The organism is Brevibacterium metallidurans (assembly GCF_037101285.1).
GTDB classification, from domain to species: Bacteria; Actinomycetota; Actinomycetes; order Actinomycetales; family Brevibacteriaceae; genus Brevibacterium; species Brevibacterium metallidurans.
Genome location: NZ_BAAAAF010000011.1, coordinates 57672 through 115342, shown reverse-complemented (window position 1 = coordinate 115342; position 57671 = coordinate 57672). Strand labels below are relative to the sequence as shown.

The window sequence follows — 57671 nt, the reverse complement described above, 5'->3', positions numbered from 1 at the left end:
CGGTCCCTCGCCGAGGCGGTCGCCGCCATCCGCGGGCGCGCGCAGACCCTGCCGGTGGGCTCGTGGGTCGTCGGGGCCGGGTGGGACCTCAACCGCTGGGAGGACCCGCGCTACCCCGACCGGGAGCTGCTCGACCGCGAGGTGCCAGACCACCCGGTCGCGATGTGGTCGATCGACCTGCACACGGTGTGGGCGAACGGGCATGCGCTCGAGATCGCGGGCATCGACGCCGACACCCCGGACCCGTCCGGCGGTGAGATCGTCCGCGACACCGCAGGCGTGGCAACCGGTCTGATCAGGGAGGATGCCGCGGATCTGCTTGTTCGCTACATTCCGGAGCCGAGCCGCGAGGATCAGGCTGAACGCCTCGAGCGGACGCAAGAGCTCTTCCTCTCGCTCGGGCTCACCGGCATCCATGACTTCGACGGGATCGCCTCGACGCTGGGGTGGAACGATCTGCGTGAGGCCGGGCGGCAGCGGCTGCGGGTGACGAAGTTCCTCCGCCAGCCGGAGGTTCCGTGGGCGATCGAGACCGGATGGGTGACCGGCGGAGGCGATGACTGGCTGCAGCACGGCGGGGTCAAGCTCTTCGCCGATGGTGCGCTCGGATCCCATACGAGCCACATGTCCTCGCCGTACCCGGAGCCGGAGCCGGCTGGGGTCGGCGTGCATGGTGCCGAGGCACCCGAAGCCGTCGAGGAGACGGCGGGTGCCGAAGTCGGTGCCGTCGCTCTCGACGTGCCGCCCGAGGCGCACCTCAACTACGGGATCGCGCAGATGAGTGAGGACGAGCTCTTCGAGCAGGCGCGGATCGCGACCGAGGCGGGCATCTCCGTGGCGATCCATGCGATCGGCGATCAGGCCAACCATCATGTGCTCAACGTGTTCGAGCGGCTGCGGCCGATCACACTCGAGGTCTCCGAGCGCCTCGGCAGACGGCTGCGCCACCGGGTCGAGCATGCGCAGTTCATCCAGCCTGAGGACGTCGCCCGTTTCGCCGAGCTCGACGTCATCGCCTCGATGCAGCCGCGCCACTGCATCTCCGACCTCCACCTGCTCCACCTCATCGACGAGTCCGCCCAGCTGGCCGCGTACGCGTGGCCGGACCTCCTCGGCGCGGGCGCGCAGGTGATCTTCGGCTCGGACGGTCCCGTCGAGCACGCGAACCCGTTCGCAGCGATCTATGCGGCGATGACGAGGGCCGACATCTCGGGGGATGTCGGGTCGACGTTCCAGCCGCAGCGTCGGCTCTCCGCCGTCGAGGCGTTCCGGTTGCACTCGTGGGCGCCTGCTGTCGCTGCGGGTCTCGGCGACCGGCGCGGGAGTCTTGCGGCTGGGATGGACGCCGACTTCATCGTCGTCGACACCGACCCGTGCGCGGCCGATGGGCTTGTCGCCGCCGAGGCGGTCGCCGGGCCCGATGGTCTGCTCGGCTATGACTCGGAGGAGGCGCTCTTCGCCCACGCCGAGGCGATCCGTGACGCCCGTGTCTTCCTCACCGTCGTCGGCGGCGAAGTCCAGTACGCCGCGGAGTGAGCGGGCGCCGGGATGCCGAGCCCGTGTCGAGCGATCAGGTGTCGATCGAGCAACGCGCCGAGGCGGTGCACGGGCGCTGTCAGTTCAGCTGGGAAACGTCCCCGCGGGGACGCGCGCCAACGGACCGCGCGGTAGAAATCCACATGGTAGGGATAAGTCCATACCATGTGGACTTAAACCGAGCGGTGGTGTCGACAGACGTCCCCGCGGGGACGTGCCTGCTCAGAGTTTTGCGTTCCATTCGTCGAGGCGCGACCGGAGGTCGCCCTCAGTGAGGTCGGTTCTGCCGATGCCGTGGTAGTTGGGCAGCCACGTCTCGACTCGCTCGTGAGCGTTGGCTGCGGCCTGCACATCCCAGGCACGGATGTCGTCGATCGGCCGACCGAGCCCCCGTTCGTACTCGGCGAGGAAGAGGTCGGGCGCCGAAGTGGATCCCAGCAGTACGAGATCCTGGCGGCACCACGCGAGGTCGATGCCGCGGGGACCCTGCCGGGCCCCGGCCCAATCGACGACTCCGGTGAGCTTGTCGTTCTTCCACAGTGCATTGCCCGACCAGAAGTCGGAGTGGACGAGCACGGGATCGCTGAGATCGAGGGTCGCCCACTCGAATTGAGCTCGCCTCGCGATCTGCGATGATCCCGTCGGCGGGTTCGACGGTGCCGCAGGCAGCCCTGCACCGCTCAGTTTATGGATCCGAACCAGAGCCGCGGCCATTTCCCGGGCGATGACGTCGATCGGAAGCGCGGAGTCCGGTGCACCGCCGGCGACGACCGTGGTGATGACGAGCGGGTACTCCACGTGCGGGTCGACTGCGACGAGGCGCGGAACGAAATCACCGAGTGCGGTCAGTCGAGGCAGGACCTCAGCCTCGCGGTGGGCGGCATCATGCCCGGTGGGGAAGCCGCGGACGACGAAGTCCGTGCGTCCGTCCGTGACGCGCACGGTCATCGCATGCTGGCCCCCGGGCAGCACTCCCACAAGTTCGAGGTGCCGACCGAGCAGCACCGATGCCGAGGCGACCGCCTCGGTGGGCGACCAGCCCGAGCCGGTCAGTGGCGACGTCACCGGCCCGCGTCCGCGAGCAGGCGCTCGAGTCCTGCGGCATATCGGGCGGCCATCATCCTCTGCGTTGCGACCGACAGCGGAGCTGCGGCCTTGAGCAGCGGATGCCCGGGCACCGAGCGCGACGTGATCGAGGCGATGAGCCGGTCGTCGTCGACGGAGACGAGGAACGTCTGCACCCCGGTCTCGAGGTGGCCGGGCAGGGTGCGGTAGACGAAGCCGGCCTGCCGGTCGGTGTCGATGACGTCCTCGACGACGCATGACCCGACGGGCACGACGAGGTCCTCTCCGCGCAGTCGCCGGACCCGGCCCGGCCAACCGGGATTGAGCCACAGGTCGACGACCATGCCCGGCTCCACCCGGCGCTGCGGCCTCGCAATCACCCCGGCGCCGGCCTGCAGCTGCCACGTGAGGATCGCGTCCCTGGCCAGTGGGAAGAGCTCGGCCGAGCCGACGTCGCGGATGTGCTCAAGCGCGTTCATGGTCGCCCTTTCATCAGAGCCTTGCGGCATTGAGGCCGTCCGTATGAGGCAGGCAGTGTTCGCGGTCCACAATGCCACATCGCCTGGTCGAGTCCCTCAAGAGGTGGACGCCGAGGACGAGCTGGTGCAAACCGCCCAGGCCACTCGGCGGGCGAGGCCCCGTCCGGGCCACACGGCGGGCCAGGCCTCGCCCGGGCCGCACTGCCGGCGAGGCCCCGCCCAGGCCGCACTGCCGGCAAGGCCTCGCGCAGTCCGGCCACCATCGCCTCAAACACCCCGCGCGACGTCCGAGTGAACAGAAGGGGCAATCCGCACCAGGGTCTTGTGCGCACCTCACCAGGAGTCTTAGGCTACCCGCAGAACTGAGTGATCGATCAGTAGAGCACGTACGACCGCTGCTGTTCGGGTCGCAGCGGATACACACGTCCATCACCGCGATAGGAGCTCCCATGACCGACGCGCCACCCAGTGAACCCACCCCTGCGCCCACAGTCGGACCCGATTCCGCCCCCATCGCGTCGGGTGCCGCGGTGCCGCCTCGGCGCTTCGATGGTCAGGTCGCCCTCGTCACCGGAGCCAGCCGCGGCATCGGGCTCGGCGTCGCCCAGCGGCTGCAGTCCGAAGGTGCGACCGTCGTCCTCACCGCTCGCACTCCGGAATCCCTCGCCGAGGCGGTCGCCTCCTTCCCCGAAGGCACCGCGATCGGCATCGCCGGCAAGTCCGACGACCCGGCCCACCGGGCCGAGGTCTTCGACGCCGTCGCGGCCCGATTCGGCCGCCTCGACGTGCTCGTCACCAATGTCGGCATCAATCCGATCTACGGTCCGACGATCGACGTCGACCTCGATGCCGCGCGGAAGATCCTCGACGTCAACGTCCTCGGCACGTTGGCCTGGGTGCAGGGCGCCGTCCATCATGAGGGGCTGGGCTTCCGCGAGAGGAGAGGCCGGATCGTGTCCATCTCCTCCGTCGCCGGTGAGATGCCGAGTCCCGGCATCGGCTTCTACGGCGTCTCCAAGGCCGCGGTCTCCCATCTCACCCGCACCCTGGCCGTCGAGCTCGGCCCCGACATCCGCGTCAACGCGATCGCCCCAGCCGTGGTGAAGACGCAGTTCGCCCGTGCCCTCTACGACGGCCGCGAGGCCGAGGTCGCGGCGACCTACCCGCTCGGCCGGCTCGGCACTCCCGAGGACATCGGCGCAGCAGTCGCCTACCTCGCCTCAGCCGACGCCGACTGGATCACCGCCCAAGTGCTCACCGCCGACGGCGGTCTCCTCACCGCGGGCGGAAGCGCCTGAGCCGCCTGCGCCGCCTGCGCCGGGTCTGCCCTACCGAACCGCCGGCAGGGACTTCTCGATGCGGTCGAGGAGCTCCATCGTCGCCACCGCCTGCGCCGCCGAACTCTCCGGCTCACGGCCCTGCCGGATCGCCTCGACGAACTCCTCGTCCTGGCGTCGGATTCCGTCCATCGCGGCATCCTCACCCGTGTCAACTGGGTTGCCGTAGCCGTCGACGAGGTCGTCGTACCGGGCGATGAACGTGCCTTTGTCGCAGATGTAGCGGAACGTCGTGCCCAGCGGCCCGTCGTTGTTGAACGACACCGCGAGGCTGAGCAGGGCACCCGATTCACTGGCCGCCGAGACGCTGAGATCCGTGTAGATCCCCATCGTCTCGCTCACCGGTCCTGCGAATCCCTGGACCGCAGCGACCGGCGCCCCCGTCTGGTGGGCGAAGAGGTCGACGCTGTGGCACGCGTGATGCCAGAGCAGATGATCGTTCCAGGTCCGCGGCTCACCGTTGGCGTTGATGTTCTCCCGCCGGAAGAAGAAGGTCTCGGCGACGAGATGCTGGAGCACGAGCTCGCCGCTTTCGAACTGCCGATGCAGCCACCGATGACCGGGATTGAACCTCCGCGTGTGCGCGACCATCGCCACCGCACCCGACTCCTCCGCTGCCTCGGCGACGGCCCTGGCATCGGCCAGACTCTCGGACACCGGGATCTCCACGAGCACGTGCTTGCCCGCCCGCAGCACCTCGACCGCCTGCTCCGCGTGGAGCGGCGTCGGGGTCGCGAGGATGACCGCATCGATATCGGTCCTGCTCAGAGCCTCGCCGAGGTGGCTCGCCGTATCCGTGATCCCGTACTCGGCCGCGACGCGGGCCACGGCATCAGGCTCCTTGCCGACGAGGAGTCCCACCTCGACGTCGTCGATCTGGGCGATCGCGTCGAGGTGCTTCCGGCCGATTGCTCCTTCTCCTGCCAAGGCGACTTTCATGTCAGATCTCTTCCCTTCGGTGTGGATCGGCGATAGTCTCGCCTCACTGCGGTCGATTGGTGCGAGGGAGCCGGTGCTTTGGCGACAAAATTGTCTATGTTATTGTCACCATTGTGAGTCAAGCCAATACTGTCACGGACGCCCTGCGTCAGGACATCCTCAACGGGTACTTCCCACCGGGCGCGCGCCTGGTGGAAGCGGTCGTCTGCGACCGGTACGAGATCAGCCGCGCCTCCGCACGAGCAGCGTTCCTCGCCCTCAGCGCCGAAGGCCTCGTCGAACGGGAGACGAACCGCGGAGCGACGGTGCGCCGCGTCAGCCCCGAAGAGGCCGTGCAGATCACCGAGGCCAGGGCCGTGCTCGAATGCCTCATCGCCAGCGAAGCCGCGAAGAACGCAACCGATGCGGACAAAGCCGAACTCGTCGACATCGGCGAGAAGATGCAGGCCGCCGTGGCCGAGGGCGACGTCATGCGCTACTCCGAGCTCAACACCTCGCTGCACCGCAAGCTCGGTGAGACCTCCCGGCACGATGTCGCCCGCGAACTCATTCGCCTGCTGCGCAACCGCGCCGTCCACCATCAGTACAAGATCAGCCTCGTGCCCGGGCGCCCCGCAGAATCGCTGGGCCAGCACCTGGCCATCATCGAGGCCGTCGCGGCCTCCGACCCCGAGGCCGCCGATCGCGCAATGCGCGCACACCTCGACTCGGTCATCTCCGTGCTGCGCAACTGGCGCGAGATCAACGCGTACTGAGCCGCACGCAGGTCCCGGGCGACGGCGGGTGCCTGAGTGAGGGCGAGTGCTATCACGGCCGACGTCGCCGCACCGTGAGTGACCGCCGTGCGCTTCGGCGCGGCAGGTCCGATACCGGTTCTCTGCGGCGCGGCCGCCCCGACACTGGTTCGCCGCACCGCGGCCGCCCTGACACTGGTACGCCGCACCGAGGCGGGTGGACACTCGTGTCCCACCCGTCGTGCGTCCGCTGCCGAAGGCTATCATCAGCTCGCGCGTGAGCGATCCTCGAGCAGGGCGGCCAGACGCGGGAACACGCGCAGCGCATTGCCCGAGTAGATGAGGTCCTTCTCCGCCTGCGGCAGGTCCGTGTGTTCGATGTAGTACCCGGTGTCGTCCCAATAGCGGTCGGTGCGTGCGTCCTTGCCGCGCACCGCGCCGATCATCTCGGTCCCGAAGAGGATGTTCTCCGGTGCGATGACGTCGACGAGCAGGTCGATCCCCGGCTGGTGGTAGACGCACGTGTCGAAGTACACCTGCTGCATGAGTCCCTCGAGGTCCCAGCCCTTGTCCTGCGCCATGCCCGCGAACCGGCCCCAGTGGTAGGGCACCGCCCCGCCGCCGTGGGGGATGATCAGCCGCAGCCCCGGGTAGTCGCGCATGAAGCCCGAGCTCAGCGCCTGCATGAACGCCGTCGTGTCAGCGCTGAGGTAGTACGAGCCGGTGGTGTGGAAGTAGTCGTTGTCCGCGCCCGAGACGTGGATCATCCCAGGGACGTCGAGTTCCTGCATCGTCTCCCACAGCGGCGACCAGTACGGATCCCATAGCGGGGGCCCGTCGAAGTGTCCGCCCGACGGATCCGGGTTGACGTTGCACCCGATGAAGCCGAGCTCCTCGACGCAGCGCCGCAGTTCGGCGACGGTGGCGGTGAGATCGGCCCCCGGCGACTGCGGCAGCTGGGCCACGGGCGCGAAGCTGGTCGGGAAGAGATCGCAGATGCGGCGGATGAGATCGTTCTGCTGCCGGGTCCAGGCCAGCGAGACCGCCTGGTCGCCGACATGGTGCTCCATCCAGCTGGCCCGCGGGGAGAAGATCGTCAGATCGATTCCCCGCTCGCGCTGCAGAGCAAGCTGAGCGCCCTCGATCGACTCCCGCAGCTCGTCGTCGCTGATGTCGATCGGCGAGGCCGCGTCGAACTCCAGCCCTTGGATGAATGCGGACTTCTGCGCCTCACGCCAGGCGCCCACCGCCGGCGGAAAGGTCGTGTAGTGGCCGTGGCAGTCGATGATCAAGGGGACCATCCCTTCAGCGTGCGGGTGTGTGATCTGTGCTACTGAGAAAGTAGCACAAAGTGTAGACAATTTTGTAAACAAGTAGCAGAATGGATGACGGCGAGGGGGTGACGTTCTCGATGAAACCCTGCGTCATCCCTTCGCCTGCCGACGTGAACAAAGGAGTTGTGACAGTGGTGACTGAAGATCAAGACCGCGACTATGACGACATCCCCGGAACCTATGTCTTCGACGCTCGCCGCGCGAAAGAGGGCTACCAGCTCAATAAGTTCCTGATGTCTCTCAACGAGGAGCCGAATCGGGAGGCGTTTCGCAGCGATCCCTCCGCGTACCTCGACAGGTTCAAGCTCACGCCCGAGCAGCGCACGGCCGTCGAAGAGCGCCAGTGGCTGCACCTCCTCGAGGTCGGGGGCAACGTCTACTACACCTTCAAGCTCGCCATCTTCGACGGACTGAGCATGCAGGGGATGGGCGGAGACATGTCCAGCATCACCGAGGCGGAGTTCGCCGAGATGATGCGCAACGGCGGCCGCCCGATCGAGGGCAACCGATTCAAGAGCGAATGGGAGAACAAGAACAATGGCTGAAATTGTCGGCGGAGTGGGCTGCTCCCACGTTCCCGCGGTCGGCGCGGCACTCGATAACGGCAAGTCGGGCAATGAGGTGTGGAAGCCCTATTTCGACACCCTGCCCCCGGCTCGGGAATGGATCGAGGAGAAGAAGCCCGACGTGTGCATCGTCGTCTACAACGACCACGCCTCGGCGTTCTCAATGCAGCTCATCCCCACCTTCACCCTCGGCGTGGCTCCGGAGTTCCAGCCTGCTGACGAAGGCTTCGGCCCGCGCAAGGTGCCCACGGTCGAGGGCGATCCCGACCTCGCCTGGCATCTGGCGGAATCGCTCATCCTCGACGAGTTCGACATGACGATCGCCAACGAGATGGACGTCGACCATGGTCTCACCGTTCCGCTCTCCGTGATGTTCGGCCAGCCCGAGAACTGGCCGACCAAGGTCATCCCGCTGGCGGTCAACGTCGTCCAGTTCCCGCCGCCGACCGGCCACCGCTGCTACATGCTCGGCAAGGCCCTGCGTCGCGCGATCGACAGCTACCCGGGCGCCGAACGCGTCGTCGTCTTCGGCACCGGCGGCATGTCCCACCAGCTCCAGGGTGAGCGCGCCGGCCTGGTCAACTCCGAGTGGGATTCGCAGTTCATGGACAACCTCGTGAACAACCCCGCCGAGCAGGCGCAGGTTCCGCACGTCGAATACCTCCGCGAGGCCGGCACCGAGGGCGTCGAGCTCGTCATGTGGCTGATCATGCGCGGGGCGATGAATGACTCCGTCGAGGAGGTCTACCGCAGCATCTACGTGCCCACCTCGAACACGAGCAACGGCCTCATCGTCCTCGACAACGCCTGAAGCCGGCGACGGCGCCGCATGAGGCGGTAGCCGACACGGCCTGAGAGCGCCTCCTGACTGCAGCGGCGGCACCCGAATGGGTGTCGCCGCTGCCATGTCCGCCCTCGCCGAGGTGCGGGTCCGTTCGGGTTGGGCCCGCCGAGGCGCGTCGGCTGGCGGTGGGCTGGCATGGAACCCGCTGAGGTACGGCAGTCGGGGCTCGCCGAGGTGCGGCAGCCGGGGGCGGCTGCGAGCGAGGATTCGGGAGCCCCACCTCGGCGAGGGTCGATAGATGGGACCGCCTCGGCGAGGGAAACGGCTGGTGAGAGCCGTGAATCTCAGAACACGAAATGTTCGTAAACATAATTGTTCACAATTACGTTGACAATGCGTAGACTGAGTTCGTGCATGCGATGTGCCTCACATCCGTGCACCGGTGCTGACAGTGTCGTCGCATCGCGCACGGGCTCGGATCACCTCCTGCCCACCCCTGCGGCACCGTTCAACTGTCGATCTACCGCAAGGATCCCAGCAATGTCCTCATCGACCAGGACCGACGAGCCACCACGCATCACGAAGCGCGAACGACTGCGCGTGCTGTGGGCGAGCTTCATCGGCACAGCCATCGAGTGGTACGACTTCTTCCTCTACGGCTCTGCCACCGCACTGATCTTCGCTCCACAGTTCTTCCCGTCCGAGAACCCTCTGAGTTCGACGCTGGCGGCGTTCGGCGCCTTCGCGATCGGCTTCGTCGCTCGACCCCTCGGCGGTGTCGTCATGGGCTTCCTCGGCGACAAGATGGGCCGGAAGTCCATGCTCATGCTCTCCATGATCCTCATGGGCGGCTCGACCGTGGCGATGGGCCTGCTGCCGAACTATGCGACCATCGGCATCGCCGCGCCGATCATCCTCGTGAGCCTGCGGTTCATCCAGGGCATCGGCGTCGGCGGCGAGTGGGGCGGTGCCGTGCTCATGGCCGTCGAGTACTCTCCGCGGGAGCGTCGCGCCCTCTACGGCGCGATCCCGGGAATGGGTGTGCCTGCCGGCATCATCACGGCCAACCTCGTCTTCCTCTGGGTCACCGCTGCCGTGGCCCCCGAGGCATTCGCGGCGTGGGCGTGGCGGATCCCGTTCCTCGCCAGCGGCGTGCTGGTCCTCGTCGGCCTCTACATCCGCGTCAAGGTGGGGGAGACGCCGTCGTTCAAGCGCCTCGAAGCCTCCGCCGAGGTGCTCAAGAACCCGCTCGGGCTCCTGCTGCGCAAGTACACCGGACCGATGCTGCTCGGCGGCTTCATCTCGATCGTGCCGCCGCTGCTCGGCTACGTGCTCACCGTCTACATGCTCACGTACGGCACACAGGTGCTCGGACTGCCGCAGGGGCAGATGCTGCTCGTCGTCATCCTCGGCTCGGTGGTCCAGCTCGTCGTCATGCCCGGGGTCGCGGTGTTCGCTGACAGGTTCGGCCACAAACGCTCGTATCTGCTCGGCATCGTGCTCGCCGTGGTGTGGATCTTCCCGATGTTCATGCTCCTGACCACGGGCAACCTCTGGCTGATGATCCTCGCCTACGCGGTCTCCTTCATCATCCACCCGCTCATGTCCTCACCGCAGGGGGCGGTGCTCGCCGGGATCTTCCCGCCGCAGGTCCGCTACAGCGGCGCGTCGATCTCCTACCAGATCGCCGCAGTGGTCTCCGGCTTCACCCCGCTCATCGCCGCGGCGCTCGTGGGCGGCAGCGGCAACATCTGGCTGCTAGCGATCTACATGACGGTGCTCTCGGCCCTCTGCCTCCTCTGTGCGGCGTTCATGCGGGTGGGCACCCACGCCCATGAGTGAGGGATGAGTCCACAGCGACGATTCCCTGAACCTTCCATGACCAAAGGAGCCTTGGAATGTCCGCATCCGCTGCCACGGATCAACCGGTCGAGGTCACGCCTCGGGAACGTCTGCGCGTGCTCTGGGCGAGCTTCATCGGGACGGCCATCGAGTGGTACGACTTCTTCCTCTATGGTTCTGCCACTGCCCTGGTCTTCGCTCCGCAGTTCTTCCCGTCGACCGACCCGCTGAGTTCGACGCTCGCCGCGTTCGGCGCTTTCACGATCGGATTCGTCGCCCGCCCGCTGGGTGGTGTCGTGATGGGTTCGCTCGGGGACAGGATGGGCCGGAAGTCGATGCTCATGCTCTCGATGATGCTCATGGGCGGGTCGACGGTGGCGATGGGTCTGCTGCCGAACTATCAGACGATCGGTGTGGCCGCCCCGATCATCCTGGTCGCGCTGCGCCTCATCCAGGGCATCGGCGTGGGCGGTGAGTGGGGCGGCGCCGTGCTCATGGCGGTCGAGTACTCGCCGCGGTCGCGTCGTGCGCTCTACGGTGCGATCCCCGGCATGGGCATCCCCGCCGGGATCATCCTCGCCAACCTCGTCGTGTTCTGGGTCTCGGCTGCCGTCGCTCCTGAGGCATTCGCCGCCTGGGCGTGGCGGATCCCGTTCCTGGCCAGCGGGGTGCTCGTCATCGTCGGTTTCTACATTCGCCTCAGGGTGGGGGAGACACCGTCGTTCAAGCGCCTCGAGAAGTCGGCCGAAGTCCTGAAGAACCCGCTGGGCATGCTCTTCCGCAAGTACACGGTGCCCATGCTCTTCGGCGGTCTCATCTCGATCGTGCCGCCCATCGTCGGCCATGTGCTCACGGTGTTCATGCTCACGTTCATGACCCAGGCGATGGGGATGCCCCAAGCGCAGATGCTCATCGTCATCATCTTCGGATCGGTGGTGCAGTTCGCTGCGATGCCCTTGGTCGCGGTGTTCGCGGACAAGGTCGGGCACAAGCGCTCGTACATGCTCGGCATGGCTCTGACCGCGGTGTGGATCTTCCCGATGTTCGCCCTGATCACGAGCGGCAGCTTCGGGCTGATCATGCTGGCCTACGCCGTGTCCTTCATCATCCACCCGCTGATGTCGTCGCCGCAGGGGGCGGTACTCGCCGGGATCTTCCCGCCGCAGGTCCGCTACAGCGGTGCGTCGATCTCCTACCAGATCGCTTCGGTCATCGCCGGCTTCTCTCCGCTCATCGCGGCGGCGTTGGTCGGAGCGTCGAGCAATGTCTGGCCGCTTGCGACCTACATGGTCATCTCCACGGTCGTGTGTCTCATCGGCGCGGTCTTCATGAAGGTGGGAACCCACGCGCACGAGTAAGCGTCGGCTGCTCGCTAGTGAAGGGCCGGCTGCACGCGAGTGAGGGGTGAGCGCCGACGGGTGTCCGGAGCAGCGGTCCTGGGCGCTTGCGCATCCGCTTCTCCGCGCACCGTCCTTCGGTGCATCTGGATACAGCCCACTTCGATCCGGAGGGCTCAGTTCCCGAACTGAGCACTCCTGATCGAAGTGTGCTCAACTGAGATCCTGGTCGTGCAGCGCCGGGGGCGGAGGCGATCGCCGCTGATGGCCAGCCGCTGACGGGCTGGCAGCCGTTGTGCGTGCGGCAGTCTCAGGCGCGAGGGGTGTGGGTTCAACGTGAGCGCACACCCCTTGTCGGTGTCCGGAGCGGCGGCAGTGTCGCGGTCGCATCCGGCGGATTTGAGCGGCGACTTCGGAGGTACGCATGAGCTCTCACCGCAGACTTCCGGACGGTTGAGCGCCCGCCTCCGCTCTCCGCGCGCTCGCGTCCTTCGGCGCATTCAGATACGGCCCACTTCGGTTTCGAGAGCTCAGTTCGGGAACTGAGCCCTCGAAACTGAAGTGAGCTCAACTGAGATCCGGCTGGTGTCGCACCTCGGTTCCCCGGTGGTGTCCATCCGCCGTGGCCGATGGAAGGGGCGCGTCGGGGGCAGCGAGGGAGTCTGGGGCCGACGCGCGGCGATCCAAGCTGGTGCGTTTCAGCGCAGGCCGGCTCACGGGGAGCGGTCTATGGTGAGCGGTGACCTGGAAGGTTGCGGCCCACTTCGGTTTCGAGAGCTCAGTTCGGGAACTGAGCCCTCGAGACTGAAGTGAGCTCAACTGAGATCCGGCTCGCGCTGCGTCGGGGTGGCGGCGTACGGGGGAGTGTTCGCGAGGCGAAGAGAGGGCTCGCGCGGAGGAGGGGCCTGGGCGATCGCCGGCGCGTGGCGGCTCGACCCGACGCGCGAGAACGCAGTGCGGCCGCCGAGCTTTCGCTCGACGGCCGCACTGCGCGAGATTACATGGGGGCCCAGGTCGCGCGCCCCCGCGCCCTGCGCATCGAGGCCCCGGGTCACCGAGCCCCAGCACCCCAGGGCGCCGAGCGCCCCTCACCCCTCGTTCGGCTTCGCCTCCTGCGGGTGCGTGGCCAGGGGGTGGACGGTCGTCGTGATCCACGGGAACGACGGCAGCGAGCTGAGCACTCGGTGCAGGTGGTCGGCGTCGTCGACCCGGTAGAGGACGACCGCCGTCGAGCTGCCGGGCTTGCGCCAGATGCGTTCGAGCACGCCCTGCTCCCGCAGCGAATCGGCATACGCCCGCTCTTCGCGGACGCTGTACGCGTTCGACGGGGTGGCCGGCAGCTTCTCCTGCCAGACGAGGAACTCCATCAGTGCACCTTCCTGACCTTGACCGACTTCGGCGAATGGATCTCGATGAGCGCCTCGGCGAGGAGCTTCGGATCGGTGAGCATGAGCTCATGGTCGCCGTCGAGGTCCCGGTGGCTCCACCCGGCGTCGATGGCCCGCTGCTTCGCCGGCCCGAACACCGTGTTCCAGCCGTCGGCGAGCAGATAGCGGCCGGGCACATTGAGCTGGTCGAGACCCCACCGGGTCGCCTCGGTGAACGTCTTCCCCGGCTGGGCGGTCAGCCTCGGCGGGATCGATTCGAGCAGCTCCGGATCGGTGACGCCGAGGTTGGCGACCGGTCGTGGGGCGATGCTCACACCCCCGGACTGCTCGAGCGCCTCCCAGTAGTGGGCGGCCGCGCGGTCCGGCAGGAGGTCCGACCAGCGCTCGCCCGCCCGCGGCAGGAAGCCGTCGACGATGACGAGTTTGCTCACCCGCTCCTCCTCGAGCACGGCCGCGGCCGTGGCGACGAGGCCCGAATAGCTGTGGCCGACGAGCGTGACGTTTCTCAGGTCCTCGGTGCGCAGGTGCGCGACGACATCGGCGATGTGGGTGAACAGCCCGATCTCGGAAAGCGGCAGGTGCGCCTTGTCGCCGAGGCCGCTGAGCGTCGGCGTGAACACCCTCGCCCCGCTGGCGACGAGCAGCTCCTCGACGCCGCGCCAGCACCACGCGCCGTGCCAGGCGCCGTGGACGAGGACGTAGGTCGGCGGATGGTCGTCCGAGCTCATGGGAGCCTCACTTTCAGGCCGGGAATCGGGTCAGGAGATCCGCCGCCGATCAATGGCTGTTCATCTTCCGGCGCCACTCCTCGGTCGACTTCACCGAGTTGAACGTGAAGATGTGGAAGCCCTCGACATCGGGTGCCGAGAAGTGCTTCCGGTACGCCTTGACGAGCTTCGTCGGGTTGTACCCGCCGGGGACGAAGAAGCGCCAGAACATCGACTGCTGCTTGCGCAGGAAGTTCATCGACTCCCCGACGCCGACGCTGCTCGAGATCCGGATGAGCTTCGTCCGCTCGATCGCCCCGGGCACCCCGATCCGCACGGGAAGGGTGACGCCGGCGGCGCGCAGCTGACGCAGCCAGGTGGCGGTTGCCTCGGCGGAGAAGCAGATCTGGGTGACGATGTGGGTCGCGAACGGCTGCTTGGCCACGAGTGCCTGCAGCAGCTTCGCATCGTCGATCTTCGGATGCCCCTCGGGGTACCCGCCGATGCCGATCCGATCCCAGGCCAGGTCGAACGACGCGATGTCGCGCAGCAGACCCAGCGCATCGACGTAGTCCCCGGCCGGCGGTTCGGCGTCGCCGCCGATGACGAAGAGCTCCCGGATCCCGCCGGCCTGCAGGTCGGCGAGAAGCTCGCCGAGGTGGTCCCGGTTCCGGATCATCCGCGCCGACAGGTGCGGGGCCACCCGGTAGCCGTCGGCGTGGAACCGGACCGCGAGCTTGACCGTGTCCTCGATCGTCTTGTTCGGCGAGGCCGTGACCGTGAGCGGGACATCGGTGGGCACCGAGGCCGTGACCGATTCGAAGATGCCCTTGAACGGCATCACCTCGTAGCCGAACTCCGGCCACGCATGGTCAGCGGCCCCCGTCGCCGTCCCCGTCGCCTCGGCGCTCGCCGAGGCGGGGGTGTCTGCAGCGCCGACCGCCGAGGCGGAGGCGTCTGGGGAATTGGACTGCATGGCGGCTCCTTATGCGCGGTAGGTCTCGCGAGCGTGCACGTCGAAGGGCACCGGAGCCACGGTGGCGCGGATGCTGATCTGACGGTGGGGCTCGATCGCCGGCTTGTCGGTGTTGGGGTTCTCGCCCCACACGACGGTGACCTCGGTGCCCGGCTGCGCGTATTCGGCGTCGACGACGGCCAGGGAGATGTAGGCCTGGGGGTTGGCGACGTAGCCGCAGTCGAGGGACACGCCGACGGTGGCGCCGTCGACGGTGACCTTGTCGTACTGGTGGTGGGCGTAGCGGGACTTCGGGAGTTCGATGAACTTCGCCGGCAGCTCCTCGCCCATCAGGGTGCCGAAGGCGCCGGCGACGTCCTCGGGGTTCCACACGAGGGTGACCTTGACCCGGTGCGGTCCCTCGGCGATCTTCTCCAGGGCCTCACGGCCGATGAAGTCGTGGTCGAACTTCACGTTGCGCTCGTAGCCGAGGTCGTAGGGCGTGAGGTAGTAGTCCTCGATGGACTCGGCGTCGAAGCTGCCGCCGAGCGAGCCGATGCGGCCGAAGGGCACCCACTCGCGGTAGGCGGCAGTGTCCTCGCTGGTGAAGATCGCCGGCAGTGGAGTCGGCACCCAACCGGACTCGATGTTCGCCGTCGAGTACGCCTTCGCGCCTGCGCGCTTGAGATCGAACTCCTTCCCCGCCTCGAGGAGGGCCGCGAGGACGTCCTCGCCCTCGGCCCACGGACCGAACATCTCGAAGCCGGGCTGACCGGCCATGCCGTGCTTGAGCGCCTTGACCTCGTGGCCGGCGATCGTGAACGTCGCCATGTTGAAGAACTTCACATCGGGAACCGGCTGACCGGTGACCTTCTCCATGACCTTGACGGCGTTGGGTCCCTGGATCTCGTAGCGGTAGAGCTTCGGCGGGCCCTGACGGTCCGCGGAGGTCGGATCGCGGTCGATCGTCACATCCCAGTCGCCGGTCTCGGCATTGAAGTGGACCCAGTCGATGAGCATGGGGTGGCCGACGAGATCGTATTCGTCCTCGCCGAGGTGGAAGAGGATCGCATCGCCGATGAGCTTGCCCTCGGCGTTGACCGAGACCATCTGCTTGGCCTTGTCGACGCCGAAGTTCTTGAATGTGTTGACCGCGAGGCGCTCGAGCATCGCGGCCGCGTCGGGTCCGCTGATGAAGAGATCGGTCATGTGGTGCGACTGATCGAGCAGAGCCACCGAATCGCGCCAGGCATGCTGCTCGGACCGCCAGTTCGTGAACTCGGCGGCCACGGGAAAGACCATGGGGCGGTACGGGGAGTTCTTCAGCGTCTCGACGACACCGGAACCAGCACTGAGTTCGTCTTTGAGACTGTTGGCGCTCATGGGCAGATACCTCCAGGAGATGGGGAACGACGGTGTTCGCAGCGGCCTGCCCACCGGTCCTGCCGCGACCGGAGCCGAGGAGACGCGGAGCACATGCGCTGCTCCCCCCAGTCTCGTCCGCGGTCCACAGGTTTGTCAACAATATTGTTGACAAACCTGGAGGCCGGTGTTTGCCTGGATAGTGTCAGCGACCCGGCGTGCCCGCCTCGGTCGTCGACGCGCAGCCGTCCGCGCCGGTCCGGCAGTCACACGTGCCGGCCCACGTCCAGGCCGCCCGTGCCCGTCCATCCGCAAGCCCAAGTGCAAAGGTGCTCCCCATGGAGAAGATCATCGTCACCGACGTTCCCCGCCTCGAGCCCGAGCGGCTCGACCGCCTCGCCGCCTTCGGGGTGGCCACCGTCCACGAGGCGCAGGGACGCAGCGGACTCGTCGAGCCGGAGATCCGGCCCATTCAGCAGGGAGCGCGGATCGCCGGCACGGCCGTGACCGTCGTGTGCTGGCCCGGGGACAACCTCATGATCCACGCCGCCGTCGAACAGTGTCAGGCGGGCGACATCCTCGTCGTCACGACGAACTCGCCCAACCACGACGGGCTCTTCGGCGAGCTCTTCGCGACCTCGCTCCAGCATCGCGGGGTGCGCGGACTCGTCACGACGACCGGGGTCCGCGACACTCAGGAGCTGCGCGACATGGACTTCCCGGCCTGGTCGGCCGCGGTGAGCGCGCAGGGCACCGTCAAGGCCACCGCCGGAGCGATCAACGTGCCCGTCGTCATCGGCGGGGCCGCGATCGCCCCGGGCGATGCGATCGTCGCCGACGACGACGGCGTCGTGCGGGTGCGCCGGGACGAGGTCGACGCGGTGCTCGAGGCCTCCGCGGCCCGCATCGCGAAGGAGGAGGCCGCCCGCGAGGCCTTCCAGCGCGGAGAGCTTGGCCTCGACCGCTACGGACTGCGCCCGGTCCTTGAGGACCAGGGCGTCCGGTACGTCACCTGGGCAGACCACACCACCGACCACTGAAAGGGAGTCGACATGACCTCTACGAAGACCGCCGCCACCGCAGATGCCCACCCCGCCGGCAGTCCGGCGCCCGCACCCACCCCCGCCCCCACCTCGGCGGGCACCCCTAAGACCTCCCCGACCGATCAGGATCCCTTCTCCGCCGAGGTGGGTCGCCTCGTCGTCCAAGGCGAGGACCGTCCGGGGATCGTCTCGAAGATCTCGACCCTGCTGCTCGACCACGGCGCGAACATCATCGACCTCGACCAGTACTCCTCGAACCCCGACGGGGGCAGCTTCACCCAGCGCACCGTCTTTCGGCTGCCGGATCTGCCCACGGTCAAGCCGAAGCTCATGGACGACCTCGGCGGGCTGCTCGATGACGAACTGCACATGCGGTGGTCGCTGACGGAGGCGAACAAGCGCAAGCGGGTCGCGATCCTCGCCTCGACCTCGGACCACTGCGTCCTCGACCTCCTGTGGCGGCAGCGTCGCGGGGAGATCGAGATGACGGTGCCCATGGTCATCTCCAATCACAATGTGCTCGCCGCCGACGTCCGGAACTTCGGCATCCCCTTCTTCCACATTCCGCTGAACAAGGACACCCGCGCCGAGGGTGAGGCCCGCGAACTCGACCTGCTCCGCGGCAACGTCGACCTCGTCGTCCTCGCCCGCTACATGCAGATCATCTCCGAGGACTTCCTCGAGCAGGTCGGCGTGCCCGTCATCAACATCCACCATTCGTTCCTTCCCGCCTTCATCGGCGCCGCCCCCTACCGCAAGGCCAAGGAGCGCGGGGTCAAGCTCATCGGCGCGACCGCGCACTTCGTCACCGGCGACCTCGACGAGGGCCCGATCATCGAACAGGACGTCGTGCGCGTCGGCCACGAGGAGACCGCCGCCGACCTCGCTCTGCGCGGCGCCAACGTCGAACGCACCGTCCTCTCGCGGGCCGTGGCCTGGTGGTGCCAGGACAAGGTCGTCCGCGACGGCCACACCACGGTGGTCTTCTGATGGCGGCACGCATCATCGACGGCAAGGCGATCGCCAAGCGGTACCGGGCGGAGACGGCGCGGCTCGTCGAGGAGTTCGCCGCCGAGGCGGGCCGACGTCCTGCGCTCGCCACCGTCCTCGTCGGCGACGACCCGGCCAGCCAGGTCTACATCGGCAGCAAACGCAAGGCCGCGACCTCGGTGGGCATCGGGGACCGCCACCGGGAGCTGCCGGCGGAGGCGAGCATCGAGGACATCGCCGGGGTGCTCACCGAACTCGCCGCCGATGACGAGGTCTCCGGGATCCTCCTCCAGCTGCCCCTGCCGGGTGGGCAGGACGCCTCGGCGCTCATCGACCTCATCCCCTCAGTCAAGGACGTCGACGGTCTGACGACGCAGAGCACGGGACTGCTCGCCCGCGGCGAGCCGGGACTGCGGCCGTGCACCCCGCGCGGCATCATCACCCTCCTCGACGAGACCGGCATCGACCTCGACGGTGCACGTGCCGTGGTCATCGGCCGGTCCGAGCTCGTCGGCCGGCCCATGGCGCAGCTGCTCGTCAACCGCAATGCGACGGTGACGATCGCCCATTCGCACACCGCTGACCTGCCCGCCGTCGCGCGGGAAGCCGAGGTCCTCGTCGTCGCGATGGGCCGGCAGGAGGCCGTCGACGACGCCTTCGTCGCGCCCGGGGCGACCGTCATCGACGTCGGCATCCACCGCACCTCTGAGGGTCTGCGCGGTGACGTCGCCTTCGCCGAGGTGGCCCCCATCGCCGGCGCCATCACCCCGGTTCCCGGCGGGGTCGGTCCGATGACGATCGAGACCCTGCTGCGCAACACCCTCGACGCCGCGCGCCTGCAGGCCGGGTTGCCGCTCAGCGACGCCTGAGCGGGCGGGCACGCGGCGGCGCGGTGTGCTGACGCATGTGCCCGGCACTTCGGGCTGACACGAGAAAGGGAGGGCCGATCCTCGATGAGGATCGGCCCTCCATTCGTGCTGCGCGGGGGCCGTGCCCGGGGCAACGACCCGCGGGCGGGGCTGGGGTGCCCCGCCTCGGCGAACCTCAGTGCTGCATCGCAGCGAGCACTTCGGGATCGAGCACGGAGATCGAATGGGACTCCTGGAAGGCGCGGACGCCTTCGATGCCCTGCTCGCGTCCGATGCCGGAGTTCTTCACTCCGCCGAACGGGGCGCGCAGGTCGAGGCGGGGCGCACCGTGGTCGTTGACCCACACGTAGCCGCACTGGAGCTGACCGCCGACCCGCTGGGCCGCCTCGGGGTCGGCCGTCCACACGGATCCGCTCAGACCCGCCCACGTGTCGTTGGCTGCGGCGATCGCCTCAGCCTCGTCGTCGAAGGGGATGAGCGGGATGACGGGACCGAACTGCTCCTCGGTGACCACGCGCAGCGATGTGTCGGGGTCGATGACGAGGGCCGGGCGGACGAAGTTGCCGCCGCTCATCTCCCCGTCGGGCAGCTCCGCGTACTCGCGGACCTCGGCTCCCGAGGCCTTCGCCTCGGCGATGAGTTCGTCGACGAACTCCTTCTGCTTCGGCGAGTTCAGCGGTCCCATCGTTGTCTCCGGGTCGAGCCCGTAGCCGAGCCGGACCTTCTCCAGCCGGGCAGCGAGCCCATCGGTGAGCTCGCCGATGCGGGACCGGTGGACGAAGATGCGCTTGGCGTTCATGCAGATCTGACCGGCGGTGTCGTAGATCGCCGAGAACAGCCGGTCGAGGTGGGCGTCGTCGAGGATCGCGTCCTCGAGGATGAGCGCGGCGTCGTTGCCGCCGAGCTCGAGCACCACCGCGGTGAGGCTGCCGGAGGCCATCTCCATCATCTTCTTGCCGCCCCCGACGCTGCCGGTGAAGCTCACCTTCGCGATGTCCTCGTTGTGGATGAGGGCGGACATGTTCTCGTCCTTGCCGGTGATGACGTTGAGCACGCCCGGAGGCAGCTTCTCCGCGATCCGCTGGGTGACCAGGGTGGTGGCCAGCGGGGTCGACGGCGGGGACTTGAAGATGACAGTGTTGCCGGCGAGCAGCGCGTGCGGCAGGGAGGCGCCGAGGATGGCGATCGGCCAGTTGAAGGGGACGATGATCGTCACGACCCCCATCGGCTTGTGCGCGACCTCGGTGCGGGTGGGGATCCCCGGTGCGGAGTCGAGCACCGTCGAGCGCTCCACCTCGTCGACGAGGTCGAGGGCGAGGTTCCAGCGGATCTCGAGGACGAGCGGGTCGACCCACGCCTCCTGGACGATCTTGCCGTTCTCCTGCGAGAGGATCCGGGCGTCCTCGTCGCGGTCGTCGGCGAGGCCGGCGATCGCGGTGCGCATGTGCTCGGCCCGTTCGGCGGCGGTGAGCGCGCCCCAGGTGACGGCGGCGGCCTTGGCGGCGGCGACCGCATCGGCGACGTCGTCCTTGCTCGCCGCGGCGGCTCGGCCGACGATGCGACCCGGCTTCGCCGGATCGGGGACGTCGAGCGTCTCCGGCGTCGAGCGATGCTCGCCGTTGATGTAGAGATCGGTCTCGACGGTGGTGGTCTCGGTGGTGGCGGTCATGGTTCTCACCTCTCTGTGATGGTTGCGGTGGTGCGGTGGCTGTGCGGGTTGCAGTGGTTGAGCGGTGGTGCGGTTCGGTCGGGTGCGGTGGGGTCAGGGTCAGTGGAACGGGTAGAGGGTCTGCGGGTTGGTCACGAGGATCTTCTCGCGGGTGGCCGGGTCGGGAGCCATCTGGGCGAGGAAGTCGAGGAGGTCGCCGTCGTCGGGCATGTGGCGCACGTTCGGGTGCGGCCAGTCGGTGCCCCAGAGGATCCGGTCTTCGGCCTTCGCGATGAGCTCCCGGGCGAAGGGGACGACATCCGAGTAGGGCGGCTCGCCGGTGGCGCTGAGGCGTTCGGCGCCGGAGATCTTCACCCATGCGCGGTCGTCGTCGAGGAGATCGAGCAGGGTCGCGAAGGGCTTCTGGTCCAGGCCGTCTCCGGTGCGCACACGCCCCATGTGATCGATGATGTAGGGGGTGGGCATGTTCGCCAGGAGGTCCGTGTAGTCGGGGATGTCCTTCGCGTCGAAGTGGAGGACGATGTGCCAGCCCTTCGGGGCGACGCGGCGCACTAGCCGCCAGAACTTCTCGAGGTCCGGTTTCCCGCCGAGGTGGGCGACGAAGTTGAAACGGATGCCGCGCACTCCGGCCTCGTGCATCCGGTCGAGTTCGACGTCGGTCGTGGCGTCATCGATCATCGCGACCCCGGCGAACCGGCCGTCGCCGCGCTCGATGGCGTCGAGCATCGCGGAGTTGTCGGTGCCGTGGCAGCTGGCCTGGACGAACACGGCCCGCTCGAGCCCGAGCGTGGACTGGAGGTCGAGGAAGTCCTCGTACCCGGAATCCGGTGGGGTGTAGGAGCGGTTCGGCGCGAACGGGAACGTCGCGGCGGGACCGAAGATGTGGCAATGGGCGTCGACCGAGAGCGGCGGAGGAGTGAACGCCGTGGGTGCGTGCGGGTTGCGCACGGGGGCGGGAATCGTGGGGGCATCGGTCATGGCGGCTCCTCTGCGGCTCTCAGGCGATGGGTGTGGGTCGGTGGCAGTCGGGCGGTTCGGTCGGTGGCAGGTCGGTCGGCGGGTGGGCTGGCAGGGCGGGGGCGGACTCAGCGGCCGAAGGCCGTCCCGTCCATGAGCTTGCGGGCGGTGCGGACGATCCCGGCGCGACGGATCTCGAGACCGCCGGCACCCCAGTCGGCGTCGACGATGGCGGAGAACGTGCCGGTCGGGTGCTCGATGACGATGGGGGCGGGGCTGCCCGGGGCCGCCTCGGCGGGGGTGGTGGGAGTCTGTGCGAGGGCTGCCGCGGGGGTGCCGGGGATGAGGGTCGCCGTGGCGACGGAGACCGCCGCGAGGACCCCGATGGCGGCATGGACGCGGTGGGGGATGAACGACCGGGTGGAGACCGTGCCGCCGGCGGTCGGCGGACTGACGAGGACCATCTTCGGCACCGTCGTGTGCGAGACGTCGCCGAGGTTCATCAGGCGTCCCGCTTCGAGGCGGAGGCGTTCGACGCGCTCCCGCAGCACGGTGTCGTCCTCGAGTGTCCCGGGTGCCTCCCGGCCGCTCACCCCGAGGTCGGCGGCTGCAAGGACGACGACGGGCATCCCGTTGTCGATGAGCGTGACCTCGATGCCGTCGATGACGTCGACGGGACGGCCCGTGGGCAGCAGCGCCCCCGTGCTCGACCCGGCGATGTCCTCGAAGTCGAGGTCGACCCGGGCACCGGGGAACGGCACGCCTGAGATCATCGTCTGCCCCCGATAGTCGGGGACGCCGCCGATCAGCGGGAAGACCGCGGTGGCGAACGAATCGGTGTTGACCATGCGGATGCGCACCCGGGCCTGCTCACCCGAGGCGGCCACGAGGCCCCGCTCCACGGCGAACGGGCCGACCCCGGCGAGGATGTTCCCGCAGTTCTGCTTCTCACTCACCGTCGCCTGATCGACGCCGAGCTGGAGGAAGAGGTAGTCGACGTCGTGCCCCGCGCCGGCGGGGGAGACGACGGCGACCTTGCTCGTCAGCGTCGTCGCCCCGCCGAGGCCGTCGATCTGCCTGGCGTCCGGGCTGCCCATGATCTCGAGCAGCAGCGCATTGCGCGCGCCCGGATCCGAGGGCAGGTCGGAGGCGAGGAAGTACAGGCCCTTCGAGGTGCCCCCGCGCATGATCATGCAGGGCACCCCGAGGGGAGCGGCTGAGTGGAACGTCGTCGTGTCCGCAGTCATAGCATCATTGTAGACATTATTGTCAACTATTCGGTGTGAGTTCTCCGTGCCTCCTGCCGGGTACTCCTCAGAGGTTGAAGACCTTGCGGGAGGTCTCGCCGAGGATGTTGCGCTTGCCCTGGTCGGAGAGGAACGGGATGTGCATGATCCGTCCCGGCACGTCGAAGTCCCAGTGCGGCCAGTCCGAGGAGTACATGAGCGTGTTCTCGGCGTCGATGGCGTCGAACGTCGACTTGAGCAGGGCGTCGTCGGTGATCTCGAGCGGCTGCGAGGTGTAGTACATCTCGCGCATGTACTCGCTCGGCAGCTTCGTGAGCATCGGCGCATCCGAGGTCCGCAGCACGTACTCGTGGTCGAGGCGCTGCATCATGAACGGCAGCCAGGCGAGCCCGCTCTCGATCCAGATGACCTTGAGGTCGGGGAAGCGCTCCGGGATGCCGTTGATGATCCAGTTCGTCAGGTGCGTCATATTGCACGTGACGAAGGACATCGCGTGGACGGAGAGGAAGCGGTTCATCGTCTTCGTCATCGTGTCGCCCCACGAGGGTCCGGCGTGGAAGCCGATGGGCATGCCCAGGCGCTCGAGTTCGGCGTAGACGGGGATGTAGGCGTTGTTGTGCACGCCGACGTGCCGCTGCGAGGTGACGAGGAACCCGATGACGTCGGGGTGGTCGTGGTAGCGGCGGATCGTCTCGAGCGAGGCCGCGGGATTCTCGAATGGGAGTCCGAGCATCGTCTTGATCCGCGGGTCCTTGCCGAGCACGGTCGAGGTGAACCACTTGTTGTAGGCGTTCATCAGCTGCAGGCCGATCTCCGGGCTCGGGTGGAGCCCGATCTCGAGCATCGGCTGCGGGAAGACGACCTGGACGTCGATGCTCATCGAGTCCATGGCCCGCTGGATGAGGGTGACGTCGCGGTGGTTGTCCCCGGGCGGCACGTATTCGGCGAGCTGGGCCTGATGCGGGATGCGCCCGCCGACGTCCTGGAAGGTCAGGCCGGGTGTGAACGCCGAGAGCGCGGTCTCGCCCTGCGGCCAGTCGGCGAGGTGGCGGCGGCCGACGTCGCGGAGCACGGGATCCTCGATGTTCTCGATGATCTCCGGCCATGAGTCGAGTTCGACGTGGTGGGAGTCGACGTCGACGATGAAGTAGTCGTCGAGGCCGAACTTCGCCGTATCCTTGCGGGCATTGGCGAGGATCTCCCGGGAGTCGGTGGCTACGGTGATCTGCTGGGTCGGGTGGAGTTCGACCTTGGTCTCGCTCATAGGGAGAGCCTTTCGTCGTCGTGGTCGGCGTTCTCCGGGTTCTCGCGGGAGAACCACAGCGCCAGATCGAAGGGGTTGATGTCCTGCGAGCGCATGAGCGCGGTGACGAGCCGCAGCACGTCCGTCGTCGTCGACTTCTCGCCGGGGATGTCGAGCTGGCCGGTCGGCGTCGTCGCCGCCGCCTTCGTGTACAGGGTCGTGAGGTCGGCGAGAGCGGTGAAGAGATCCTCGATCTCGATCGCGTCGACGCGTCCCTCAAGCAGTTCGCCGAGGTAGGCGTGCAGGTCCGCGGAGATGTCGGCGAACGTGCGCGTCGTCTTCGGGGCCCCGGGTGCCGCGGCGGTGGTGGTCTCAGCGGAGGTCGACATAGATCTCCCCTTCCTCTTCGGTGACGGTGTAGGGCTGGAGTCTGAGCTTGTCGGTCGTCGCGTGGCGGCCGGTGGTGACGTCGAATTCGGCGCCGTGCCACGGGCAGACGATGTGGAGGCGGTCGACGTCGTAGAGCATTCCGGTCACCGTCCGGTCCGGCTGCACATCTTCCTTCACCCGCGGTGTCAGCAGCCCCTGGCACACGGGTCCGCCCTGGTGCGGGCAGGTGTTCGCGTAGGCGTAGACCTCGTCCTTGAAGCGGAAGAGGCCGATCGTGCTCTCACCGATGTCGACGATGAGCCGGCGGCCGTTGCTGAGGTCGGCGCTGTGGGCGACCCTGACTCGACGGATCTGCTTTGCTGGCATGGTCATCCTTCTCTGGCCGCCGAGGCGGTCGGCTGCGTTGCCTGCATCGCGGGTCGGAGGGCTCGTCGCCGCGATATTGTTTGTACACGAACGATCGTAGGCAAACTATCGAGCCGATGGCAAGGGGTCGGGCGGAATTCGCAGCTGTTACGATGACCGGGTGCCCCACGGAGATCAGATGTATCCGGAGTTCTTCCGCCTGGTTCGGCGCATGCAGCAGCGGCATGCGCAGCTGTGGGCGGCGGGCGGCATCCCCGTCACGCGGGTCCAGTTCGTCGCCCTGCGCACCCTTGTGGGCAAGCCCGGGATCGAGCCGGTCGAACTCGCCCGACTCCTCGAGATCGACAAGGCCACGCTCGCGGGAGTGCTCTCCCGACTCGAGGCCACCGGCAGCATCCGACGCGAGGTCGTCCCTGCCGATCGCCGGCGCCGTCTCCTCTTCGTCACCGATGCCGGGCGCAGGCTCGTCGCCGACTTCGAGCCCGTGACCGTCGAGATCAACCGCCGCCTCTTCGCCCCGGTGAGCGAGACGCAGATGCGCGAACTCCTCCGCCTCATCAGCTACGTCGCCGATGAGGGCAGCGAATAGGCGACCGAACCGACGGCTGCCGCCGGATCCAGCCGGCCCGGTCCGGGTCGAAGCGTTCCCGAAGATTGTTGACAAAATGATTGACAATGTTGTGACGCGGTCGTTAGCGTGACGAGTGGGAGACCTCGCAACGGGCGAGTGCTCCTTCTGGTCACCGGGGACTGAGCCGGCGGACGCGCAGACGCAGCGCCGCCTCGGCGTCGTCGATGGGCCGGGACCGTGTCTCAGGCACCTGCACCCTCTGCGGGTCGGCCGGGACGTCGACTGTGCCAGGGAGAGGCTGAACATGACAACGAAACCGCAGAACCTCCAAGAGGTCATGGACCAAGCGGGAAGCACCGTCGAGCTGCTGCGCAACTCGCAGGTGGGCAAGTACATCTATCCCGTCGTCCCCTCCGAATTCACGAACTGGCGGCGTGAGCAGGAGGCGTGGCGCAACGCCGCGGTCCTCTTCGATCAGTCGCATCACATGGACAGCCTGCGCATCGCCGGACCGGACGCGCTCAAGCTCCTCTCCGACACGGCGATCAACTCGTTCGCGAACTTCCCCGTCAACGCCGCCAAGCAGTACGTGCCGACCGCCTCGAACGGCGGAGTGATCGGCGACGGCATCCTCTTCCACCTCGATGACGAGGAGTTCCTCTACGTCGGCCGCTCCCCGGCCGCGAACTGGCTGACCTGGCGCGCCGAGGACGGGGACTACAAGGTCGACCTGACGATGGACCGCCGTTCCCCTTCGCGCCCCTACGGACACGAGGTCAAGCGCGAGTTCTGGCGCTACCAGATCCAGGGACCGCGGGCCTGGGAGGTCATCGAGAAGCTCCAGGGCGGACCGGTCGACAAGCTCAAGTTCTTCCGCATGGGCACCCTCAACGTCGGCGGCACCGAGGTGCGCACGCTGCGCCACGGCATGGCCGGCGCCCCTGGCCTCGAACTCTGGGGACCCTACGCCGACGCCGATCGCATCCGCGAGACGATCCTCGAGGCCGGCGCCGAGTTCGGTCTCGAGATGGCGGGCATGCGCGCGTACTCCGGCAACACCTTCGAGTCCGGGTGGATCCCCTCGCCGCTGCCGGCGATCTACACCGGCGAGTTCGAAGAGGCCTACCGGAAGTGGCTGCCGGCCGACAGCTACGAAGCCGTCAACGCCCTGGCCGGCTCCTTCGTCTCCGACTCGATCGAGGACTACTACCTCAACCCGTGGGAGCTCGGCTACGGCTCGTTCGTCAAGTTCGACCACGACTTCATCGGCAGGGATGCCCTCGAGAAGGTCGATGTCGACTCCCAGCGCCGCAAGGTCACCCTCGCGTGGAACGCCGAGGACCTGACGAAGGTGCTCGGATCGCTGCTCGACCCGAATTCGGTGGGCAACCAGTTCTTCGACTTCCCGAACGCGAACTACGGGTCGAGCAACTTCGACTCCGTCATCGACGCCGACGGCAAGGTCGTCGGTTTCTCGATGTTCACCGGCTACACCGCGAACGAGCGCACGGGCCTGTCGATGGCCACCGTCGACCCGAGCGTGCCGATCGGCGCCGAGGTGCGCGTGGTCTGGGGTGAGCCCGACGGCGGCAGCCGCAAGACCACCGTGCAGCCGACCGACCAGGCCTTCGTCCGGGCGATCGTCAGCCCGGCGCCGTACTCGGCCGTCGCACGTGAGGAGTACCAGCAGGGCTGGCGCACCGCGAGCTGAGCCCACAAACTTCACCCGACGTCCCAAATGGGATGCGGCGCCGCATCCCATTTGGGACGTCGGGTGAAGTGAGGGAGGGATCCGGTCTGCGGGCCGGGTCCCTCCTCGGCGTGCCCGGGGCGGTTGTCCTCGAGTGCGCTGTGCCACTACACTGAGTGCGGACAATTTCATACGCCGTTAAGACATGACGTGGGAGAGCTGCGCAGCCGCAACAGCACTGTGCAGCGCCGTAGGTGCAATTCCCTCCCCGGGAAACTCTCAGGCCCAGTACCACCGATTGCAGGCATATCTGGAGGAGCGCATCCGCGCAGCGTCTCATACGCAGCGGGAGCGCGGTCCGACAGATCGGGGAGGACCTTCACTGCTCAGTGCGTCCTCCACAGGTGGGCGCGACACCGACCAAGGACGGCAATTGACCAGTTCACTCGCCCACACCACGCAGGCCACCGGAGACACGGCGCGCCCGTTCTCCGACCGGCACATCGGACCCCGCGCCGACGACACCGAGGCGATGCTCGCCGAACTCGGCTACGAGTCCCTCGAAGCACTCTCGACCGCCGCCGTCCCGGCCTCCATCCAGATCGACGGCCTCAACCTGCCCACCGGCAAGTCCGAGACCGAGGTCCTCGCCGACCTCCGCGACCTCGCCTCCCAGAACGTCATGCGCACGCAGATGATCGGCCAGGGCTACTTCGACACCGTCACCCCTGCCGTCATCCGCCGCAACATGGTGGAGAACCCCGCCTGGTACACCGCGTACACGCCCTATCAGCCCGAGATCTCCCAGGGCCGCCTCGAAGCGCTGCTCAACTTCCAGCAGGTCGTCGAAGACCTCACCGGCCTCGACATCGCCAACGCCTCGCTGCTCGATGAGGCCACCGCCGTCGCCGAGGCGGTCCTCCTCATGCGTCGGTCCGTGAAGAAGGGCTCGACGGTCGTCCTCGACTCCGAGCTCCACCCGCAGGTCATCGCCAACGTCCACGTCCGCGCCCGCGCGCTCGACTTCGACGTCGTCGTCGCCGACCTCTCCGAAGGCCTCGTCGGTGAGGACATCTTCGGCATCGTCTGCGCCCAGCCCGGCACCACCGGCGCCATCCGCGACTTCACCGCGGCCGTCGAGGGCGCCCACGAACGCGGCGCGCTCGTCACCTTCGACACCGACCTCCTCGCCCTCACCCTGCTCAAGGACCCGGCCTCCCAGGGCGCGGACATCGCCGTCGGCTCGGCCCAGCGCTTCGGTGTGCCGCTCTTCTTCGGCGGACCCCACGCCGCGTTCATGTCGGTCAAGGACTCCCTGCAGCGTCAGCTGCCCGGCCGCCTCGTCGGCGTCTCGAAGGACGCCCAGGGCAAGCCCGGCTACCGGCTGGCCCTGCAGACCCGTGAGCAGCACATCCGCCGGCAGAAGGCGACGAGCAACATCTGCACCGCGCAGGCCCTGCTCGCCAACGTCGCCTCGATGTACGCCGTCTACCACGGCCCCATCGGCCTGACCCGCATCGCCTCCCGCATCCACCGCCTCGCCGAGGCCTTCGCGGCGGCCGCCGACACGGCACCGGGCGCCGAGGTGGTCACCCGTGACTTCTTCGACACCGTGGCCATCCGCGTCGCCGATGCCGAAGCCGCCCGTGTCGTCGCCGAGGCTGCAGGCTTCAACATCCGCGTCATCGACCCGACCACGATCGGCGTCTCCTTCGGCGAATCCCACACGGTGGCCGACGCCAACGGACTGCTCGAGGCCCTCGGCATCCTCGCCCGCATCGACGCCGATGACTTCGCGGCCGCCTCGGCGGGGACCTTCGGACCCAACCAGATCCCGGAACCGCAGTTCGATGCGAACCTGCACCGGGACACCGAGTTCCTCACCCACCCCGTGTTCAACACGCACGGCTCCGAGACCTCGATGATGCGCTACCTGCGCACCCTGGCCGACCGGGACCTCGCGCTCGACCGGACGATGATCCCGCTGGGTTCGTGCACGATGAAGCTCAACTCGGCCATCGAGATGGAGCCGATCACGTGGCCCGAGTTCGCCACGATCCACCCCTTCGCCCCGATCGAGCAGACCCAGGGATGGCGCACGCTCATCGGCCGCCTCGAGGACTCCCTCGTCGAGGTCACCGGTTACGACCGGGTCTCCCTGCAGCCCAACGCCGGCTCCCAGGGTGAGTTCGCGGGCCTGCTCGCGATCCGCCTCTACCACCGGGAGAACGGCAACCCGCAGCGCACCGTCTGCCTCATCCCGCAGTCGGCGCACGGCACGAACGCCGCCTCCGCGGTGCTCGCCGGCCTCGAGGTCCAGGTCGTCGCGACCGCCGACGACGGGTCGATCGACCTCGACGACCTCGACGCGAAGATCGAGAAGACCGGTGATCGGCTCGCCGCGATCATGATCACCTACCCGTCGACGCACGGCGTCTTCGAGTCCGAGGTCCGCGAAGTCTGCGACAAGGTCCATGCGGCCGGCGGTCAGGTCTACGTCGACGGCGCGAACCTCAACGCCCTCGTCGGTCTCGCCAAGCCCGGCGAGTTCGGCGGCGACGTCTCCCACCTCAACCTCCACAAGACGTTCTGCATCCCGCACGGCGGCGGCGGCCCCGGTGTCGGTCCGGTCGCGGTCCGCGAGCACCTCGCCCCGCACCTGCCCGGCAACCCCGTCAACCCGGACCTCGTCTCCGGTGACATGTCGACCGTCGACCTCCCGGTCTCCGGCTCGCTCTACGGCTCCGCAGGCGTCCTGCCGATCAGCTTCGCCTACCTCGAGCTCATGGGCGGCGAGGGACTGCGGGAGGCGACCCGGGCGGCCCTGCTCGGGGCGAACTACATCGCGAAGAAGCTGGGCGACGTCTTCCCAGTCCTCTACTCGGGGGAGAACGGACTCGTCGGGCACGAGACGATCCTCGACCTGCGTGAGATCACCGCGAAGACCGGTGTCACCGCCGAGGATGTCGCCAAGCGCCTCATCGACTACGGCTTCCACGCCCCGACGCTCGCGTTCCCGGTGCCCGGCACCCTCATGGTCGAACCGACCGAGTCCGAGGACAAGGCCGAACTCGACCGGTTCATCGAGGCGATGCGCAGCATCCGCGCCGAGATCGACCAGATCGGCACCGACTACTCGTACGAGGAGTCCCCGCTCAAGGCGGCCCCGCACCCGGCAACGGTCGTCATGGACGACTGGGACGGCAAGTACAGCCGGGAGACCGCGGTCTTCCCGGTCCCCGGCCTGCGCCTGACGAAGTACTTCCCGCCGGTCAGCCGCATCGACGGCGCATACGGCGACCGCAACCTGGTGTGCTCCTGCCCGCCGCCCGCGGCCTTCGAGACGACCGAGAACGAGGACGACTGATGAGCGAGACGACCCAGATCAGGCAGACCCCGCTGCACGGCGAGCATGAGAAGCTCGGGGCGACGTTCACCGACTTCGGCGGCTGGGACATGCCGCTGAAGTACGGCTCCGAGCTCGCCGAGCACCGTGCGGTGCGCGAGAGCGCCGGCATCTTCGACCTCTCCCACATGGGCGAGGTGCGCATCACGGGCGCCGCGGCCGCGGCGTTCCTCGACTACGCGCTCGTCGCGAAGTACGCGACGATGAAGGTCGGCAAGGCGAAGTACGGCGTCATCGTCAACGCGCAGGGGTACCTGCTCGACGATCTCATCACGTACCGCCTCGGCGAGGAGGAGTTCCTCATCGTCCCCAACGCCTCGAACACGCCTGCCGTCGTCGAGGCCCTGCAGGAGCGTCTGGAGACCTTCCTCACCGAGGTCGACCCCGGCGCGGACGTGCGCATGGCCGATGAGTCCGCGGACACCGCGCTCATCGCCGTCCAGGGTCCTGCCTCGGAGGCGATCATCCTCACCGCACTCGACAAGGGCGCCGACGGGGAGTTCGGTCCGGCGACGACGAGCGGTGACGAGGACCCGACCGGGACGATCACCGTAAGTCAGGCCGTGCGGGAGCTGAAGTACTACGCGTGGATGCCGGTGACGATCGCCGGGATCGACCTCGTGCTCGCCCGCACCGGCTACACCGGTGAGGACGGCTTCGAACTCTACGTCCCCAACATCGCCGCCGTGCGCCTGTGGGAGACCCTCATCACCGCCGGCGCCGACCACGGTCTCGTGCCGGCAGGGCTGGCTGCGCGCGATTCGCTGCGCCTCGAGGCGGGCATGCCGCTCTACGGCAACGAGCTCACCCTGGACACGACCCCGTACGATGCGGGGCTCGGCCGGATGATCGGGTTCAGGACGAAGGAGACGTTCGTCGCCCGTGACGAGCTCGCCGCCCTCGGGGAGACCGAACCGCAGCGCGTCCTCGTCGGTCTCGTCTCCGAGGGCCGACGCGCCGCTCGGGCGGGTTCGGCGATCATCGTCGACGGCGCCGAGGTGGGGGTCGTGACCTCGGGTCAGCCCTCGCCGACGCTCGGCCACCCGATCGCGCTCGCCTCCCTCGACCGCGGACTCGCCGCCCCCGGCACCGAGGTCTCGGTCGACATCCGCGGCAAGGCCCACGACTTCCGGGTGGTCGAGCTGCCGTTCTACCGGCGTTCGGCAAACTGACGCTTCACAACCGGTGAGACTTGTCCGCGTGACTCGTACACTGGTCACACCTGCTCGCCACAACCGCTGTTCGACAGCAGAAAGGGAAGATCATGGCTGATCTGCCTGCACTTCCGAAGGACTTCTCGTACTCCGCCGAGCACGAATGGGTCAACCAGGGCCCCGACACGATCGCGGGACAGACCGTGAAGATCGGCATCACCGCGGTCGCCGCGGATGCCCTCGGCGAAGTCGTCTACCTCGATCTGCCGAGCGTCGGCGACGGCGTCAAGGCCGGGGAGACCTGTGGTGAGGTCGAGTCGACGAAGTCGGTCTCGGACCTCTACTCGCCCGTCGGCGGCGAGGTCGTCTCGATCAACGACAAGGTCCTCGACTCGCCCGGACTCGTCAACTCCGACCCGTACGGCGAGGGCTGGCTGTTCGAGGTCAACGTCGACGAGGTCGGCGTGGTCATGGACGCCGACAGCTACGCGAAGAACAACTCGCTGTAAGCCGTCCGCGGCTCGCGAGGACTCCAGGGTCCGACGGGTCGCACACCGAACAATCGACAGGGTCGGTCATATCCGAATGAGTCCGGATGCGGCCGACCTTGTCGTTCCCCCGAGAGAAACGTTGGACCACCCATGCCACTGAGCGTCTTCGATCTCTTCACCGTCGGCATCGGCCCGTCGAGCTCCCACACCGTGGGACCGATGCGCGCGGCCGTGAGCTTCCTCGACCTCCTCGGCGAGAAGCTGCAGGCGGTGGCGAGCATCCGCGTCGACGTCTTCGGCTCCCTGGCCGCCACCGGCGCCGGTCACGGAACCTTCGACGCGATCCTCCTCGGCCTCGAGGGGTGCCGTCCCGACGCCGTCGACGGCAACGAGCTCACCGCGCGGCGCACGCGCATGACCGAGACCGGGGAGATCATCCTCGGCGATGCCACCGGCAACGGCGTCGAACTTGCCTTCACAGAGGCTGACATGGTCAAACGGCCCCTGACCGTCCTGCCCCGGCACACGAACGCCATGACCCTGGCCGCCTTCGACGAGGCGGGACAGACCCTGGCCGAGGAGACGTACTACTCCGTAGGCGGCGGCTTCGTCACCTCGGAGACGGAGTTCGTCGAGAAGGAGAAGGCCGCCGAGGCGGTCGAGGCGGCGGTCGGCGGTGTCGTCGGGACCGCCTCGGCGGGGGAGTCCGGAGGCTTCGTCGAGGACGCGGACGAGGAGTTCGACGATGAGCTCGACGATCCGTCGAACGCCGACGAGGACCCGGAGTTCGCCGTCGCCGAGGCGGTCGTCGACGCCGAACTCGAAGCCGCCAGCGAAGAGCTGCCGTACCCGTTCCATTCCGCCGCCGACCTCCTCGAGCAGTGTCGGGTGCATGGGCTCTCGATCGCCGAGGTGATGCTCGCGAACGAGGAGACGATGCGGGAGAACGAGGAGATCCGCCACGGGCTCCTCCACATCTACTCGGTCATGGAGGAGTGCGCGTCGAACTCCCTCGACCGCTCGGGCCACCTGCCCGGTGGGCTCAAGGTGCGCCGGCGGGCCCATGACTGGTACCTCAAGCTCAAGGCCGAGGACCCCGACCGGGACCCGAAGTTCTACCTCGAATGGGTCAACCTCGTCGCGATGGCCGTCAACGAGGAGAACGCCTCGGGGGGACGGGTCGTCACCGCGCCGACGAACGGGGCCGCCGGCATCATCCCCGCCGTCCTCCACTATGCGCTCAACTACGTCGACTCCGTCGACTCCGTCGTCGACGGCGGTGAGGGCGCCAAGCACGAGGCGATCATGACGTTCATGCTCACGGCCGCCGCTATCGGCGTGCTCTACAAGGAGCGGGCCTCGATCTCCGGCGCCGAGGTGGGCTGTCAGGGGGAGGTCGGATCCGCCTCGTCGATGGCTGCCGGAGGCCTGGCCGCGGTCATGGGCGGGACCCCCGAGCAGGTCGAGAACGCCGCGGAGATCGCGATGGAGCACAACCTCGGGCTCACCTGCGACCCCATCGCCGGACTCGTCCAGGTCCCGTGCATCGAGCGCAACGCGATCGCCGCGGGCAAGGCGATCAACGCCTCGCGCATGGCGCTGTGGGGCGACGGGCAGCACCGGGTCAGCCTCGACGAGGTCATCGAGACGATGCGCCAGACCGGCGCGGACATGTCCTCGAAGTACAAGGAGACAGCGCTCGGCGGACTCGCCGTCAACGTCGTCGAGTGCTGAAGGCGCGGGGTGCAGGTGCCGCGCCTGCTCCGGGTGTCCCAAGTGAGCGCAACCTGACCTGCCTGTGCGCCTGGAACCCGAGTTCCACGTCGCGATAAATGTAACGAACCGATAACGAAGATTCCCGCCGAGGCGGTCGCTGCCCTGCGATCGCTCGATCCCCAGCGATGGCGTGGGCAAGGACGGGTGCCGCCTCGGCGAGGATGGACTCCGCACACGGGAGACGGGGCGCCGGATTCGGGGTGAAACCCCCGGTGCGAGATTGACGCTCGTGGTCATCTCGTTAGGTTGGTGGGCGTGAGAAACGCACTCGCTCAACCTCAGACGACCGACGTTCGCACACCCACTCTCGAGGACGGACAGCATCTGTGGCGGCTGGCGAAGAATTCCGCCGTCCTCGATCTCAACTCCTCGTACTCGTATCTGCTGTGGTGCCGGGACTTCGCGGACACCTCGGCGATCGCCTGGATCGAGAACGAACCCGCAGGGTTCGTCACCGGGTACACGCGACCGGACAACCCGGACACCCTGATGATCTGGCAGGTCGCCGTCTCCGCGGACTTCCGCGGGCGGGGGCTGGCCTCGACGATGCTCCACGCGCTCGCCGACCGGACCGGGGCGCTGCGCTTGGAGACGACGATCACCGACGACAATGCGGCCTCGAACCGCCTGTTCCAGGCCTTCGCCGAGCAGCGCGGAGCCGGCCTCGACCGCAGGCCGCTCTTCACCCCGGATCTCTACCCGGACGGCCACGACACCGAGTACCTCTACGAGATCGCCCCGCTCTGATCGCAGCGGGAACCAGTCCCCGGTGACCGCACCTCGCCGAGGCGGTGGTCGGGAACGCTCCGACCGCCTCGGCGGCCATCCACGCACCGACGGCGGGCCCGATGCCCGACCTGCAGCCGACCGGCACGTCCGGCGGCCTGCACCAGCAGCCAGCCCGGGTCTGCCGGCGGCCTGCACCAGCAGTCGAAAGGAATCACACGATGACCACGACCAGCACTGATACGACGACCACGACCACCCCTGACATCTTCGAGACCCGGGAATCCGCGGTGCGCGGATACTCGCGCTCATGGCCGGCGACCTTCGCCAAGGCGCAGGGACCTCGGCAATGGGACGAGGATGGCAACGAGTACCTCGACTTCTTCTCCGGTGCCGGCGCGCTCAACTACGGGCACAACAATCCCGTCGTGATGAACCCGCTCATCGAGTACCTGCAGTCCGGGGCCGTCCTCCACTCGCTCGATATGAAGACCCCGGCGAAGCGGGAGTTCCTCGAGACGTTCGAGGAGCTCATCCTCGCCCCGCGCGGGCTCGACTACACGGTGATGTTCCCCGGTCCGACGGGGACGAACACGGTCGAGGCCGCACTCAAGCTCGCCCGCAAGGTCACGGGGCGCCAGCACGTGCTCTCCTTCACCAACGCGTTCCACGGGATGACGCTCGGGTCGCTGTCCGTGACGGGGAACTCGATGAAGCGCGAGGGTGCGGGCATTCCGCTGACGAACTCCTCGAAGATCCCCTACGACGACTACTTCGACGGGGAGACCCCCGACTTCCTCTGGCTCGAGAAGGTGCTCGAGGATTCGGGCTCAGGCGTCGACAAGCCGGCGGCGATCATCGTCGAGACGGTCCAGGGCGAAGGCGGTGTGCGGGCGGCTCGGGCGGAGTGGCTGCGTGAGCTCTCGGCGCTGTGCAGGAAGCATGAGATCCTCCTCATCGTCGACGACGTCCAGGCCGGCTGCGGCCGCACGGGCACGTTCTTCAGCTTCGAGGAAGCCGGGATCGAACCGGACATCGTGTGCCTGTCGAAGTCGATCTCCGGCTCCGGGCTGCCGATGGCGCTGACGCTCTTCCGCCCCGAACTCGACGCGTGGGAGCCCGGCGAGCACAACGGGACCTTCCGCGGCAACAATCCCGCGTTCGTCACGGCGACCGCGGCCCTGAAGACCTTCTGGGCCGACAACGCGTTCCAGAACGAGCTCGCCGACACGATCGCCCGCCTCCACCAGCGACTCGACCGGATCGCCTCGATGGCCGAAGGGGCCACGGTGCGCGGACGCGGTCTGCTCGCCGGACTGCTCTTCGACGACCCCGCAGTCGCCGGGAAGGTCGCGGCCCAGGCGTACGTCAACGGCCTGCTCATCGAGACCTCGGGTCCCCGTGACGAGGTCGTCAAGATCATGCCGCCGCTGACGATCTCAGATACCGACCTCGACGCCGGTCTCGACATCCTCGAGGCCGCGGTGCTCGAGATCGCACCGGCCGGGGCCGGGGCGGCGCCGGCGATGGCGTGAGTCCAGCGTCGGATCTCCTCGGCGGGTGTGTGGGCTCGAACTCTGGAACGCAGGACTGCCGCACTCACCCCGATTCACTCTGACCAAGCGCACTGACTCCGATTCGCTCTGACGAAGCACATTCACGCTGACAGCACAGCTCGAAAGGACACCACATGTACGTGATCAACCGCGATGACCTCAACGGAACCGACCGCGACGTCCAGTCGGAGACGTGGCGCAGCCGGCGGATGGTGCTCGGGCGCGAGGGCGTGGGCTTCTCGTTCCACGACACCGTCATCTACGCCGGCACCCGGTCGACCTTCCACTACCAGAACCACATCGAAGCCGTGTACTGCGTGCAGGGCGAGGGCACGCTCACCGATGAGGGGACGGGAAAGACGTATCCGCTCTCGGACGGGACGATGTACCTGCTCGACGGGCACGAGAAGCACACCGTCGTCGCCAACACCGAACTGCGCATGGCCTGCGTGTTCAACCCGCCGGTCACCGGACGCGAGGTCCACGACGAGAACGGCGTCTACCCGCTCATCGTCGAGGAGACCGTCCCCGTGTGAGGGTTTGCCCGAGTGCACTCATGGCTGTGGCCGGTCTGTGCTGAGATGGCCAGTTCGCCGGGCGCGCGTTCCGGCGCAGACCCCCGGCTGCAGAACGCTAAGGGCTCACTTGAGTCTGGAGGGCACAGTTGCGCAACTGTGCCCTCCAGACTCAAGTGAGCCCTTTGCCTGCTGGGACCGTCGAAGCGAGCCGCCTCAGCGGGTCTTCGCCTCTCGCTTCGCGTCCTTCTTCGCCTCCCAGTACGCGCGGGTGGTCACTTCGTCGGAGCCGTCCCATGCGTCGATGCCGCCGACTCCCGGCAGGTCGTCGCGGTTGAACACGGGCTCGAGTCCCTGCTTGCGCTGCGCGGTGTAGTTCTTCAGCACCTTGAGCGCGATGCGTGCGAGGAAGAACACGGCGACGAGGTTCGTCAGCGCCATGATCGACATGAAGACTTCGGCCGCCGACCACGCGAGCGGCAGGGCGATGACCGAGCCGGTGAAGACGGCCGCCATGACGATGAGGCGGTAGGTGACGATCGCGGGCCTGGCGTTCTTCTTGAACAGGTAGGAGATGTTCGCCTCGCCGTAGTAGTAGTTGCCGAGGATCGAGGAGAACGCGAAGAGGAAGATCGCGACGGTGAGGAAGTGGACCGCCCACGTGCCCAGCTGCGAGGCCAAGGCGGTCTGGGTGAGCGAGGCGCCTTGGGCTTCGTCGTAGACGGGGTTGGAGAGGAGGACGATGAACGCGGTGATCGAGCAGACGAGGATCGTGTCGAAGTAGACGCCGAGGCTCTGCACGAGTCCCTGCTTGGCCGGGTGCGACACCGACGAGGTGGCGGCTGCGTTGGGGACCGAGCCCATGCCGGCCTCGTTGGAGAACAGGCCGCGCCGGATGCCCTGGAGGATGACGATGCCGATTCCGCCGCCGACGACGGAGTCGATGCCGAACGCGTTTGTGACGATGAGCGCGATCATGTCGGGCACCTCGGTGATGTTCATGGCGACGACGAGGATGCCGAGCAGCAGGTACGCGCCGGCCATGACGGGGACGATGACCGAGGACCAGGCGGAGATCCGCTGCACTCCGCCGAGGAACACGGCGCCGGTGACGAGGGCGAGGAAGATGCCGAGGCCGACGGGCAGCCAGAAGCTCTGGGTGGTGTCGACGTTGAGGCTCGTCGCGGTGGCGTCGACGATCGAGTTCGCCTGCAGGGAGTTGAACACGAGACCGTAGGTGACGGTGATGATGACGGCGAAGAACGCGCCCATCCAGGGCTGCTTGAGGCCGACGCTCATGTAGTAGGCGGGGCCGCCTCGGTAGGAGTCCTTGTCCTTGACCTTGTAGAGCTGGCCGAGGGTCGATTCGACGAAGGCGGTGGCGGCGCCGAAGATCGCCATGAGCCACATCCAGAACACGGCTCCGGGGCCGCCGATCGAGATCGCCAGCGCGATGCCGGCGATGTTGCCGGTGCCCACGCGGGAGGCGGCGGAGATCCAGAATGCCTTGAACGAGGAGATCGACTTCGTGCCGTCCTTGTTCTCACCGGGGCTCTCGCCGATGACGCGGAACATCTCCGGAAGCATCCGCAGCTGGACGACGCCGGTGCGGATGGTGAGGTAGATGGCGACGCCGACGAGGACGACGATGAGCACCCCCCCCGAGCTTGTCATTGACGACTGCGATGAGGTCCTGGAGGGTTTGCATGCTGGTGGTCCAATTCGTCAGGAGTTCTTGAGAGTTTCCTCACCTCATTGTGCCACCTGGCTGTGAGCGGCGTCGCACGCGGTGGGAGGTCACGATGATCGGTGACCTTGTCGTGTCCGTGGTTCCCCACCTCGCCGAGGTGGTCGTCCTATTCGACGACGGTGAGGTCCTCGCCGTGCATTGTGCCCCGAGTCGCGTCGTGTGCTCCTCATGCCACAGGCCTCCTTCTCCTCAGCGCCTACTCCCAGCAGATTCTTTCGACGAATCAGCGCGTTCCGATCCATGATTCACATTCGCGCAACCCAAACAACACTCGATCATCCCCTGTCGAGACTAAGCTGATCCGCAATCGCCCTTGAGGTACCACGATGACGGCACCACCGGCACCGCCTCGGCGATGATCCCCAAAGGAGTCCCCGCAATGCCCATCACAGTCCTCACCCACCCTCCCAAAGGCGGCGTGCGCACGCCGGTGCCGCCGCTCGTGATCGCACACCGAGGTGCGTCCGCGGGCTGGCCGGAGAACACGATCCCCGCGTTCGTCGCCGGGATCGATCAGGGTGCGGACATGATCGAGGTCGACGTGCACATGAGTGCCGACGGCGAACTCGTCATTGTCCACGACGTCACGCTCGACCGCACGACCAATGTCCGCAGCGTCTGCCCCGAACGCTCCGACACGAGGGTCAAATCGATGACTGCGGCCGAGATCGCCGAGCTCGACGCCGGAAGCTGGAAGGGCGAGGCCTTCGCCGGTCTGCAGGTTCCCACTCTCGCCGAGGTGGTCGCCCTCGTGCACACGACCCGCACCGGCCTGCTCCTCGAGGTCAAGCATCCCGAGCTCTACCCCGGAATCGCCGAGGCGATCGTGGCGGCTTGCGATGAGGTGCCGGACTACCTCGAGCGGTCCCTGGCGGCCGGTCTGCTCGTCGTCCAGTCCGCTGACTGGGGCTTCGTCCGCGAGTTCCATGAGCTCGCCCCCGAGGTGCCCGTCGGGCTGCTCGGTCGTCCCACGGAACAGCAGCTGCGTGAGTTCGCCGCCTGGGTCGATCAGATCAACCCCGAGCACATCGACGCCGATGCCGACTACCTCACGATGGTCCACGAACTCGGCATGTCGAGCCTCGTGTGGACGGTCGACGCGGTGACCGACATGGAGAAGTCGATCGACTACGGGGCAGACGGCATCATCACCAACGTGCCCGACCTCCTCGTTGAGGTCGTCGAAGAGCTGTAGCAAGTATTTCCAGAGTGATGCCGATCTGGTTTCAGATATAACCGCAATGAGTTACACTTATATCTGAAAGGATTGGTTATGACTGCGCGAACCCACCAGGTGCTGTTCGACTCCGACACGTCGAATTCTGCCTCTGAGCTACTCAAGAAGACCGCGGGATCCAATGCTGATTGGAGCATCCGCAGATCCGACCTGGATCCGCATGTCGCTGACCTCATTGAGACTGTGCTTGAGGCTGTGGCTGCCGGGGAGGGCGTCTCCATCGGGCAGGTTCCCGAAGTGGTTACGACCACTACGGCTGCATCGATGCTGGGACTGTCGCGTCCGACATTGATGAAGCATGTGCGTGAGGGACGGCTGCCGTCGCACGCCGTCGGCACGCACACTCGGTTGCGAAGAGACGACGTGATGAACTTCAAGCGCGAGCTTCGTGCCGTACGCGCACGAGCCATTGAGGATCTCATGGAGCTGGAGGACGAACTCGGCGAGCCATTGTGAAAGAGCGCCGAGAGAGGGGTCGGTCAACTACAGTGTGAGTATGCAGAAGGTGCTTTTCGATACGAATGTTGTCTTCTCGCGCCTGCTCCGCGACACAGTGGTGCACCTGCATTTCCACGAGGCCTTCAGAATCGCATGGACCGAGGACATTATGGCGGAGCTGGTGTACCGGCTCCGCCGCACGTTCCCCGAATGGAATGAGAACCAAGTCGGAGGCGTGCGCCGCAAGCTGATCGATGCGATCGGTGATGATCCGATCACCGGATATCCCGCGTCTGGTCACGCAGATGTCGGAGATCCATTCGACAGCCATCTTGACGCGGCAGCAGAACACGGAAGCGTCGACTATCTGGTGACGATGGATCGAAAGTCCCTTGTTCCTGACCCGGATCTCACGACATACGAGTTCTATCATCTCGACGAGTTTCTCGTGCTCTGTGATCAATCGATGCCTGATCGCGTTCAAGCAGCCCTGTTGACGAATCTCGGATTCCACGTGGACAAAGCCAAGCGGGCCGGTCGAAGTGAATTGCCGAACTTTCCCGAAAAATATGCCGAAGCCGGGGTCCCTGACTTCGCTGAACGAGTCCTCCGCCACTACCGATCGCTGGACATGAGCAAGATTTGGAACTCGCCGCCGACAATGGCGAATTGGATCCGTTGAGTTCGGATCCGATCGGGTGCGGCTAAATGTGGGAGCTGCGCGGAGCCCTCCGGCGATCTCGCAGCTGCGCGCACATGGTTGCCCGACCTCCTCGTCGAAGTCGTCGAGGAGCTGTAAGTCCAGCCGGCCCGTGACCGGGGGAACAGTCTCAGTCCGGGTCGTGGGCGGTGAGGAACTCGTTCACGATTTCGTGCACTTCGGGGCGACCGGCCCAGTAGGCGTGGCGAGCTCCTGCGAACTGCTCGACGCGGACGTTGGGAACCTGCTGACGGAAGACCTCTGCGTTGCGCGGATCGACGAGTTCGTCGGCGGTGCCGAAGAGGATCAGCGTCGGAGCACTGATGTCCGATGGCCGCGGGCCGTCGCGGCGATCGGAGGCCTCGCCGTGCACGCGCATCGCCTCGGGGGAGTGGGGTGAGAACTTCAGCTCAGAGACCTGCCGCGGATTCGCCGCGATCCACTCCTCCGGGTAGAACAGAGTCGTGAGAGTCTTGGGGTCGCCGGCCGCCAGTGCGGTCGCGCCCGAAGCCGGCCGCGGCGGACCGGTCTCGTCGCCGACACTGACGGCACCGGCGACGATCGAGAGTGCCCGATCAGCGAAGTCCGCACCGATCCATTGGACGATCCGGCCGCCCATCGAATGTCCGTAGAAGTGCGCTCGGTGGATGCCCACCGCGTCGAGGACCGCAATGACATCGCGGGCGAAGTCCCGCGTCGACCAGTCTGGGGTGAACTCAGACGAGCTCTCGCCTGTACCTCTGTGGTCCATGAGGACAAGGGTGCGATCGCCGAAGTCGCTGCGAACGGAGTCCCACGCGTGGTGATCGAGGGCGCGTCCTTGGACGAGCACCAGCGGGGGCAGCGGAGATGACCCCTGCTCGATCGAATACCAGAGTCGGGCACCATCATGAGCTTCGGTGAACGTCATGACCTCACGCTAACTGTTGCCCCTGACACAGAGACGACCGCGGCAGGTATTCCCGCCCATCCCTCACTCCCGAGGCGCGCGCCCGGTGCCGCTGAGCGGAGTGTCCCAGCTGGTCGAATCGGCCACGGGGAAGCGGCGGCCGGTGACCTCCTCGGCGATGATGCGCACGAACTGGTTCTTCTTCCCTGCCTGCCACGGGGTGACGTCGAGGGAGATCGTGTCGAGCAGCTCATCGGTGCGGATGATCGGCTTCGCATGGCCTTTGAGGACGACGCTCCACGCGTTGCCGGTCTCCGGGTCGTAGCCGTCGACCTCGAAGGCGACCTGCGGGTGGTCGTGGATGGCCTCGATCTTCGTCCCGCCGCCCGAGCGGAAGACGACGGAGGAATGCTCGATGGCGTAGTTGACAGGGAAGATGTCCGGGTGGAGGTCAGCGCCTTCGCCGACGACGACGGCCAGGCACCCGATCGTCGTGCTGCGCAGGCAGTCCCAGCACTCGTCGACATCGAGGGTCATGTTCGGCTCTGCATTCATCGCTCCGCCTCCTGAGGTGGCCGGGCAGCTGTCGCCGGATGCGACTGCCATCCCGTGAACTTCTACACAGTGTAGAAGAACGTCGGGGGATCGGGAAGCGTCCGCCGGGATGCGGGAGACGGGGTCTCAGGGGGAGACGGACCCAACCCTCCCTGTCCTCGCCCTCCCCTCGCAGAGATGAGACGCTGGAGGCATGGCCAACGAACTCGCCGCATCGACCAGCCCCTACCTCCGCGCCCATGCCGACAATCCCGTCGACTGGCGGATGTGGACGAAGGAATCCCTCGCCGAGGCGGTCGACCGTGACCTGCCGCTGCTCATCTCGATCGGCTACTCCACGTGCCATTGGTGCCATGTCATGGCCCACGAATCCTTTGAGGACCCGGCCCTCGCCGCCCTCATCAACGACCGCTTCGTGCCCATCAAGATCGACCGCGAAGAGCTGCCCGACATCGACGCCCACTACATGAACGCCCTCCAGGCCATGCGCGGCCAGGGCGGCTGGCCGATGACGATCTTCGCCACCCCCACCGGCAGCCCCTTCTACGCCGGCACGTACTTCCCGCCGTCCCCGCGCGGCACCGTCCCCTCCTTCACCCAGGTCCTCGACGCCGTGTCCCAGACGTGGACGGATCGGCGCGCCGAGGTGACCGAGATGTCCCAGCGCATGGACCGCGGCCTTGCCGAGATGGCCACCGCCGTCACCGATGCCCTCCCCGCCGAGGCGGTCGCCGAGTCGCTGACAGCCGACGAGCTCGACGCGGCCGCCGCCGCCCTCCTCGACACCTACGATCCCTCGTGGGGCGGTTTCGGCGGCGCCCCGAAGTTCCCGCCGTCGATGAACCTCCTCCAGCTGCTCGCCGCGTTCGTCCGCTTGGGCGGGACCACCTCGGCGAAGGAGGGCGGGAACGACGACGCCGGAACGGCTGAGACCGACCCCATCGCCGAGGCGAAGCGGACCGGACGGCTGAGCATCCTCGGGGCGGACGGGCACCTCACCGGCGAGTTCGTCCTCGACTGCTTCATCGCCGTCCGCAGCACCTTCGCCCACATCGCCGCCGGCGGGATGCGCGACCAGGTGCGCGGCGGCATCGCCCGCTACAGCGTCGACCGGCAGTGGTTCGTCCCCCACTTCGAGAAGATGCTCTACGACAACGCCCTCTACCTGCGCGCCGCCGTGGAATGGGCGAAGGTAGAGAGCGCCCTCGACCCGACCTCGAAGTGGCTTGCGCTGGCCGAACGCGAGATCGACGACACCGCCGAGTTCATGATCGGCGGGCTCTCGGACGGCGACCGCTTCGTCGCCGCCCTCGACGCCGATTCCCTGGACGCCGACGGACGGCTCGAGGAAGGCGCCGCGTACGTCGTCACACCCGAGGAGTTCGCGCAGATCGGCCATGCCGGCGTCCTCCAGCTCGTCGACTCCCCGGCCGCCGCCGACCTCCCCGGACAGGTCATCGGGGCACCGCGGATCCTCGACTGGCTCGGCATGGACGACGTCCCCTTCGACGCCGACCACCCGGCCCCGTGGGCGACTACCGGGACCAGCGAGCAGATCGCAGCCCTGCGGAACCTCCTCGACGAGCGCCCCCGCCCGGCCAGGGACGAGAAGACTATCACCGAATGGAATGCCCTGGCCATCACTGCCCTCGCCGAGGCGGCCCTCTACCACCACCCGGACCAGCGCGCTTCCGTGTGGGGCAGCATCGCGTCCTTCCTCTGGGAGGAGATGTACAGCCGATTCGTCACCGGCATCGGCGACATCGACGACACCCGCGAGGAGGTCGAGGTCCCCGCGATCGGCGACCTCGACGTGCGGCGCAGCTTCACCGGCCGCGATCCGGGACCAGGGGCGGCGGGTTTGGCCGACTGGGCGCAGATGCTCACCGCCGGGATCACGGTCCTCCAGCTGCGCAACGCCGGGCTCGCCGGCGGCGTCGGCAAGTACGCCGAACCCGGGACGAGCATCGACCAGCATGCTCTCACCTCGGCAGGGTTGGCCGGAATGGCCGAGGTGATGCTCGAGAAGTTCACCTCATGGTCGCCGGAGGGAGATGCCTCCGGCGACGAGGCGGGCGACGGCGGCACCCTCACAGTCGTCGACTCCGAACCCGATGACCTCCTCGGCGTGCGCGGATCCGACCCGATCGACAACGCGCTGCCCTCGGCCCGGGCGGCGGCCGCCGAAGCCCTCCTGCTGCTCGGCGAACTGGGAGTCGAGGATGACGACAGCTCGAGCCTGTCGACAGGGACGATCCTCGATCTGCGCGATCGACTGCTCGGGGTCTATCGGGCGCTCGCCGGCCGGGCGCCGCGCGGATGCGGCCACGCCCTCTGGCAGGCCGAACGCGCACTCGCCCCGATCCGGGTTGCGAGCCGCGACGACGCCCTGCTCACGGTCGCCGCGAGGCATCCGGCCGTCACCCTGCTCACCGACTCGACCGGGGTGCCCGATGCCGGCGGCGCCGAGGTGGCCGTGCCCGAGGGTGCGGCGATCGTCTGCCGGGGTACCGCGTGCTCACTGCCGGTGTCGACTCCGGAGGCGCTCGCCGCCCTGCTCGACGGGTGAGCGCACTCCAGTCTTGGCGCGAGCTCATTCACACCGGCTGAACTCACTCGACGAGGCGAAGGCCCCGATACCGGTTGAGGGCCGCCGCCATCTCCTGCGGCCGGGGCCTCGCCACGTGTCCGGGATGCCTGCGGTGTCCGGTGAGGCCGTCGATGCCCTGGGCGTCGAGCATCTGTTCGATCTCGTCCAGTGCCTCGACCACCGAGGTGGAGCCGTCGAAGATTGTCGCCATGTATTCCAAGGCCTCGGCCACCCCGTTCGTCTGCTCGGGATCGACGAGCTGAGAGACCGCGGCCAGGTCGATGAAGGACTTGCCGAACTGGATGAGGTCGAGTCCCTTGGCCTTCGCGCCCTTCGTCTTCGCCGCAGGCTTGAGCGCATCGGCGGTGGGGATGCGGGCTGGCGGATCACCGAAGACATCGTCGCCGGACCGTTCGTCCCGGGTGAGATCGGCCGGGTCGACGCCGACGAGTTCATGGGCCTCCTCGGTGACATCGGCCGGAACATAGGCGTCCATGGCGATGATGAGATCGGCGACCTCGAAGAACGCACTCGACCCGCCGGCGACGAGCACCGTCGAGACTCCACGCTCACCGAGCAGTGGGCGCACGCGCTCGACGAAGGGCGTGATCGGCTCCCGGTTCGACGGAATGAGCGCCCGCATCCGCTCATCGCGGATCATGAAATTCGTCGCGGAGGTGTCCTCGTCGATGAGCAGAGTGCGGGCGCTCGCCTCGACCGCCTCGACGAGGTTGGCCGCCTGGGACGTCGACCCGCTCGCATTCGTCGTCGAGAAGAATCTCGTGTCAGTGCCGGATGGGAGGTTGTTGATGAACGGTGAGATGTCATCGCCGGTCACCGCCCGTCCGTCCTCGGCCCGGATGGCGGTGGCACTCGGCTCGGTGATGACCCACTCACGGCCGTCGTCGGCGATGTGCGGGTAGACGCCGCGCTCAAGCGCGCGCAGAATCGTCGACTTGCCGTGGTAGCCGCCGACGATGACGGTGACGCCGCGGGGGATCGCCATGCCCGTGACGCTGCGGCCGCTCTCCAGGTCGAAAGTGCGCTCGAGGCTCGTCGGACTGCGGAACGGCACGGCCGCCTCGGCGTCCATCGGCCGATCCGAATCGCCGGAACGGCGGGGTAGGATCGAACCGTTGCCGACGAACCCGAGCAGATCCTCCTCGCCGAGGCGGTTCTGCAGCTCCGTCTGGTCGCGCAGCAGCTGGACGTGGGCCCGCAGGGCGTCCCCGTCGATGTCGGCATAGAGGAACATCGCGCGGGCGAGGTCGATGACGTCGCCGGTGACGGTGTCCGCGGCCTGATGGCCGAGGATCCGGCGGCCGCGGGCGGGCAGGTTGACGAGCAGGCGGGCTTCGAACCCGGCGTCGTCGATGATGACGTTCGTCCGCTCGAGCACCTCCTGACCCGGGTGGCCGAGGTTGATCGCCCGCCCGTGGTGACGGCGGATGACGGCATTGCCGACCCGGAGCAGGTAGTCGGAGGCGGCGACTCTGTCGAGACGCGTAGTCGTGAGATCGGCGGGGAACCCGGCGTCGGCACGGTCGACGCGCACGCGGACCTTCGACGGTGAGGCGAACGGATCGACCTGAACACGGTCGACGATGAGGGTGACCGGACCGAAGCGGTACTGCCCGGTGATCTGCTTGTACATCCCGTAGCTCTTGCCATCGAGACGGTGGAGGGTGTCGGCGAGGGGGGATCGTTGGGCGCTCATTGTGAAATGCTACGCGACAACCGGGATCGACCAGTGGAAAACTTCTGGTGTCTCACCTCTTGCATGTGACACCAGTATGGTGTCATTATGGATGCATGAACATCACACGACATGTCGAAGAGCTGCAGAACCAGCTCACGGCGGCCGCTGCCGCCGGCGATGACACCACTCGCGAGGCCGCCCAGCGACTCGTCACCGCGATCGAACCCGCCGCCAGGGTGACGATCCTCGACGCCCTCACCGATGCGAGCGCAGAGCTGACCACGGCGATCGCACCCGCCTCGATCGACGTCCGCCTCCGCGGACGCGACGTCGACTTCGTCGTCGACGGACTGCCTGATCCGGCAGTCCCCGCGGCCTTCTCGGCGCATGAGCCGGCCCAGCCTACCGACGCCGCAGAGGCTTTCGACCTCGACGAGGCGAGCACCTCGCGGACGACCCTGCGCCTGCCCGACACGATCAAGGCCCGTGCGGAGAAAGCCGCGAAGGCCGAGGGGATGTCACTCAACGCGTGGCTCGTCCGCGCCATCGCCGCAGGTCTCGACACCCGCGGCACCGAACAGACCCGAACCAGCAGAATCTCAGGATGGATGCGATGACCAACACCACTGCCACAGTCCACCAGGCCGTGACGATCGACGTTCCCGCGGCTGCCTTGCTCGTCACCGCGAGCGACCGCAGCGACGTCGACGTGACGATCGAACCCTCCAACCCCGACCGCAGCGCCGACCGCGAGGCCGCCGAACGGATCACCGTCACCGAGACCGAGAACGGCATCGCCGTCACCGGCGAGAAGCGACTGCTCATCGGGTCGAACGGCTCGGCCGACGTCCGCGTCGACCTGCCCGTGGGTGCCGACCTGCGCGCGACCATCGCTGCAGGAGCGGTGAGGATGCAGGGCGACCTCGGTGCCGTACGGCTGAAGATCTCCGCCGGTGATGTCAAGGGTGACACCATGGTGTCACTGCAGGCGAAGGTCAGTCACGGCAGCATCGCCGTCGCCGAGGTGGCCGAGGGCGCCGATGTCCAGCTCTCCAGCGGTGAGGCAGAGATCGGGCGCATCGGGGGTGGGCAGACCCGGATCAAGTCGGGACACGGGTCGATCCGCGTCGATGACCTCGCCGGTTCTGCCGAACTCATCACCGCAACCGGCGGCATCGCCCTCGGCGACGTCGACGGCGATGTGTCGGCGACCTCGGGTCACGGCACTCTGCGGGTCAATCGTGCCCGCGGCGGCCGCCTCGAGCTCAGCTCGAACTTCGGCGGCATCGACGTCGCCGTGGCACCCGGCGCACCCGTGTGGGTCGACGCCGATTCGAAGAACGGCGTCGTGCGGACGGACCTCGAATCCGACGCCGGTCCGCTCGGCGACGAGAAGCCCGTCGAAGTCCACGCGCATACGAAGTTCGGAGACATCGCCATCGACCGCGTCCGATGAGGAGAGACGCGCGCCGGGGTCGCGCCTGAATCGATCGTTCCCGTGAGGTGAGGAGCTTCCGGGCCACCAGGCGGTGATCCTTCGCCGCCTCCCCGTTGCGGACGCACCAAGGTCACAATCCGGTAGCACCCATCCCACAGCCGCTACCCGTCTCACAACCCAGCAGCACCTGCCCTGGTCGAGTGCGCCCGAAAACAGGTGCTGAACCGAAGCAACGCGCCACAACAGAACACGGTTCGTTCGAGCTGATCACGACACTCACCCGAGTAGGAGAAGTGACGGCTCACACGAGCCATTCTCCACGGCTCAACCGAGTCGTATAAGTGACGGCTCTCGAGCCGCGAATAAGGAGGATCCCATGTCGGATCTGGCAATCAGGACCACGAATCTCACGAAGTCCTATGGCAGGACGACCGGAAGGAAGACCAGCAGGACGACAGTCCTCGATGGCATCGATCTCTCTGTCGCCGCAGGTGAGGTCTTCGCCCTGCTCGGCCCCAACGGCGCAGGCAAGACGACGACGGTCAACATCCTCTCGACCCTGCAGCACCCCGACGGCGGCAGCGCTGAGATCTTCGGCCTCGACGTCGTCTCCCAAGCCGGAGCAGTGCGTCCGCTCATCGGCCTGACCGGGCAGTTCTCGGCTGTCGACGGGCTGCTCACGGGGCGGGAGAATCTCGCGCTCGTCGCCGCTCTCGCTCATCTGCCGAAATCGGAACAGCGAGCACGGGTCGAGGAGCTGCTCGAGCGCTTCGACCTCGGCCAGGCCGCAGCGAAACAGGTCTCGACGTATTCGGGTGGGATGCGAAGGCGACTCGACCTGGCGATGACGCTGATCGCCCGTCCGCGGCTGGTCTTCCTCGACGAGCCGACGACCGGCCTCGATCCGCGCAGTCGCCGGACGATGTGGGACATCGTCTCAGAGCTCGTGGCCGCCGGGGTGACGATCTTCCTCACCACGCAGTACCTCGACGAAGCCGATGCGCTCGCGGACCGGATCGCCGTGCTCGACGGCGGGCGGATCGTCGCCGACGACACTCCGGCCGGACTCAAGCGGCTCGTGCCGGGTGCCCGCGTCGACCTCGCCTTCGCCTCGGCGAGCGACCTCGACCGTGCCACCGGTCTGTGGCCGGGAGCCCATGCGCGCCCCGAATCCCTGACCCTGTCGGTACCCGGAGACGGGGGAGCGGCCCACCTGCGGCAGATCCTCGGCGGACTCGAATCGGCAGGCATCGAACCGAGCGGGCTCGCCGTTGAGACCCCGAGCCTCGACGACGTGTTCTTCGCCCTCACCGGACACGGGGCCGGTCCAGTGGAACCGGCCGGAACCCCCGGCACCGGTGAACCGGATGCCCCCGCCGGCGCAGCCGCCCCGGCCGACACCGCCGACCCGGAAGCCGACCAGGGACGGTCGACGGATGCCGGGGGCCGCCTCGGCGGAGGACCGCCCACCTCCATTTCGACACCCGATACGACACGGAAGGACACGGAACGATGACTGCGACAGCATCTCTCGACATGGCCCAGCAGAGGACCCGACGATCGGTCCGTCACACCTGGTCGGACACGGTGACGATGGTGAAGCGTCAGTTCGTCCACGCCGCACGCTATCCCGTGTGGATCTTCCTCGTCGTCGCTCCGATCGCGATTCTCCTGCTCTCGGTCTTCGTCTTCGGCGAAACGCTCGGCAGGGGACTGGGCGGCGACTCCGGTGACTATCTCGACTACATCATGCCGGGGATGATCGTGCTCACGATGGCCGGCGGAATGCAGCTGACCGCGCTCTCGGTCTCCCAGGACATGAACGAGGGCATCGTCACCCGGTTCCGGTCGATGTCGATCTCGCGGGGCGCGGTCATGGCCGGCCACGTCATCGGCAACGGCCTGCAGCAGTGTGTCGCCGTCGTCCTCGTGCTCCTCGTCGGCGTCGCCATCGGATTCCGACCGCAGGCCGGACCGCTCGAGTGGCTCGGATTCGCCGGCTTCGCCGTTGCCATCCTGCTGGCTCTCGGGTGGTTCGCCGTCGCGCTCGGAGTGACGGCGAAGTCGGTCGAATCGGCGAGCAATGTGCCGATGCTCTTCATGTTCCTGCCGATGATCGGCTCCGGGTTCGTGCCCACGGACACGATGCCCGAGTGGTTGCAGGCCTTCGCCGACTGGCAGCCGTTCACCCCGATCATCGAGACGTTGCGCGGGCTGCTCATGGGCACCCCGATCGGTTCCAGCTGGTGGATCGCGCTGCTGTGGCTGGCCGGCATCGGCGTCCTCGGCTATGTGCTCGCCCGTGTCGCGTACGAACGCCGGGCGGCGAAGTAGGCGAGTCGCGCTCGATCGCCGTGGCAGGTCGGAAAAGGAAAACCTCGCCGAGGTGGGAGTCGGAAAGTGGGCGATCGCCGAGGTGGGCGCGAAGCGGGGAGATCGCCGAGGTGGGCGCAGGGGTAACACTTCGAGCGCCGCCCCTGCGTCCCGATTATCGGCACTGCGGGTAACGATCGGACGGGGTTTTCTCCTCAGGGGCGAAGGAGTGCCGAAGTCTGGGTATATTGTGAATCAGCTCACAATGTGGTGTGCATGAGCGGGGTGTCCGACCGGCTCGTTCTGACCGGGACGCACCCTGCCAAGCACCCCGCCGACCACCTGAACCACCGGCAACACCTGCACCACCGGCCGACCGGCCTCCGGCCCACCACCCGCCACGCGACCACCCTGAGACACCGAAGGGACACCGATGTCCGACCGTCCGTCCGGGACTGCCACCAGTCCGCTTCCCCAAGCGAACGTCGACGACCTCATCGCGCAGTACGACGAGGAGCTCCCGCAGCGCACCCTCACCCGCCGCCTCGACCTCGGTGTCGCGATCGTGTGCTTCCTCATCTCGCTCTTTGTGCTCAACCAGGTGTTCTTCCCGCTCAAACAGGGCAACCAGTACTACCTCATGTGGTTCCTCGCGTTCGTCCTCCCGCTCGTCTTCATCTGCTACCGGCCCGGCTTCGGCAGGCGGAAGGAAGCGGGGGAGAGAGCCGCGGACGCCGCCGAGGAGGTCGCCGCCTCGGCGACGGGACCGTCCACGGCATCCGACTCAGCGGACGCGGCCCAGGGCAGCGCCGCCTCGGCGGGGAAGCCGAAGAAACCCCCGCGCTCGACGGACAACCCGTCGGTCATCGACTGGATCCTCGTCGTCGTCACCTTCCTCACCTGCGCCTACCCGGTGCTGCCGTTCTTCTCCGGCGGCTTCGACGCGTTCCTCAACCGGCAGGGCTCGCTGACGACGCTCGACGTGACGATGGGCGGCATCCTCTTACTCCTCATCCTCGAGGCGACGCGGCGGACCACCGGCCTCATCCTCCCGATCTTCTGCGTCGCCTTCTTCCTCTACAGCTACTACGGGGCCTACATCCCGGTCGGCTGGCCCGGCGCGCATGCGGGGCAGAACTTCGACCAGATCATCAACGCCCTCTACAACGACGCCTCCGGCTTCTACGGCATCCCCCTCGACGTCGCCGCGACCTACATCGTCCTCTTCACGATCTACGGCGCCGTGCTCGACAAGACAGGAGCGGCGAACTTCTTCATCGACCTGAGCTTCTCCCTGTTCAAGAAGTCGAAGGCCGCGCCCGGGCGCACGGTCGCCCTCTCCGGCTTCCTGCTCGGCACGGTCTCGGGATCGGGGACGGCCACGGCGGTCTCGCTCGGTGCGGTGACGTGGCCGGTGCTCAAGAAGGCCGGCTACCCGAAGGAGAACGCCGGCGGCATGCTCGCGGCCTCGGGCATCGGCGCGATCCTCTCCCCGCCGACCCTCGGCGCCGCCGCGTTCATCATCGCCGAACTCCTCAACGTCTCCTACGGCCTCGTCCTCCTCTGGGCGGTCGTGCCGACCCTGCTCTACTACCTCGGCATCTTCCTCGCCATCGAGATCGACTCCCGCAAGATCGACGTCGACTACCGCCCGCCGCCCGGCCTGCGCTCGTGGCCGATCCTGAAGAAGGGCTTCTACCACTTCATCTCCCTGGGCATCATCGTCGTCTTCCTCGCCCTCGGCATGGCCCCGTTCAAAGCCGTCGTCTACGCGACGCTCGTGGGCATCGGGTTCGGCGTCATCGAGATCGTGCTCACCCACCGCGGGCAGCCGGCGAAGATCCTCCGCGCGATCTGGGACGTCATCTTCGGCGCCCTGTCGACCGGAATCCGCTCGGTCCTGCCGGTCACCAGCGTGTGCGCGGCCGCCGGCATCATCGTCTCGACGATCACGAAGACCGGCCTCGGCCAGGTCATCTCCGACATCCTCGTCAAAGGGGCGCAGGCGATCTCGACGAACCCGACCGCCGTCCTCGTCTTCACCTGCATCTTCGCCGCGATCGCCGTGACCGTCCTCGGCCTCGCGGTGCCGGTGACCGCCTCGTTCATCATCAGCTGGGTCATCGTCGGCCCGGCACTGATCACCCTGGGCGTGCCCGAGGCGGCCGCCGCGATGTTCATCTTCTACTACGCCGTCCTCTCCGAGGTGTCCCCGCCGACGGCCCTCGCCGCCGTCGCCTCCTCCGCGATCACCGGAGGCCGGGTCATCGCCACGATGTGGCAGGCCTGCAAGTACGCGATCCCTGCGTTCCTCGTGCCGCTGGCCTTCACCTTCACCCCCGAAGGCGCCTCCCTCGTCGCGCAGGGCGGATTCCTCGGTGCGGTGTGGACGGGGGCCGTGTCCGCGTTCGCCGTCGCCGCGCTCGCCGCCGGTGCCGGAGGCTGGATCGTCCGCCGGGCAGGCTGGCCCGAACGCATCCTCTGCTTCATCGCCGCCGGCGCCCTGCTCTACCTCCAGCCGCTGTCGATGATCATCGGCTTCGCCGCCCTCGCCCTCGCCGTCATCGTCCACCTCGTCCTTCGCCGCCGGGTCAAGGACGGTGATCCCACCCCCGCCGAGGCGGCCCTGCCCAACCCCTGAACCGACCGTCCCAGCAAGGCTGAGTCCAGCCCGCGGGAACCCTCGGGCCGACGGACACCACACAGACCCACGACACCCGCAGTTCCACGGAAACACTGAGAGAGGAAGAGCCCATGAAGAGAACGAAGATGTTCACCGTCGCCGCGGCCGCCGTCGCCGCTGTCCTGGCGCTGAGCTCGTGCGGCGGCAAACGGGAGAATACCCCGGCCGCCTCCGGCGGCGACGGCTGCACCGCGGCCTCGGGGCAGATCACGATCGCCACGGGCAACTCGACGGGCGTGTACTACGTCCTCGGCGGCGGACTGGCGCAGCTGATCTCCGACAACACCGACCTCAAGGCCACCGCCGCCGAGACCGGCGCCTCGGTGCAGAACCTCCAGCAGCTGGCGAAGGGCGACTACGACATCGCCTTCTCCCTCGCCGACACCGCTGCCGACGCCGTCAACGGCACCGCCGACTTCGAGGAGCCTGCGGAGATCTCGGCGCTGACCCGCATCTACGACAACTACACGCAGGTCATCGTCCGCAAGGACGCGAACATCAAGTCGATCGAGGACTTCAAGGGCAAGACGATCTCGACCGGATCGCCGAAGTCCGGCACTGAGGTCATCGCCAACCGCCTCATCGAATCCGCGGGACTCGCCGACGCCGATGTCACCAAGCAGCGCCTCGACCTGGCGAAGACCGTCGACGGGATGAAGGACGGAACGATCGACGGCATGGTGTGGTCCGGCGGTCTGCCGACGGCGGGCGTGACCGATCTCTTCACCTCCAACGGCGGTGACGTCGAGTTCCTCGACATCTCCGCGCTCGAGGGGCAGATGAAGGAGCTCAACCCGGTCTACGAGGTCGCCGAGATCCCGGCAGACACCTACAAGGGTGCGGGCGCGGTGAAGACGATCATCACCCCGAACGTCCTCATGGTCCGCAACGACATGGACGAGGGCACGCAGTGCGCTCTGACGAAGCTCATCTTCGAGAAGAAGGCCGATCTCGAGAAGGTGCACGCGGCAGCGAAGGGCATCAAGCTCGACACGGCGATGCCGCCCGAGCCGATTCCGCTCGCCCCCGGTTCGCAGACCGCCCTCGACGAACTGCAGAAGTGAGGCCCTGAACCGGCCGGCTCTCGATCCACGCGGGCTCTCGATCCACGGGGCGGCGGAAAATCGACGCTCCCACGAAACCGGTTTCTCTCGATCCACGCGGCGCACGATTTCCGCGTCGCCCGCGACGCGGATTTCCGGCCCCGCGTGGATCGGCGATGCGGGTGCCGGCCCCGCGTGGATCGGCCCCACGGCCGAAAATCGACGCTCCCACGGAGCCGGCTTCTGTCGATCCACGCGGCGCTCGATTTCCGCGTCGCCCGCGACGCGGATTTCCGGCCTCGCGTGGATCGACGGTCCGGGTTCCGGCCCCGCGTGGATCGGCCCCGCGTGGATCGACGTGGCGGGTTCCGGCCCCGCGTGGATCGGCGGCGTGAGAGGCGCCGCAGCCTCGCCGCTCACGCCCCCTGGAGGAACGCCTTCGCGGCCGCGCCGAGGGCGACGACGTCGCTGATCGCGCACATCTCACGCGCCGAGTGCATCGAATACAGAGCCGGGCCCACGTCGACGGTCGTCATGCCCATCCGCGTCGCCGTCAGCGGTCCGATCGTCGACCCGCACGGCACCGAGTTGTTCGACACGAAGTCCTGGTACTCGACTCCGGCGGCCGTGCACGCCTGCGCCCAGACCGCCGTACCCACCGCGTCGGTCGCATACCGCTGCTGCGCGTTGTGCTTGAGGAGAGGACCGCCGCCCAGCCTGGGCCGCACCTGGGGATCGTGCCTCTCCTGATAGTTCGGGTGCACGGCATGGCCGGCATCGGAGGACACGCAGATCGAGGCGGACAGTGCGGCAAGGTAGTCGCTGCGCGAGGCTTCGGGGTAGAGGGCTGCGACGATGCGCTCGGCGACGTCGGCGAGGAACGGCCCGCTCGCCCCTGACCGGGAGTTCGACCCGATCTCCTCATGATCGAACCCGGCGAAGATCGCGACCCGGTCGAGACCATCGGCGTCGAGGCCCGCCATCGCCGTGACCCCGGCATGGACAGAGAGGAGGTTGTCCAGCCTCGGCGAGGCGAAGAACTCCTCGGCGGCCCCGAAGAGCGCCGGCTCCTGGACCGGGATCGTGTAGACGTCGTGGCCGACGACGAGCTCGGGGTCCACCTCGGCGGAGGCGGCGAGGATCTCGATGACGTCGGCCTCGGCGAGGTCGGCGAGACCGACGATGGGGGTCGTGTGCCGCTGCTTGTCGAGGGTGAGGCCCTCGTTGACCTGCCGGTCGAGGTGAATGGCCAGCTGCGGGATGCGCGCGATCGCCGGGGTGCGGGCGAGGACGACTCGACCGTCGGCGAGGCTGAGGCGACCGGCGAACGCGAGCTCCCGGTCGAGCCACGAATTGAGCAGGGGGCCGCCGTAGATCTCGACGCCGACCTGCCGCACACCGGCGGTGGTGAACTCCTCGCCGGGCTTGAGCTTGAACGCGGGGGAGTCGGTGTGGGAGCCGAAGACGCGGAAGGGCGGGATCGCCGAGGCGGTGGTGGTCGCCTCGGCGGGAGTCATCCACGCGATGATCGCCCCGTCACGGACGACGTAGTATCCGCGGCCGGATTCGAGGGCCCACGGCTCGCGTTCGTCGAGGCGGTGGAAGCCCGCGGCGTCGAGGCGGGCGGCGGCTGCGGCGGTGGCATGATAGGAGCTGGGAGAGGCAGAGACGAATTCCGAGAGATCGGCTGCGACCTGCGCATTTGCTGTCTGGTCCGTGGAAGGAGTGCTCATTTTCTCAGCCTATCCTTTGCGGTAGCTTTGACCACAGGGGTCGAAGCGGCAGACGCAGGACACCGCGAAGCGAGACCCGCGGGATACCGCGGAACGACGGACGCGGGACACCGCGAAGCGATGAGCGAGAAGGCGAGGAGAGTTCGACGTGAACCAATTCGTGGCCGAATGGAACACCTGGCGGGACTCACGGAACTCATCATTGGCGACCCCCTTCGGCTGGCTCAGCGTCGTCGGCCTGCACTGGCTCGACGAGGAGACCACCTGGGCCGATGCCCCCGGAACCTTCACCGTCGCCGACGACGGCTGGGTGCGCCTCGCCCTCGAACCGGGGACGAAGGCCGGTCCCGCGGCGGCCACCTTCGACCTCCTCAATGCTCCCGCGACCGGCGGAGCTGACGGCACCGCGCTCGCCAACGACACCGCAGGCCGCCTCGGCGAGGATGGACGCCCCGCACCACCATCGCCCCAGGTCAGGGTCGAGGACAACGGGTTCAGCGCGAAGCTGCCCGCGGGCGGTTCACTCGACTGGTTCACGGTCGGGCACGTGCTCTATGAGCTCATCGACCGCGGTGGGCGCATCGGGGTGCGGATCCGGGACGCGAAGTCGCCGCTGCTGAGCAAGTTCGTCGAGGTCCCCGTCTTCGACCCGAATCCGGACTTCGTCTTCCTCGGCCGCTTCACCCCGTACGCCGAACCGCAGGTCAGACCCATCGCCTCGGCGGCCGAGGGGGTCGACCTGACGACGACGGCGGTCGGCGAGGTCACCTTCACCGGCCCCGACGGCGAGGTCACGCTCGTCGCCTCGGGATGCCCAGCCACCGGCCTGCAGCTCGACTTCCACGATGCGACGAACGGGGGCGCGACCGCGGCGTGGCGGACGCTCGACCTCGGCATCCCCAACGCCGACGGCTCCCTCGTCGTCGACTTCAACCGCGCCGTGAACTACCCGTTCGCGTTCTCCACGTTCGCGACCTGCCCGGCCCCGGTCGCGGAGAACATCGTGCCTTTCGCCGTCACCGCCGGTGAGCGCCGGCCCCCGTTCTTCTACTCCGAGGCCGGCATCAACGTGCCGTTCCTCTTCTACGTGTGGTGGGATGCCGCCAGCGCCGAGGTGACCCGTCCCTGGTACGCCCGCTTCGGCCTCGACATGACCGTGCTCAACCCCAACGAGGATGCCGTCGACCAATCGCTCGTCGGCTTCGACGGGGTCGCGATGTCCGGTGGGGACCTGACGCCGCTGAGCCGGAAGGCGCGGTCGCGGCTCGTCAAGGTCGCCACCGATGCGCTCACCTCGCGGCTGCCGGTCATCGGGATGGGCGCGTTCACCGACTTCGTCGTCACCGCCCAGCGTGAGCTGCGCGAAGCACAGGGCCACACCGAGGCGACCCCGGAGGCGCCGACGCCGACGCCGGGCCGCGTGCCGATCGTCATGAACAGCGAACTCGACCCGAAGTCGGTCGGCCTCGACGTCGTTCACACCGATGCGACGGGCCTCATCTACGCCGAGGCGGACATGACCCTGCCGCTCGAATCCACGTTCAGCGAGATCGCCGAGTTCGAAGCGGCACTCGCGGCG

Annotated in this window: 49 protein-coding genes and 1 riboswitch (2 of these 50 cut by a window edge); of the genes, 30 read left to right on the top strand and 19 right to left on the bottom strand. The window is 67.7% G+C overall.

The window, feature by feature from the left end; genetic code table 11:
• Positions 1-1536 carry the 3' portion of an amidohydrolase gene (locus AACX88_RS13380; protein WP_339393437.1) on the top strand. The gene continues 327 nt to the left of window position 1, outside the view, so only the last 1536 of its 1863 coding nucleotides appear in the window; its start codon lies beyond the left edge, outside the window; its stop codon occupies positions 1534-1536.
• A gap of 222 nt (positions 1537-1758) precedes the next feature.
• On the opposite strand, the gene AACX88_RS13375 is transcribed toward AACX88_RS13380, so the two are convergent.
• Positions 1759-2601 carry a phosphotransferase family protein gene (locus tag AACX88_RS13375; RefSeq protein ID WP_339393436.1) on the bottom strand — a complete coding sequence of 281 codons (843 nt, stop codon included), beginning with the start codon at positions 2599-2601 and terminating at the stop codon, positions 1759-1761.
• Complete coding sequence (locus tag AACX88_RS13370; RefSeq protein WP_339393435.1) at positions 2598-3080, bottom strand: DUF1990 family protein; 483 nt, start codon at positions 3078-3080, stop codon at positions 2598-2600. Before AACX88_RS13370 ends, AACX88_RS13375 begins: the two co-directional genes overlap by 4 nt.
• A 449-nt stretch (positions 3081-3529) precedes the next feature.
• Between AACX88_RS13370 and AACX88_RS13365 the strand changes: the two genes are divergently transcribed.
• Positions 3530-4378, top strand: coding sequence for an SDR family oxidoreductase (locus AACX88_RS13365; protein ID WP_339393434.1), 849 nt, complete (start codon positions 3530-3532; stop codon positions 4376-4378).
• A 30-nt stretch (positions 4379-4408) separates the two neighbouring features.
• Here AACX88_RS13365 and AACX88_RS13360 read toward each other — a convergent pair whose 3' ends face one another.
• Positions 4409-5356, bottom strand: coding sequence for a Gfo/Idh/MocA family oxidoreductase (locus tag AACX88_RS13360; RefSeq protein ID WP_339393433.1), 948 nt, complete (start codon positions 5354-5356; stop codon positions 4409-4411).
• Between the two features lie 113 nt (positions 5357-5469).
• On the opposite strand from AACX88_RS13360, the gene AACX88_RS13355 reads away from it, so the two are divergent.
• Complete coding sequence (locus AACX88_RS13355) at positions 5470-6111, top strand: GntR family transcriptional regulator (protein ID WP_339393432.1); 642 nt, start codon at positions 5470-5472, stop codon at positions 6109-6111.
• A 245-nt stretch (positions 6112-6356) separates the two neighbouring features.
• On the opposite strand, the gene AACX88_RS13350 is transcribed toward AACX88_RS13355, so the two are convergent.
• Positions 6357-7391 (bottom strand): amidohydrolase family protein, encoded by a 1035-nt coding sequence (locus tag AACX88_RS13350; protein ID WP_339393431.1) that lies wholly within the window; start codon positions 7389-7391, stop codon positions 6357-6359.
• An 80-nt stretch (positions 7392-7471) separates the two neighbouring features.
• Between AACX88_RS13350 and ligA the strand changes: the two genes are divergently transcribed.
• From ligA to AACX88_RS13330, 4 genes are all read left to right on the top strand, one after another.
• A complete protein-coding gene (ligA, locus tag AACX88_RS13345) occupies positions 7472-7969 on the top strand; it encodes a protocatechuate 4,5-dioxygenase subunit alpha (protein WP_249356907.1) in 498 nt (165 codons plus the stop codon).
• A complete protein-coding gene (locus AACX88_RS13340) occupies positions 7962-8801 on the top strand; it encodes a class III extradiol dioxygenase subunit beta (protein WP_339393430.1) in 840 nt (279 codons plus the stop codon). Before ligA ends, AACX88_RS13340 begins: the two co-directional genes overlap by 8 nt.
• 513 nt (positions 8802-9314) lie before the next feature.
• Positions 9315-10616 (top strand): MFS transporter, encoded by a 1302-nt coding sequence (locus AACX88_RS13335; protein WP_339393429.1) that lies wholly within the window; start codon positions 9315-9317, stop codon positions 10614-10616.
• Between the two features lie 56 nt (positions 10617-10672).
• Complete coding sequence (locus tag AACX88_RS13330; protein WP_339393428.1) at positions 10673-11974, top strand: MFS transporter; 1302 nt, start codon at positions 10673-10675, stop codon at positions 11972-11974.
• Between the two features lie 1067 nt (positions 11975-13041).
• Here AACX88_RS13330 and AACX88_RS13325 read toward each other — a convergent pair.
• The 4 genes from AACX88_RS13325 to AACX88_RS13310 are packed head-to-tail and all read right to left on the bottom strand — an operon-like array spanning position 13042 to position 16386.
• Positions 13042-13320 (bottom strand): muconolactone Delta-isomerase, encoded by a 279-nt coding sequence (locus AACX88_RS13325; RefSeq protein WP_339393427.1) that lies wholly within the window; start codon positions 13318-13320, stop codon positions 13042-13044.
• The gene (locus tag AACX88_RS13320) at positions 13320-14069 is read right to left on the bottom strand and encodes an alpha/beta fold hydrolase (RefSeq protein ID WP_339393426.1); all 750 of its coding nucleotides are present in this window, start codon (positions 14067-14069) and stop codon (positions 13320-13322) included. The genes AACX88_RS13325 and AACX88_RS13320 overlap by 1 nt, the downstream gene beginning before the upstream one ends.
• A 49-nt stretch (positions 14070-14118) precedes the next feature.
• Entirely contained in the window at positions 14119-15024 is a 906-nt protein-coding gene (locus AACX88_RS13315) for a methylenetetrahydrofolate reductase (RefSeq protein WP_339393425.1), read from the bottom strand.
• Positions 15025-15033: 9 nt separating this feature from the next.
• Positions 15034-16386 (bottom strand): aminomethyl transferase family protein, encoded by a 1353-nt coding sequence (locus AACX88_RS13310; protein ID WP_339393424.1) that lies wholly within the window; start codon positions 16384-16386, stop codon positions 15034-15036.
• Between the two features lie 317 nt (positions 16387-16703).
• On the opposite strand from AACX88_RS13310, the gene AACX88_RS13305 reads away from it, so the two are divergent.
• Genes AACX88_RS13305 through AACX88_RS13295 form a run of 3 tightly spaced genes read left to right on the top strand, consistent with a single transcriptional unit; the run spans position 16704 to position 19267 of the window.
• Positions 16704-17405: a 4-carboxy-4-hydroxy-2-oxoadipate aldolase/oxaloacetate decarboxylase gene (locus AACX88_RS13305; protein WP_339393423.1), complete on the top strand. Its 702-nt coding sequence runs from the start codon at positions 16704-16706 to the stop codon at positions 17403-17405.
• Between the two features lie 12 nt (positions 17406-17417).
• Complete coding sequence (purU, locus tag AACX88_RS13300; protein WP_339393422.1) at positions 17418-18398, top strand: formyltetrahydrofolate deformylase; 981 nt, start codon at positions 17418-17420, stop codon at positions 18396-18398.
• On the top strand, positions 18398-19267 hold the full coding sequence (locus AACX88_RS13295) for a bifunctional 5,10-methylenetetrahydrofolate dehydrogenase/5,10-methenyltetrahydrofolate cyclohydrolase (protein ID WP_339393421.1): 870 nt from the start codon (positions 18398-18400) through the stop codon (positions 19265-19267). Before purU ends, AACX88_RS13295 begins: the two co-directional genes overlap by 1 nt.
• A 175-nt stretch (positions 19268-19442) precedes the next feature.
• On the opposite strand, the gene AACX88_RS13290 is transcribed toward AACX88_RS13295, so the two are convergent.
• The 6 genes from AACX88_RS13290 to AACX88_RS13265 form a co-directional block, all read right to left on the bottom strand.
• Positions 19443-20936: an aldehyde dehydrogenase family protein gene (locus AACX88_RS13290; protein ID WP_339393420.1), complete on the bottom strand. Its 1494-nt coding sequence runs from the start codon at positions 20934-20936 to the stop codon at positions 19443-19445.
• 99 nt (positions 20937-21035) lie between these two features.
• Entirely contained in the window at positions 21036-21914 is an 879-nt protein-coding gene (locus tag AACX88_RS13285; RefSeq protein ID WP_339393419.1) for an amidohydrolase family protein, read from the bottom strand.
• A gap of 107 nt (positions 21915-22021) precedes the next feature.
• On the bottom strand, positions 22022-23140 hold the full coding sequence (locus tag AACX88_RS13280) for a 4-oxalomesaconate tautomerase (protein ID WP_339393418.1): 1119 nt from the start codon (positions 23138-23140) through the stop codon (positions 22022-22024).
• A 67-nt stretch (positions 23141-23207) separates the two neighbouring features.
• Positions 23208-24404 carry an amidohydrolase family protein gene (locus tag AACX88_RS13275; RefSeq protein ID WP_137826218.1) on the bottom strand — a complete coding sequence of 399 codons (1197 nt, stop codon included), beginning with the start codon at positions 24402-24404 and terminating at the stop codon, positions 23208-23210.
• A complete protein-coding gene (locus AACX88_RS13270) occupies positions 24401-24772 on the bottom strand; it encodes a hypothetical protein (RefSeq protein ID WP_137826219.1) in 372 nt (123 codons plus the stop codon). Before AACX88_RS13270 ends, AACX88_RS13275 begins: the two co-directional genes overlap by 4 nt.
• Positions 24756-25139, bottom strand: coding sequence for a Rieske (2Fe-2S) protein (locus AACX88_RS13265; RefSeq protein ID WP_137826220.1), 384 nt, complete (start codon positions 25137-25139; stop codon positions 24756-24758). The genes AACX88_RS13270 and AACX88_RS13265 overlap by 17 nt, the downstream gene beginning before the upstream one ends.
• A gap of 178 nt (positions 25140-25317) precedes the next feature.
• Here AACX88_RS13265 and AACX88_RS13260 point away from each other — a divergent pair, with 178 nt between their 5' ends.
• The 9 genes from AACX88_RS13260 (at position 25318) to AACX88_RS13220 (ending at position 37045) form a co-directional block, all read left to right on the top strand.
• A complete protein-coding gene (locus tag AACX88_RS13260) occupies positions 25318-25728 on the top strand; it encodes a MarR family winged helix-turn-helix transcriptional regulator (RefSeq protein ID WP_339393417.1) in 411 nt (136 codons plus the stop codon).
• 286 nt (positions 25729-26014) lie between these two features.
• Positions 26015-27421 (top strand): vanillate/3-O-methylgallate O-demethylase, encoded by a 1407-nt coding sequence (ligM, locus tag AACX88_RS13255; RefSeq protein WP_137826222.1) that lies wholly within the window; start codon positions 26015-26017, stop codon positions 27419-27421.
• A 180-nt stretch (positions 27422-27601) separates the two neighbouring features.
• Positions 27602-27704, top strand: a riboswitch (glycine riboswitch).
• A gap of 129 nt (positions 27705-27833) precedes the next feature.
• On the top strand, positions 27834-30767 hold the full coding sequence (gcvP, locus tag AACX88_RS13250) for an aminomethyl-transferring glycine dehydrogenase (RefSeq protein WP_339393416.1): 2934 nt from the start codon (positions 27834-27836) through the stop codon (positions 30765-30767).
• Complete coding sequence (locus AACX88_RS13245; protein WP_339393415.1) at positions 30767-31978, top strand: glycine cleavage system aminomethyltransferase GcvT; 1212 nt, start codon at positions 30767-30769, stop codon at positions 31976-31978. Before gcvP ends, AACX88_RS13245 begins: the two co-directional genes overlap by 1 nt.
• Before the next feature lie 92 nt (positions 31979-32070).
• Complete coding sequence (gene gcvH, locus AACX88_RS13240; RefSeq protein WP_339393414.1) at positions 32071-32469, top strand: glycine cleavage system protein GcvH; 399 nt, start codon at positions 32071-32073, stop codon at positions 32467-32469.
• A gap of 132 nt (positions 32470-32601) precedes the next feature.
• Complete coding sequence (locus tag AACX88_RS13235; RefSeq protein ID WP_339393413.1) at positions 32602-34185, top strand: L-serine ammonia-lyase; 1584 nt, start codon at positions 32602-32604, stop codon at positions 34183-34185.
• 297 nt (positions 34186-34482) lie between these two features.
• Complete coding sequence (gene ectA, locus AACX88_RS13230) at positions 34483-34974, top strand: diaminobutyrate acetyltransferase (RefSeq protein WP_339393412.1); 492 nt, start codon at positions 34483-34485, stop codon at positions 34972-34974.
• A gap of 200 nt (positions 34975-35174) precedes the next feature.
• Entirely contained in the window at positions 35175-36488 is a 1314-nt protein-coding gene (gene ectB, locus AACX88_RS13225) for a diaminobutyrate--2-oxoglutarate transaminase (RefSeq protein WP_339393411.1), read from the top strand.
• A 155-nt stretch (positions 36489-36643) separates the two neighbouring features.
• A complete protein-coding gene (locus AACX88_RS13220) occupies positions 36644-37045 on the top strand; it encodes an ectoine synthase (RefSeq protein ID WP_339393410.1) in 402 nt (133 codons plus the stop codon).
• Positions 37046-37240: 195 nt separating this feature from the next.
• On the opposite strand, the gene AACX88_RS13215 is transcribed toward AACX88_RS13220, so the two are convergent.
• On the bottom strand, positions 37241-38698 hold the full coding sequence (locus tag AACX88_RS13215; RefSeq protein ID WP_339393408.1) for an alanine/glycine:cation symporter family protein: 1458 nt from the start codon (positions 38696-38698) through the stop codon (positions 37241-37243).
• Between the two features lie 455 nt (positions 38699-39153).
• Here AACX88_RS13215 and AACX88_RS13210 point away from each other — a divergent pair, with 455 nt between their 5' ends.
• The 3 genes from AACX88_RS13210 (at position 39154) to AACX88_RS13200 (ending at position 41131) form a co-directional block, all read left to right on the top strand.
• On the top strand, positions 39154-39969 hold the full coding sequence (locus tag AACX88_RS13210; RefSeq protein ID WP_339393407.1) for a glycerophosphodiester phosphodiesterase: 816 nt from the start codon (positions 39154-39156) through the stop codon (positions 39967-39969).
• A gap of 78 nt (positions 39970-40047) precedes the next feature.
• Positions 40048-40467 (top strand): helix-turn-helix domain-containing protein, encoded by a 420-nt coding sequence (locus AACX88_RS13205; RefSeq protein WP_339393406.1) that lies wholly within the window; start codon positions 40048-40050, stop codon positions 40465-40467.
• A gap of 40 nt (positions 40468-40507) precedes the next feature.
• Positions 40508-41131 carry a PIN domain-containing protein gene (locus AACX88_RS13200; RefSeq protein WP_339393405.1) on the top strand — a complete coding sequence of 208 codons (624 nt, stop codon included), beginning with the start codon at positions 40508-40510 and terminating at the stop codon, positions 41129-41131.
• 148 nt (positions 41132-41279) lie between these two features.
• Here AACX88_RS13200 and AACX88_RS13195 read toward each other — a convergent pair whose 3' ends face one another.
• Positions 41280-42059: an alpha/beta fold hydrolase gene (locus AACX88_RS13195; RefSeq protein WP_339393404.1), complete on the bottom strand. Its 780-nt coding sequence runs from the start codon at positions 42057-42059 to the stop codon at positions 41280-41282.
• A gap of 63 nt (positions 42060-42122) precedes the next feature.
• The gene (locus AACX88_RS13190) at positions 42123-42593 is read right to left on the bottom strand and encodes a pyridoxamine 5'-phosphate oxidase family protein (RefSeq protein WP_339393403.1); all 471 of its coding nucleotides are present in this window, start codon (positions 42591-42593) and stop codon (positions 42123-42125) included.
• 193 nt (positions 42594-42786) lie between these two features.
• On the opposite strand from AACX88_RS13190, the gene AACX88_RS13185 reads away from it, so the two are divergent.
• Positions 42787-45162, top strand: coding sequence for a thioredoxin domain-containing protein (locus tag AACX88_RS13185; protein WP_339393402.1), 2376 nt, complete (start codon positions 42787-42789; stop codon positions 45160-45162).
• Between the two features lie 43 nt (positions 45163-45205).
• Here the strand turns inward: AACX88_RS13185 and AACX88_RS13180 are convergent, their stop codons facing one another.
• Positions 45206-46900, bottom strand: a complete 1695-nt coding sequence (locus AACX88_RS13180; RefSeq protein WP_339393401.1) for an ABC-ATPase domain-containing protein — start codon at positions 46898-46900, stop codon at positions 45206-45208.
• Between the two features lie 95 nt (positions 46901-46995).
• Between AACX88_RS13180 and AACX88_RS13175 the strand changes: the two genes are divergently transcribed.
• The 6 genes from AACX88_RS13175 to AACX88_RS13150 all read left to right on the top strand — a co-directional run bounded on the left by AACX88_RS13175 (position 46996) and on the right by AACX88_RS13150 (position 54380).
• Positions 46996-47499: a toxin-antitoxin system HicB family antitoxin gene (locus tag AACX88_RS13175; protein ID WP_339393400.1), complete on the top strand. Its 504-nt coding sequence runs from the start codon at positions 46996-46998 to the stop codon at positions 47497-47499.
• Positions 47496-48338, top strand: a complete 843-nt coding sequence (locus tag AACX88_RS13170; protein WP_339393399.1) for a DUF4097 family beta strand repeat-containing protein — start codon at positions 47496-47498, stop codon at positions 48336-48338. Before AACX88_RS13175 ends, AACX88_RS13170 begins: the two co-directional genes overlap by 4 nt.
• 358 nt (positions 48339-48696) lie before the next feature.
• Positions 48697-49836, top strand: coding sequence for an ATP-binding cassette domain-containing protein (locus AACX88_RS13165; RefSeq protein ID WP_339393398.1), 1140 nt, complete (start codon positions 48697-48699; stop codon positions 49834-49836).
• The gene (locus tag AACX88_RS13160; protein WP_339393397.1) at positions 49833-50654 is read left to right on the top strand and encodes an ABC transporter permease; all 822 of its coding nucleotides are present in this window, start codon (positions 49833-49835) and stop codon (positions 50652-50654) included. The genes AACX88_RS13165 and AACX88_RS13160 overlap by 4 nt, the downstream gene beginning before the upstream one ends.
• Positions 50655-51066: 412 nt before the next feature.
• The gene (locus AACX88_RS13155) at positions 51067-53274 is read left to right on the top strand and encodes a TRAP transporter permease (protein WP_339393396.1); all 2208 of its coding nucleotides are present in this window, start codon (positions 51067-51069) and stop codon (positions 53272-53274) included.
• A gap of 113 nt (positions 53275-53387) precedes the next feature.
• Positions 53388-54380, top strand: coding sequence for a TAXI family TRAP transporter solute-binding subunit (locus tag AACX88_RS13150; RefSeq protein WP_339393395.1), 993 nt, complete (start codon positions 53388-53390; stop codon positions 54378-54380).
• A gap of 395 nt (positions 54381-54775) precedes the next feature.
• Here AACX88_RS13150 and AACX88_RS13145 read toward each other — a convergent pair whose 3' ends face one another.
• Positions 54776-56092 (bottom strand): M18 family aminopeptidase, encoded by a 1317-nt coding sequence (locus AACX88_RS13145; protein ID WP_339393394.1) that lies wholly within the window; start codon positions 56090-56092, stop codon positions 54776-54778.
• Between the two features lie 148 nt (positions 56093-56240).
• Between AACX88_RS13145 and AACX88_RS13140 the strand changes: the two genes are divergently transcribed.
• Positions 56241-57671: the 5' portion of a DUF1684 domain-containing protein gene (locus tag AACX88_RS13140; protein WP_339393393.1), read on the top strand. The gene runs 69 nt beyond the window's last position; 1431 of the gene's 1500 nt are visible here — the first part of the coding sequence; its start codon is at positions 56241-56243; the stop codon falls past the right edge of the window.

Excerpts from the sequence above, each read along its gene's own strand:
- AACX88_RS13370 (WP_339393435.1), bottom strand. The coding sequence starts at position 3,080 with ATGAACGCGCTTGAGCACATCCGCGACGTCGGCTCGGCCGAGCTCTTC.
- AACX88_RS13365 (WP_339393434.1), top strand. The coding sequence starts at position 3,530 with ATGACCGACGCGCCACCCAGTGAACCCACCCCTGCGCCCACAGTCGGA.
- AACX88_RS13360 (WP_339393433.1), bottom strand. The coding sequence starts at position 5,356 with ATGAAAGTCGCCTTGGCAGGAGAAGGAGCAATCGGCCGGAAGCACCTC.
- AACX88_RS13350 (WP_339393431.1), bottom strand. The coding sequence starts at position 7,391 with ATGGTCCCCTTGATCATCGACTGCCACGGCCACTACACGACCTTTCCG.
- ligA (WP_249356907.1), top strand. The coding sequence starts at position 7,472 with ATGGATGACGGCGAGGGGGTGACGTTCTCGATGAAACCCTGCGTCATC.
- AACX88_RS13340 (WP_339393430.1), top strand. The coding sequence starts at position 7,962 with ATGGCTGAAATTGTCGGCGGAGTGGGCTGCTCCCACGTTCCCGCGGTC.
- AACX88_RS13335 (WP_339393429.1), top strand. The coding sequence starts at position 9,315 with ATGTCCTCATCGACCAGGACCGACGAGCCACCACGCATCACGAAGCGC.
- AACX88_RS13330 (WP_339393428.1), top strand. The coding sequence starts at position 10,673 with ATGTCCGCATCCGCTGCCACGGATCAACCGGTCGAGGTCACGCCTCGG.
- AACX88_RS13325 (WP_339393427.1), bottom strand. The coding sequence starts at position 13,320 with ATGGAGTTCCTCGTCTGGCAGGAGAAGCTGCCGGCCACCCCGTCGAAC.
- AACX88_RS13320 (WP_339393426.1), bottom strand. The coding sequence starts at position 14,069 with ATGAGCTCGGACGACCATCCGCCGACCTACGTCCTCGTCCACGGCGCC.
- AACX88_RS13315 (WP_339393425.1), bottom strand. The coding sequence starts at position 15,024 with ATGCAGTCCAATTCCCCAGACGCCTCCGCCTCGGCGGTCGGCGCTGCA.
- AACX88_RS13310 (WP_339393424.1), bottom strand. The coding sequence starts at position 16,386 with ATGAGCGCCAACAGTCTCAAAGACGAACTCAGTGCTGGTTCCGGTGTC.
- AACX88_RS13305 (WP_339393423.1), top strand. The coding sequence starts at position 16,704 with ATGGAGAAGATCATCGTCACCGACGTTCCCCGCCTCGAGCCCGAGCGG.
- purU (WP_339393422.1), top strand. The coding sequence starts at position 17,418 with ATGACCTCTACGAAGACCGCCGCCACCGCAGATGCCCACCCCGCCGGC.
- AACX88_RS13295 (WP_339393421.1), top strand. The coding sequence starts at position 18,398 with ATGGCGGCACGCATCATCGACGGCAAGGCGATCGCCAAGCGGTACCGG.
- AACX88_RS13290 (WP_339393420.1), bottom strand. The coding sequence starts at position 20,936 with ATGACCGCCACCACCGAGACCACCACCGTCGAGACCGATCTCTACATC.
- AACX88_RS13285 (WP_339393419.1), bottom strand. The coding sequence starts at position 21,914 with ATGACCGATGCCCCCACGATTCCCGCCCCCGTGCGCAACCCGCACGCA.
- AACX88_RS13280 (WP_339393418.1), bottom strand. The coding sequence starts at position 23,140 with ATGACTGCGGACACGACGACGTTCCACTCAGCCGCTCCCCTCGGGGTG.
- AACX88_RS13275 (WP_137826218.1), bottom strand. The coding sequence starts at position 24,404 with ATGAGCGAGACCAAGGTCGAACTCCACCCGACCCAGCAGATCACCGTA.
- AACX88_RS13270 (WP_137826219.1), bottom strand. The coding sequence starts at position 24,772 with ATGTCGACCTCCGCTGAGACCACCACCGCCGCGGCACCCGGGGCCCCG.
- AACX88_RS13265 (WP_137826220.1), bottom strand. The coding sequence starts at position 25,139 with ATGCCAGCAAAGCAGATCCGTCGAGTCAGGGTCGCCCACAGCGCCGAC.
- AACX88_RS13260 (WP_339393417.1), top strand. The coding sequence starts at position 25,318 with ATGTATCCGGAGTTCTTCCGCCTGGTTCGGCGCATGCAGCAGCGGCAT.
- ligM (WP_137826222.1), top strand. The coding sequence starts at position 26,015 with ATGACAACGAAACCGCAGAACCTCCAAGAGGTCATGGACCAAGCGGGA.
- AACX88_RS13245 (WP_339393415.1), top strand. The coding sequence starts at position 30,767 with ATGAGCGAGACGACCCAGATCAGGCAGACCCCGCTGCACGGCGAGCAT.
- gcvH (WP_339393414.1), top strand. The coding sequence starts at position 32,071 with ATGGCTGATCTGCCTGCACTTCCGAAGGACTTCTCGTACTCCGCCGAG.
- AACX88_RS13235 (WP_339393413.1), top strand. The coding sequence starts at position 32,602 with ATGCCACTGAGCGTCTTCGATCTCTTCACCGTCGGCATCGGCCCGTCG.
- ectB (WP_339393411.1), top strand. The coding sequence starts at position 35,175 with ATGACCACGACCAGCACTGATACGACGACCACGACCACCCCTGACATC.
- AACX88_RS13220 (WP_339393410.1), top strand. The coding sequence starts at position 36,644 with ATGTACGTGATCAACCGCGATGACCTCAACGGAACCGACCGCGACGTC.
- AACX88_RS13215 (WP_339393408.1), bottom strand. The coding sequence starts at position 38,698 with ATGACAAGCTCGGGGGGGGTGCTCATCGTCGTCCTCGTCGGCGTCGCC.
- AACX88_RS13210 (WP_339393407.1), top strand. The coding sequence starts at position 39,154 with ATGCCCATCACAGTCCTCACCCACCCTCCCAAAGGCGGCGTGCGCACG.
- AACX88_RS13205 (WP_339393406.1), top strand. The coding sequence starts at position 40,048 with ATGACTGCGCGAACCCACCAGGTGCTGTTCGACTCCGACACGTCGAAT.
- AACX88_RS13200 (WP_339393405.1), top strand. The coding sequence starts at position 40,508 with ATGCAGAAGGTGCTTTTCGATACGAATGTTGTCTTCTCGCGCCTGCTC.
- AACX88_RS13195 (WP_339393404.1), bottom strand. The coding sequence starts at position 42,059 with ATGACGTTCACCGAAGCTCATGATGGTGCCCGACTCTGGTATTCGATC.
- AACX88_RS13190 (WP_339393403.1), bottom strand. The coding sequence starts at position 42,593 with ATGAATGCAGAGCCGAACATGACCCTCGATGTCGACGAGTGCTGGGAC.
- AACX88_RS13185 (WP_339393402.1), top strand. The coding sequence starts at position 42,787 with ATGGCCAACGAACTCGCCGCATCGACCAGCCCCTACCTCCGCGCCCAT.
- AACX88_RS13180 (WP_339393401.1), bottom strand. The coding sequence starts at position 46,900 with ATGAGCGCCCAACGATCCCCCCTCGCCGACACCCTCCACCGTCTCGAT.
- AACX88_RS13175 (WP_339393400.1), top strand. The coding sequence starts at position 46,996 with ATGAACATCACACGACATGTCGAAGAGCTGCAGAACCAGCTCACGGCG.
- AACX88_RS13170 (WP_339393399.1), top strand. The coding sequence starts at position 47,496 with ATGACCAACACCACTGCCACAGTCCACCAGGCCGTGACGATCGACGTT.
- AACX88_RS13165 (WP_339393398.1), top strand. The coding sequence starts at position 48,697 with ATGTCGGATCTGGCAATCAGGACCACGAATCTCACGAAGTCCTATGGC.
- AACX88_RS13160 (WP_339393397.1), top strand. The coding sequence starts at position 49,833 with ATGACTGCGACAGCATCTCTCGACATGGCCCAGCAGAGGACCCGACGA.
- AACX88_RS13155 (WP_339393396.1), top strand. The coding sequence starts at position 51,067 with ATGTCCGACCGTCCGTCCGGGACTGCCACCAGTCCGCTTCCCCAAGCG.
- AACX88_RS13150 (WP_339393395.1), top strand. The coding sequence starts at position 53,388 with ATGAAGAGAACGAAGATGTTCACCGTCGCCGCGGCCGCCGTCGCCGCT.
- AACX88_RS13145 (WP_339393394.1), bottom strand. The coding sequence starts at position 56,092 with ATGAGCACTCCTTCCACGGACCAGACAGCAAATGCGCAGGTCGCAGCC.